Raw genomic sequence first — 57,671 nt, forward strand, 5'->3', positions numbered from 1 at the left:
AATATTAGAGACCGGGGAGTACGCAAAGCCAGATTCTATGTCCTCCGCAAAAGTTCTATGCCTTCGATCCTTGTTGAAACAGGCTACTTAACAGGTCGAGAGGATATTACCAGGTTGCGAGCTAATTGGTACCAAAATCAAATGGCAGAAGCGATCGCTCGCGGCATTCTCCAATATCTCAAACAAAGATAATTCAACATATACCTTTAAATTTCAGTGTTTATGCCGAAGCAACGCTACTTTTCTAGCAATTAAATATTGGTATTTACAATTCTTGCCTTGATGTTAATACACATATTTCCAAAAATTACGCAACATAAAACATTTCTTGCCACCTTAAATATCGTTGACGGAATTGACTGTTGTTGTTAATTTTGGTTATCTCTAGGAGTTAAATCCTGTACAAATTAACCATAATGTGCATATAGAGCTTAGTTGTTTCAGCCACTTTTGTACAATCCCGCTCGATTTACATATTTGTTGTATCAGTTGTCAGAAAGAGCAGACAAAAGCTGAAACACCCAAGCCACATATAGTACTTATGTTGAATACCTAAGTCCTAATCACTTGGTGAGTATAAATTGCTATTTATAGTGGATCTTTTTTTCTGTCATCACGGCAGCAAAAAATCTGATTGTCATGCTAGAATTTGACGCCATTAGCTGTAACTTTATTAAATACTACTTTCATGCTTGAATAAAGCATCAATCGATGTATGCGTATGCGGCATCAAAGCTAGGGTTTCAGTGATAACGGTGTGAGGAATTGTCAAAGCTTTGATTAATTAACGATTCTCATAAATGTGAATCAGGAGAAAACATTGTGAAATTACACTGGTTGATACCTGGTACTGTTTTAAGTATCTCCCTGTTATCGTCGCCTGCTGATGCAGCGAACCTGCAATCTTGGCGTTTTGATGCCGATCAAAATCAGTTGGAAATTAACACTGATGGGGCTGTTCAACCCACCGCACAACTGATTTTCAATCCGACACGCTTGGTGATTGATTTGCCAGGCATTAAGTTTGGACGCCCACAGCTTGTTCAGACTGTCGGTGGCGCAATTCGCGCTGTCCGGATTGGACAATTTGACCCCCAAATTACGCGGGTTGTAGTTGAGCTAACTCCCGGTTATACCCTTGACCCCCAAAAGGTAAAATTTGAGGGCTTAACTGCCAATCGTTGGCGAGTACAATTACCAAAGCCGGAACTTGAGCCAGTTAGGCAAGTGCAATTACCAAAGCCGGAACTTGAGCCAATTGCTGCTGCACCCACCAGAAACCTTTACAGTGTAGTAACCGCAGACGCTTCAAATACCGCTGTAAATAAAGGAACAGTTGCGACTGCTATTACCGGAGCAACACAAATAGAAAATTTACGGATAACTGGAGATGGGTTTTTTATTCGCACCAGTGGCGTTGTCCCTAAAGTGCAAGTAAATCGCTCCTCAGACAATAGCAATATTAATATTGATATCCCTGGTGCAACTTTATCACCACGTCTAACCCCGCGGGATGTTAGTGTCAATCGCTATGGTGTTAACAATATTCAATTTACACAATTGGAAACAACACCACCAACAGTTCGCATGACAATGCAACTGAACAAAAATAGTCCCGATTGGCGAGCAAGTACAAGTGCTATTGGCGGTTTGATAGTTTTACCAAATACTAATCCAGTGAGATTGTCCAGAGATAATAGTTCTCGCACCACACCTACTACTAATCCAGTTAGATTTTCTAGGGATACTAGTTCTCGTCCCACCTCAGATAGTAACCCAATCCCTACAGCAACCACTGAGATGACAACAATTGAGGGTGTGGAACTGAGTGCGACTGGCAGACAATTAATTATTAAAGGCGATCGCAATATATCAGCTCATGGTGGTTGGGATCGAACCTCTGGTCTTTTTCGCATCATTATCCCCAATGCTAAATTAACTGGGCCTGTGAGAGGCCCTGTGATGGATGCTAACAGTCCTGTTCTGCGAGTACGTTTGCAACAAAAAGATGATCGTACTGTTTATGTATACGTCCAACCAGCAGCGGGAGTACAAATCGGGGAAGTTAACCAAGTTGGCGATCGCTTTGTCGCCCTTGATTTACAACGTAATCGGGCAGTAACACCCCCTACCGCTTTTCCACCCCTACCACAACCTAATCCCCAACCACTCTCAGGAAATAGTACAGATAATCCCGATTCAGTCGCACAGCCACAACCACCTCGTCCGGCACCAAGAGGGCGAGTTATTGTTGTTATCGATCCTGGACATGGCGGTAAAGACTCCGGCGCACCTGGATTAGGTGGTTTGCTGGAAAAAGATGTTGTGTTGCCTATTGGTAAAAGAATAGCAGCTGTTTTAGAGCAAAATGGCATTCAAACTATCTTGACACGGAATTCTGACTTTTTCGTAGAACTTCAAGGACGAGTAGATATAGCAGAGCGTGCTAATGCAACTTTGTTTGTCAGCGTTCATGGAAACGCCATTGATAACCGTCCTGATGTAAATGGACTCGAAGTTTATTATTACGACAGCGGTTATCGATTGGCTGAAGTCGTTCGTACAACCATTCTCCAAAATATCCCTACTCTCAAAGACCGAGGAACGCGAAAAGCAAGATTTTACGTCCTCAGAAAAAGTTCAATGCCTTCAATCTTAGTGGAAACAGGTTACATGACTGGTCGAGAGGATAATCCTCGCTTAGGAAACCCAGAATATCAAAATCAGATGGCAGAAGCAATAGCACATGGTATTATTAAATACTTACAACAAAGGTAAAAGTTTAGTAAAAATTACTAAATAAAGAAGACGGGGAGTAGTTGGTAGTTAGTAGTTAGTAGGGGAGGCAGCGCGTCTACGCGAAGCTCCCGGAGGGAACTTCAGAACTTCGGCGGGTTAAGCGCATTGTAGCGACTGCCGTGCGGGTTTTGTTGATTAACTTTCGGTTCAAGCCGATAAATTATCTTCTAAACCCGCACGTACAGTAGTTGATTGTTTACCACTATCCACTAACCCATATTCCTACAAAATCCTGTATCTTAAATCAAAACTCTCACCTCAAAGCTACCTGTGATTCCAACCTCTATATTTGAAGGCAATTTATACGATTTTTCCCAACAACCCCAACGCGCCCCAATTGGCATTTTTGATAGCGGTGTAGGTGGGTTAACAGTATTACGACAACTGTATCGACAACTTCCAAATGAATCAATCATTTACTTTGGAGATACAGCCAGACTTCCCTATGGAATTCGTTCGCAAGCGGAAATTATACAGTTTGTTCGTGAAATCCTGAACTGGATGCAACAGCAAAAGGTAAAAATGATTATTATGGCTTGCAACACTAGTTCTGCTCTCGCTCTTGAAACAGTACGTCACGAATTTACCATCCCGATTCTGGGGCTGATTCTACCAGGAGCAAGGGCAGCAGTTGAGCAAGGAAAGCGTATTGGTATCATTGCTACTCCGGCAACAGCTAAAAGCAATGCCTACAAGCGTGCAATTCTCGAAATAAATTCAGAAGTTCAAGTTTGGCAAGTTGGCTGTCCTGAGTTTGTACCGCTGATTGAGCAAAACCGCATTCACGATCCCTACACTACTGAGGTAGCACGTTCTTACTTAGAGCCTTTACTGGATCAGCAAATAGACACTTTAGTCTATGGCTGTACCCATTATCCTCATCTGGCTCCAGTATTGCGATCGCTCCTCCCCAATTCTGTCAAACTAGTCGATCCAGCAGTTCATGTGGTGGCTGCGTGTAACCAAGAATTAGACTTACTTGGGTTAAGAAATACCCACCCACCTTTGCCTACCCGCTTCTTCGTCAGCGGCTGTCCCCAACAGTTTGCTCAAACCTCTACCCAGTGGCTCGGCTGTACTCCTATGGTTGAGGTAGCCTGTTTCTCTGATGCTGCAATTTCCAGTAATTAGTCAATAACCTTAAGTTGATGTCAAAAGTTCCCAGTCATTAAACTAGGAACTCTTGACTATTGACTGTTATCTAGCGTACACTACTGATTTCAGTTACCTTTGGCTGTACTGATGCTTCCTGGGTATAGTTTTCATGAGTAGGCAAGGCAGCACTGGCAGAAGTACTTTTTTTACCTGCTCGCTTCGCTAGTGCGATTAGTAGATATACTGTCAACAAGTATCCAGAAGCCAAAATAAAAATCATCATAGGCATCTTCCCGCAAATCATTTTGTACCAGTGCCTCTGTGAAAAGGAATATAAATTGAATAAAATTAGCAAGAATTCAGCAACTAAATAGTGACTTAGTTGCTTGAAATTTACATACCAAGCTTGCGGTAGAATGTTAATTTTCTCCGCTTAACACATTATGGTTTCCTATGATTTTTTGCTGACTAGGTATACCACAGCAATTAGATAACTTTGAAGAAATCTTTCTGCTGCTTTAACAGTCTACTTAGTCTGCTTAAACGAAGGCGTACTTTTTGGACAGGAGCAACACTGACACGCCAAAGCGCTGAAGATGTTAAATTATTTTGCTTCCTCTAAGGGAAACCTATAGCTCCTAACCATAAAGATTAAAAACCACAGAACCAACCAATGAAATTATTTTCTTGGTTTTACCTGCGACTATTTTATTTAGGATCACAAACCAGATAAGTAAAAACACTTAGTGCTTTTTTCTTGTATCTGGAGGTGAATACCGAAAAATTTAAAATCCCTCAATTTTAGGGTAACACAACAACCCTGATTTTTCAGGTGGCTTTTCTAGGAAATTAAAATATTTCTGAAGAAATACGTACATAAACTATGAATTTTAATTTGTTGACAAATAATTTGATCTAATCGCTCAAGGGCAATTAATAACAAGTATTTTTATGATGGTGACTAATTTTACTAATGAAGGTTATGAATAAGTGATTTTTTGTGAAAAAAAGCTCTACTTTAAAGCAGAAGAATCTTATCTACGTAATTTTACTTATGTAAATCATTAAAACTTCATACTTGTGAAATGATTTTAAAATTTTGATGAAGGTTTTCCCATTCTCCAAACTTTACTGTCTCAGCATTTAGTTAATTTTTGAGTAATGCCGAGAACGAATTTAAATTCTTCACAGTTTTTACTACCTTGGTAAATCTAACTTTAGAGAGAGAACAGTGTGATTGTGTTGTGTTTAGTGGGCGATCGCAAGATATAAACAGAAGTATTGCTTAACGAAAACTTTGCGCTGGCACAGGGTTATCTTAGAATAATTATAGGATATGTAAACTTTCGTAACTTAAGCCATAGTCCGCCCATCCATGACCCCAGCTACCTCCCTCTTTTACCCAGTGGAAGCAGACCTGCAAATACTAGCAGATAACCTCAAACAGCTAGTTGGGAATCGTCACCCCATCCTCTATGCAGCAGCCGAACACCTATTCGGAGCTGGGGGAAAACGTATCAGGCCAGCGATTGTCCTTTTAATATCACGGGCAACGATGCTGAATCAAGACATTACACCACGTCATCGTCGTTTAGCCGAAATTACAGAATTGATTCACACCGCAAGCTTAGTACACGACGATGTGATTGATGAATCACAAATGCGGCGTGGGGTAGCCACAGTTAATAGTTTATTTAATAACAAAGTTGCTGTATTGGCAGGGGATTTTTTCTTTGCTCAAGCTTCCTGGTACTTAGCCAATTTGGACAATTTGGAAGTCGTGAAATTGCTATCAGAAGTGATTATGGATTATGCTGTCGGTGAGACGCAGCAGGCACTAAATCACTTTCATACAAGTATTTCAATAGAGACTTACCTGAAAAAAAGTTATTACAAGAGCGCTTCAATTATTGCTAACAGTTCCAAAGCTACTGGTGTTCTTAGCGAAGTTTCCCCAGAAATAGCCGAACACTTATACGATTATGGACGGCATCTTGGTTTAGCGTTTCAGATTGTTGATGACATTTTAGATTTTACGAGTTCGACAGATACTCTGGGTAAACCAGCAGGTTCTGATCTCAAAAGCGGTAACTTGACAGCACCCGTATTATTTGCTCTAGAAGAAAAACCTTACTTGGAAGTACTAATTGAACGAAAATTTGCTCAACAAGGTGACTTAGAACAAGCAATGGCACTGATTGATGATAGCCAAGGAATCCAGAGAGCACGAGATTTAGCATCTCACCATGCCAAGTTAGCAGTTGAACATATTGGGGTGCTTCCACCTTCAGAATCACGTCAAGCATTGATTAACATGGCTGACTATGTGCTGAGTCGGCTTTATTAGGAACTAGGGACTAGGAATGAATTTTATACTACCTACTAGTCCCTAACCTCCAGTCAGGCGATATCAGGGGGTACTGGAGCGCTATTGCGTTTCTGGTGCAATATTTGTTTAATTATATTTTGCAAGTCAGCACGCCTAATTTCGATTTCGTTTGTGTCAGACGTGCTAGTACTACGGATAACATTAGTATCTACAAAAACTATACTATCTACGGGTTCTAACGCCATTAACTGAAACAAAATGTGGGTGACAGGCATAGGGGTAGCTATTACCTGAGGGTCAAGCCCAGCACCATAAGAAGTGGGAATATCCTGTAAGGTAGAAAAAGCATATACGACCCGCTTTTGTTGTTGTGGATTTCCACGGTTGCTCAGGGTAGTTACAACCCACTCCTGATCCAGGTTTTGGAGAACATAGTAGTTAGAGTGGCTTAACTGTTGAGCGATCGCACTGAGAGCGGGGGCAATGGCCGCAACCAGTTTTGGTGTTCTACCATCTTTTGGTGCATTTTCAATCAACAATTGAATTTGTGCTTCTAAATTCATAAATTACCTGTAACGGCTTTTCGGTATTGGCTGTAACTGCAATGGCTGTGCCAACAATCAAACAATAATTGGGAATCGTAAATCCAGCCACATCCTTAAGTTAGGATTACCTGCGTTTAGCTTACACGCAAAGCTCCTAACCCAATACCCCTAGCTATACAGGTTGTAAATGCTTAATTTTAGGGACACTTTAAACACGAGATGATAAAATCAGCCGCAACCACAACTATTCAGGGAGAACTTTCTATTGGCGTGGAGGCGATATTTCCATTCCTATTTCAAGAACTTCAGCAGTCAACCAAAGCTTCTCAACAGAACTGTCGCGCAGTAGCGATGCGGATTGCAGCTGAAGTCTACCGGATTTGCCATGAAAGCAAACGCATTCAGGCTTCCGGTTCTGTAGAAAATTCAGCAATGGCTCTAGCTAAACATCGCCTGCAACAGTGTCTAAGGTACTATCAGTTGGGTTCAAATCGGGGTAGGGTCGAATTACACAGTACTTTAAGTGCAATCATTTATCGCTACATTAATCCGCCACAAAGACAATTGAGCTATCAGGGGCGACTAACAGTTATTGAAGATTTTCTACAAAGTTTTTATCTAGAGGCATTAAATGCTTTTCGGCGTGAGAATCAACTAGAAGCGAGCTATCGTCCTCAGACACTGCTGGAACTAGCAGAGTACATGGCATTTACCGAGCGCTATGGCAAGCGACGAATTCCCCTGCCAGGGCGTCAGCAGCAATTAATTATCCTCCGAGCACAAACTTTCTCACAACAGCAACCCCCAGAGACTTGTGTAGACATAGAGCAAGCCGCAGAAGGTAGTGGAAATGAAGCCGATGGTTCTTGGGAAGATCCAGCAGTACAGCAATTACGAACTGCAATGGCGACACAACCAGAACCAGAAGCTCAAGAAGAGACATTGCGATCGGTTGTAATTGCAGAATTGATGAATTATCTCGAAGAACGGCAACAGAATGATTGTGCTGATTATTTTGCCCTCCGACTTCAGGATTTATCAGCCCAAGAAATCGAGACGATCTTGGGTTTAACCCCCCGTCAAAGAGACTATTTACAGCAACGCTTTAAATATCATTTAATTCGATTTGCTTTATTGCATCGTTGGGAGTTAGTTCATGAATGGTTGGAAGCGGATTTACACACCAACTTGGGTTTAACTCCCCAACAATGGCAGGTATATACTGAACAACTTGACGAAAAGCAGCGGTGTTTATTAGAACTGAAGCAACAGGGACAACCTGATGAAAGAATCGCTAAAACTCTAGGATTGTCAATGGCACAACTTCAGAAACGCTGGTTTAAAATTCTTGAACAAGCTTGGGAAATTCGTAACTCCCTAGTATCCGGATCGACTGCTTCTACCAATGAATAGTGACTCAGAATCCTTACAACACTATTTTTTATCTTGGTTATTGACAGATTCTGACAACCCAAGAGATTTTATAAAAAGTAGAACGTAAGGACACCCACGGAGTGAAAAACCCTCTCTAGGGAGCTACTACATTCGCAAGTAGTTCTCAAGAGTCGGAGTCGAAGCTCCAGACCTTTCAATTGGGAGAAATTCCTACTGTGCAAGAACGTTTTCAAGCTGTTCTCAAACGTCGGCTCCAAAGTCAAACTGAGAGCCAACCACCTTTATTTCCTTGGGAAACTCACATAACGGATTATCCGGAGTATTTAGACGAGCCAGCTGTTGTATTAGTTCCTACTTGGGGGTGGGCAGCACAACAGTCGAATCTTGATCTACCAATACTTCTACCGGATAGTATTTTCCGGCAATTGCTTGATAAATGTCAAGCATTGATAACATCTTCGTCGCTGTTAGGGCCAAAATTAATTCAGGCTGTAGAAAACTTTTTCCCTAACGAATTCCAAACATTAAACAATTTGGCTGGAGTGGTGCTAACAGGTGCTACTCGTAGTAAAAAAATCAAGTTGCCACCATTGGAAGGTGACTATGCAGATTTACAGCCACGCCAGCAGATGTTGTTGTCGTTGTTGGCAGCAAAACAACTGCTAGAGAGTCTGACTCTCTATGTTTCAAGTACTGAACCTTTAGTCAGACAATGGCTAACTAGCTTAGGTGTTTTAAACTTAAGTGTAGAATACCAACTTCAAGGTCAAGTAGGCATACTCAGGGTTCAAGGTGATTTACCCTCTAAAGGGTCAATAAAAATTCAAGGAAATGGTTCGCAAATTAAAGCAGAGAGTTCAACTCCGGGTTGCTTGAGTGTTGAACTAAGTGGCATACAGCTGAACCAGACTTACACTCTGACAATAGAGTTGAAAGAAATAGATCAACAGCCATTGTCGTTTGTAATTATTCCCACCTCATAGCCGAAAAGTGCCATCGCTAGCACTAAAACTGAATCAAAGCTGTTGTTATGAGATTAGTATCATCCTGGTTCTGAAACCAACTTAATTTTTTAAGAAAAAGTTATTAGGGCGTCTACAAGCAGCTGCAATGAAAAAGCAACTTTTGATGCGAGGGAGTACAGTGTATCTCACTCGCATTGTGCTAGTACTGTATCAGTAGTGTTGACACAGTTACTGTGCTCAATATCACCATCAGTTGCTTTTTAATCACAATGTTTAACTTTTCCAGGATGAGTTCGCTTTGGCGTCTACCTTTGGGTAATAAATGGCGGCAAACAACGCCGCAGTCGCCTTTGGCAGATGTTGAAGATTCAATTACCTTCAGGGTGCTAGTGCTAGCGTTGGTAATTATAGGTGTTGTGGCAACGGATATTGCCGCCGAGACTAAATTCACTTTGTGGGCATTACCCTTGAGTTTAGTGGGTGGAATTTGGAGCTATTACCGTCGCTGCGATCGCAATATTTCGGTTAAATTCTGTATTGCCATTGGCATGTTAGTGGCACTAGGTGCTTTTTTAGGGCGATTGGTGGGAGAATCAAATGATACACGACTGGCTTTAGCAGAATTATTAATTCAACTGCAAGTACTGCACTGCTTTGATATGCCCCGTCGCAAGGATTTGGGTTATTCAATTGTGATCGGGCTAATTCTCATCGGGGTGGCAGCTACGCTCAGTCAGACTTTAGCATTTGCTCCTATCTTGCTATTGTTTTTAGCGATCGCCCTGCCTACTTTAGTGCTAGATTATCGTTCCCGACTCGGTTTAGAGAATTTCAAGATTGAGCGTGAACACTTCCAACCGAGGAATTCCCCAATTTTTGGGAGTTCCTCTTTTAATTTTAGATTTTTAATTTTTAATTTTTTGATAGTTGTTGGACTAGGTTTAGCAATTTTTGCTGTTTTACCCCGCTTTCCTGGTTATCAGTTGCGGATGTTTCCAGTCAGTTCTGCTATTAACGTTAAAGGTAATTTTACAGGGCGTAGCATTATCAATCCCGGTTATGTGCGCCAAGGGAAAAATCAGAATCAAGGCGATGGTGGTAGCGGCACAGAAAACGGCAATGGCGGTGGCAAGCCGGGAAAAGTAGATGATAGTTTTTATTACGGTTTTAATAGTCAGATGAACCAAAACCTGCGGGGTGAGATGAAACCCAAGGTAGTTATGCGGGTGCGATCACAAGCAGAAGGTTTTTGGCGGGTACTAGCATTTGATCGTTACACAGGTAAGGGATGGGAGATTTCGCGCAATGAGCAAGTCAAACGCATCAAGCGATCGCCTTGGAGTTATCAAATTTTTCTCAACCTACTAACCAGTATTGGTAAAACCAAAGAAGTAGTGCAAACTTACACGGTGGTGTCGGATTTGCCTAACTTGATTCCAGCAATGGCATATCCTAAAGAAATTTACTTTCCGACACCAATAATTGCAGTAGATTCAGAAGACGGGTTGCGAGCGCCGGTAGGATTATCAGAAGGCATGACTTACACTGTCATTTCACAGGTGCCATACCGCGATCGAACTTTGCTAGGAAAAGCTTCAACTAAATATCCACAAAGTTTTAAAGATTACTATTTACAAATACCCTCAGAAATCGCCGACAAAGTACGCAAACGCACAGAAGAAATATTAGCTAACTACAACCAACAAAAGGTAAGTCAGTCAAATAAATCGCTAGATTCTACCTATGAAAAGGTTCTTTATTTGGCTCAATACTTGAAGCAAAACTATCAAATTCCAGACAATCCTTTAGACTTACCTTATTTAGCAGAAAACGAAGACTTAGTAGAAGCTTTTTTGTTTAAGCACAAAGGTGGCTATCCTGATCATTTTTCCACAGTGCTGACGGTGATGCTGCGTTCTATTGGGATTCCTGCCAGGTTGGTAGCCGGGTTTGCATCTGGAGAGTTTAACCCGTTTACTGGGATGTATGTCGTCCGCAACACTGATGCTTATGCAATGACAGAAGTGTATTTTCCTAAATACGGCTGGTTTGCTTTTGATCCTATTCCCAATCATCCTTTGATTCCTCCATCTCTAGAAGAAATTCAGACTTTTAGTGTCTTGCGTCAATTTTGGAATTGGATTGCTGGGTGGTTACCATCTCCGGTGACAGGATTACTTAACAATATATTTGGGACAATATTCACTTGGATCAGCAAAGTTTTTTCTTGGTTTGTATCACTATTCTTCAAAGGTTGGCTGGGAATTTTCACTGGTTTAATCTTAGCGACAATCATATCTTTTTTAGGTTGGCTAGCTTGGAGTCAGTGGCGAGAATGGTTCCATCGTCTTAGCTTGAGGAAATTACCGCCAATGGAAAACCTTTATCAACAAATGCTGTTATGGGCAAATAAAAAAGGTTTGAGCAAGCATCCCGCACAAACACCGCTTGAGTATGCCAAAGTTTCATATCAACATCATTCAGTAGAAACGGCTGAGGTAATAGATGACATCTGCCAAGCCTACGTTAGCTGGCGTTATGGTGGTTATACCCCTGATTTGCACAGACTGCGACAACGATGGCAACAAGTCAACTCGCGCAGGGATAGGTAATATTATGTCCGTTAAAAAGCCCATCATCAAATAACTTCACCCAGCCCTCTCCTTGGTAAGGAGAGGGTGCCGGAGCGGGCGCGTAAGGTAGCGCGTACACAAATAGATTGATGCCTTGAACTTGAGAAAACTTGATTGAAGGGCTACACTACAGCCGATGGAATTTTCAAAATTAAACTGATGAGCTTATTTTCTCTTTTAATCTGACCACAGCATTAGCGTTTTTGTGAAGTGATTATAGATTCTCTAGATGTTTAATATTAATTTGTTTGTATTGTACTTGTTAGGAAACTAGTTAAATAGTTCAAGTTGAAGCATTGAGTTGATAAAACTTTTTAAATAGCTTGAATGGTTTTATTTTACCTATATCTTGAGTATGATTTTTAGATGAATGATTTGAGAAATAGCTAAAAAAAGCATTTCTTATTTAAAAACAAAAGCTAAGGTGAAAATAGACGTTGTAAGTGCAATTTTTTGGGGATAACATGGAAATTAGTTATTTATAAGCTTCTCACACCGCATTTGGTGTCAGTTTTTTATGGACATTCAGTTAATCAACATCGGTTTCGGCAACATTGTTTCTGCTAACCGAGTAGTTGCCATTGTCAGTCCAGAGTCTGCCCCGATTAAGCGGATTATTACAGATGCACGAGATCGAGGCCAACTTATTGACGCAACTTACGGTCGCCGTACCAGGGCTGTAATTATTACTGATTCCAGCCATGTTATTCTCTCGGCAATTCAGCCAGAAACGGTAGCGAATCGCTTTGTAATTTCCCGCGATCATCATGTGGTAGATAATTAAATTAAGGTGGGTCAAAAACTTACCTTGATTGGTGCAGTATCAGCAGTAACATGTGAATTAGACAAGTTTTTGTCACTCATGCTACAAAAACCATTAGTCAACAGTCTCTTGCCAACTCCAATAGACTAATGACCGATGAATAGTTTTATTGATTAATTCACAGGTTAAGCGGATGATGCAAGTTTTATCCTCTAAGAGTGGTGCTAATACCAAAGAATGCCCTTCTCCTGGCAAGCTAATTGTCTTGACAGGGCCGAGTGGTGTCGGTAAAGGTACTTTAATGCGATCGCTTCTGGTGCGTCATCCAGAACTATATTATTCTGTTTCTGCTACCACTCGTTCTCCCCGTACAGGAGAAGTAGACGGCAAGGATTATTACTTTATTAGCCGCAGTAAATTTGAACAATTAGTAGCGGCTGGTAAATTTTTAGAATGGGCAGAATTTGCTGGTAACTATTACGGTACTCCCAGCGAACCAGTCATCGACCAAATTTGTTCTGGCAAATTGGTTGTTTTGGAAATAGAGCTAGAAGGTGCACGACAAATTCGTCGCTCCTTTCCTAGCGCTCTTAGTATATTTATTCTGCCGCCGTCTTTTAATGAATTAGAGAAACGGATACGCAGTCGAGGACAAGATTCACAAGAAGCGATCGCCCGCCGTTTGAACCGTGCTCAAGAAGAAATCAATGCTGCCAATGAATTTGATATTCAAATCGTTAATGACGATTTTGAAACAGCTCTCAATTCTATAGAAGCAGTTTTGTTTGGTTAATTATTTACTTCTAAAGAATCACCTGATTCTTTTTATTAAAAACTCAAAAAGGACACAAAGAAAAAGCAATGCCTAATCTCTGTGTCCTTTAGTTTTTGTTAGTAGTTAGTAGTTGGTAGGGTAGCCAGTGCGCCCTTGCGGCTACCCTTCGGGTAGCACAGCCGCGTGCGGGTTTAGAAGATAAGTTATCGGTTTGAATCGAAAGTTAACCAACAAAACCCGCCCGTACAGTAATTGGTTATTTACCACTATCCACTAACAAATCACAAATCACGCATCATTAAATTAACCAAACAAACCTTGAATTAGTCCCAAGTTGGTAGTTAAAAAGTAGGCTGTTACTGCACCGCCAATACCACCAATTAAGAAAGCACTGGCAAAACCATTCCAGCCTTCATTGGATTGGAAAGCTTCGGGAGGGCTTGGTATCGTTACACTCTTAACTGGCTGAGGAGGATTACTATTAGCATAAAGGGATAAGGCACCAGTCAAAATCACAATTAAGCCTAAAGCTCCAAGTAAACCAGCTAAGTTAGCATTGACTGTGTTCCGCAGGGGGCCCAATTTAGCAAAAGGCCCAAAAATCCAGTAACCATGAGCCATGCCTATTTCTAAACCCCGTCTAAAGGTAGTGATACCAGGGCGATAAGCAGGCAAGTTACCAATGAACCACTTCACTAGGGGAGAAGAATTAATTGGTGTTTCTAGATTACCAACTTGTGGATCGCGGAATGCTGGAAAAACTACTTCCCTATTTCTAGGATCGCTAGGAGAATTTTTTGATGCATCAACTGCTTGCGCCATATTTGATTTTCGCCTCTAAATAATATGGTGGCAACATTTTATATTAATAATAATCCTAGTTTGATATGTTATTTGAACGTTAAGTTTAGAAAAATTAATTTAGTTATTTATATTTATTTTTAAGAATATGAAAAGCATATGCTGTGTCCAGCATTACAAGACTAAAAAGTTTTTAACTACCTAATTATGAATTAATTATTTTTAACTATTGCTGTTATATAATCATATAGTTAGTAGTTAATAGTTAGTAGCTGATTGTTATTAGTTTTCACAACCATCCACTAACCACTAACCACTCATCATGATCTCAACTATTAAAAACCGTTAGCAATCTATGGTAACGGATGGAAAAGCAGGTCAGGGAAAAAGCGGTTAAATTCAATTAAAATTCCTGCTGTAATGAACAGCCAGATTGTTGTGATTACTGGTGCTGTACTCAGAAACTTTAAGAAAGGACTTTGGTTATTCATGAATTAATCTCCAATGATTGAATAAGTACAGCTGAACTAACGTGGTGAAACAGGAATTTCTTCATCCTTGGCTGTTAATTCACCAGAGAGCAACTCTTTAATTGCTGCTGCTGGCCAAGCAAACCCGGATAGCATGATTGGCAATGCCAAAGGAACTTCGATTTGGATTTCTTTCTGTTCGACATCGCCTCCTTGTTTCTTGATTGTTTGTAAATAAGCGCGACCTACCCAACCAATCCAGCCCGCAATATACAAAAATAGAATGCTGGGGATCAAAAAGTCACCAGCACGATCTAGGCGACCATCAACAATCAAGTGAGGTAAACCTTCTGGCCCGCACAAAGCCTGAGAATAACGCTCAAATCGCTTTTGGCCGGATTGTGGATCGGCTGTAGTATTGCGAGCAACTTGTGCTCGCTGTTGGAAAGCAGGAGATTCACTACAAGGAACGAGATCTGCTCCTAGTGCCTTCGCAGACGGAGCAAAGTTGAACCAAAGAAAAATCGCTAAAATCAAAGCAAACAAGCGTCGCATGGAATTGTTTCCTTTTATGACGAAACAAATATATTTCTTGTACAAAACGAAGCGGCTTGTACAATTTTGATTTGCAGAACTATCAAGTCATTATAGTTTCATAAAATACAGGTAAAAGCTGAGATTACCTTTATTTTATGTTTGTGGGATTTATGCCCAATGGCTGAACCATGACAGCCTTATTTGTAACTGCGGTGAGAGAGAATTGTATCCATTTCTAACTCACTTTTTAAGCAGCATCTTCAATTTTAAAGACTAATAGAAATACGAAGTTTCCATTTTGTCTTTATGTGAGTTTGTGGAGTGGAATCCACAATTAAAACAGGATTAACTGGGCTTTTGACAGAAGTTAATCTGACCAATATGCTTGTATTTCCTGTTATTTTGTCGGGTTTTGAGTCTAAGGCAATCATACTCTTGCCTGTGAACCGAGTAAAGTTAAAGTAAATAAAAGTTAAAGTTTCTCAAACTAGTCTTTATTAGGCGTAACTGTGTAATGGCAACCGTTTTAGCAATCGAAACCAGCTGTGATGAAACTGCTGTCGCAATTGTTAGCAATCGGCTACTGAGAAGTAGTATCATTGCCTCTCAGATTCCTGTCCATAGTCGGTATGGGGGTGTAGTCCCGGAAGTCGCTTCTAGGCAGCATTTAGAAACAATTAATGAAGCGATCGCTCAAGCAATGGAACAAGCCCAGCTTGGCTGGGAGGAAATTGATGGAATCGCTGCCACCTGTGCACCTGGGTTGGTGGGGGCATTGCTAGTTGGCTTAACTGCTGCCAAGACTCTAGCCATGCTTTACAATAAGCCTTTTTTGGGTGTTCATCACTTAGAAGGACATATTTACGCGACTTATTTGAGTGAGCCTGCGCTAAAACCTCCTTTTTTGAGCTTACTTGTTTCCGGTGGACACACAAGCTTGATCTACGTTAATGATTGTGGTGATTACAAAACTCTGGGTGAAACCCGTGATGATGCCGCTGGAGAGGCTTTTGATAAAGTAGCGCGTCTATTGCAATTAGGGTATCCAGGTGGGCCTATTATTGATTGTTTAGCACAACAGGGAAATCCCCAGGCATTTAGTTTACCAGAAGGGAAAGTTTCCTTACCTAGTGGCGGGTATCATCCCTACGATGCAAGTTTTAGTGGTTTAAAGACAGCTGTTTTGCGGTTGGTACAGCAGTTGGAAAAACAGCAGGAACCTATACCAGTGGCAGACGTGGCAGCTAGTTTTCAGGATACGGTAGCCCGATCGCTCACCAAACGAGCGATCGCCTGTGCTCTCAACTACGGTTTGGATACTATTGCTGTGGGTGGTGGTGTAGCAGCCAACAGTGGTTTAAGACAACACTTGCAAACAGCAGCAACAGCGCACAACTTGCGTGTATTGTTTCCGCCTTTAAAATTTTGTACTGACAACGCCGCCATGATTGGGTGTGCCGCAGCCGATCATCTGAATCGAGGGCATATATCCCCCCTCACACTCAGTGTCCAATCGCGACTCGGACTCACAGATGTAATGCAGTTGTATCAATCAAGGAACTAGAACCCAGAATTCAATACCCAGGATATCAATTCATTCTGCGTTCTTCTGATGTATAAATATTTTCTCTCCCTCTCCTTGTTCCCTTGTCTCCCACTCTCCCACTCTCTTACTCTCACCCTCTTCTACTCTCTCACTCTCTGCCTGAGGTTGCGGAGCAACAATAGAAACAATGTGAGCTGCAACCACATCCGGTTGCTCTAACATTGCTAAATGTCCACAATTAGGAATTTCAATTACATTGTCACCACAGTATTGAAATAACTGATGAAAACTAGCTAAGTGACGGACATACTTTGGCTCCATCACCTTATCTTCAGTACCAGCTAAGAAGTAAACTGGCTGTTTCAGTTGGGATACAAGCTGAGGTAAGCGGTTGATTTCTTCCTCAGTTGTAGAGTCTAGCAGAGTTCCTAAGGCTGCTTCTGGGTTGGCTACAACAAAATCGATTACCCGTTGGCGCGCCCAATGACGCTCCAAAGGACGCGCCACACTTACCCTGCTAAAGAGCAAATCAATCAAAGGTAGTTGCCAGAGCCAGCGAGGACGAATCTGCAAAAATCGTTGTCCAGCCGAGCGAAATTGCTCAAAAGCTTCTTTAAGATAAATACCACCACCTGCGTTAATACAGATTACTCCCTGGACGCGATCGGGGTTTTGGGCGGCTTCCCAAAGAGCGATCGTCCCTCCCAAAGAGTGACCAACGAGCCAAGCACTGGTAATATTAAGCTGTTCTAACAAAATTGCTAAATCTCGTGCATAAGCAGCTGGCGTATAAAGAGAATCAAAGGGATCAATAAAATCACTGCCATCATTGGAACTTAGGTACAAAGAATTCACTTCACGAGTAATATCTATTTTCCCGTTGGGCTGGGACTCGCCAAAACCTCTTAAATCATAAGATAAACATTGAAAAGTAGCAGACAAACGGGAAATTAAGGGTTGCCAGTATCCACGGCTGTTGAGCCAACCATGAACAAACACTAGAGTATGAGGGCAGGACGTAGGAGCCGTAAGTTCGTATGCGTGTGGAACGCCCAAGATTTCGATGGTAGCCATACTTCTATCGTACCCTTAACAGCGAGTGCGATTGAAGAAAGTAAGTGGTAGTGATGAATCTCAAAGCAATGACTATTGACTCATTTGCCTAACAATCTTTGCTTTACCCCTTCAGCAATTTTGTGACCTAGATATTCTGGAATCAGACTTTCATTTGGCCCTAATAAATAGAGTATTAAGCGTGTGCGTCCACGCCAAACTAGCAAATTAGCATTCACTACCAAAAGGTCTTCTTGCCAAATAGCGTACATCACTTTGTAAAAGAGTCCCGGTTGGTTATCAGCTTCAATTACTAAAGCAGGAAGATGAAAGACTGGATCGACGTAGAATTCTGTTTGTACTTGCTCTAGACCTGTATCAAGATTGAATTCTACCGCCAGCATCTCTTCGACTTCAAACCGCCCTGCTAAAGCTTCTCGAATCGCACGACAGACGTTTTCTGAGGTTTTCTCACTCAGAACTTTGCTGCCACGAGAAACGAGGAGCTTGATAAACACCAACATTGGCGGTTTAATCTGACCGTATAAACTCAAACCGTGAATTGTTAGTCCGTAAGCTGCCAGCACCCCAAAAATATCGCTGAGGAGAAACGACTGATTGCGGTAAGCAAAATGTAAAGCACTTTTACTACCTTCTTGTTTCAGTTCGATCACGGCACGTCTAGATTTATATAAGCGGTAGGCTAATCGCAAATTTTGCAGTTGAATCTCACTGCTGACAAATTGTTCGTAAAACTGGGGGAAAGCGCGGTTAAAGCGCTTTAGGAGTTCTAATGTAGAAGATTTTAAACCAGAAGCCATCTTTGGGTGTAAGTCTTACTTGCTGTCATCAAATCGAAAGCGTTCATAGCTGTTATGTACAATTGCGTAATGTACAATTTCGTCTTGGATTGTTATCCCTTTGGTTAATTTCTCCTAGCATTTACTACAAAATGCTAAAGTTGAAAATGATTGGTGTGAAATCAGCGCTTTCTGAAACACAGACCATTGCGAGTTCCAACAACACTTAATTTAAAGATAAAAGTGTTAGGAAGCAAAAATGGGTAGTTCAGTAAAACGTTAATCAACACTCTTTCATTAGAAACCAATTCAGTTATACTACCCGAACCACGCTGGCATGGGTTTTTGGAAAACTTGGTTTAGTACTTCTGAACCGTTCACGACAACAAAAACAACTCCTTTTGAAGAGCATACAGTAGAAGCTGCGAGCAACTCTGGTGCCACTAGCGTTAGTGGAGCTCCTTCGCAGGAGGCTCGCATTGTTTTTAGCACAGAACGAGATATTGATTTATACGAACTTGAAGAACTTTGTGATGCCGTCGGTTGGTCGCGTCGTCCTTTAAGAAAAGTAAAAAAAGCTATTGAGCATAGTTTTCTCGTTGCCTCAATGTGGCAAGTGCGAGGAAATCAAAGACGGCTCATTGGTTTTGCCCGTGCTACCTCAGATCATGCATTTAATGCCACTATCTGGGATGTGGTAGTTCATCCAGAATTCCAAGGCAAAGGGCTGGGTAAAGCGCTGATGAAATACGTGCTTAAGAAACTTAGGGGTGAAGAAATTAGCAATGTCACTCTGTTTGCTGATCCCCATGTTGTAGACTTCTATCGAAGTTTGGGTTTCATGTCTGACCCAGAAGGCATTAAAGGTATGTTCTGGTATCCCCAATAACTTCTACGTAACAACAGCTATTGGTGTCATTAGGTTTAATCATGCTTGCAGGGATTTTAAAGTACGAAATTTTGAGCACAGGCTTTACATAGTAATTGACAGACAACCAACTTGCTTATACTCTTTAAAAGAGTGCATATAATTTGCCGTACACTTTTTAATGTGATTAGCTGCAAACGCGCAATTCGTTGTAGAATAGTGAAATCGGGATGTAGCGCAGCTTGGTAGCGCGCCTGCTTTGGGAGCAGGATGCCGCAGGTTCAAATCCTGTCATCCCGACTTAAATACAATAGTTTTTTACAACTCTAGAGCTGGTTATAGGTTCTAGAGTTTTTTACATTCTCTAAGCAACAAAAACAAAACTTGACTATATTTTAATGTTGGATGAGCTAAGAAGAATATAAGTAATTTATAATTCCCAAAAGATACGTATTTTTACTTCAGGTAATTCTAGTTATTTTTAAAAAAGTCTAATTAAATTAACAAAAATAAAAACTAAATTTCTATAGCTTTGATAATCTAACGTAAGATTTAACACTTGAGTTGATTATGATGGATGGAACTATTTACTATCCTGTAGAGTCAACGATGCCAAGTAAAAGCAATAAAATGGCATTTGTCGTCTTCAGTCGCGGAGAATTTCTCTTCGCCTGGAGGCAAAATATAACAAGCATCTATCTACAGTATTTTGGAGTCAATCTCAAGGTGAATTGACAAATCCAAGCACGATCAACTGGTGATCGGGATATCATAACTGAAGCTAGTTGGTGCTGTGCCAATTTTATTGTTCATGTGACTTGATTGAAGTATTGATGCTAGGAGAAGTCATGAATTTATTGGTTCGCTGGGGTACAACATTAGGTTTAGTGGGGAGTACTCTGCTGTCAACTTTTTTAAGCGGAAACGCCCCAGTACTAGCATTATCAGAGCAAAAAATAAAGCAAATACTGGATCAAGTGCCAGTATTTTTAATCACAAATCCTCAAGGCTTGCCACTCAGTCGTCCCTTAGAAGGACAAAATGCCCAAAAAGGTAGCTCGGTGACAGGTGTTTATATGAGCCAGCAAGAAGCTCAAACTTTTGTCAACCAGCTACGGAATGCTCCAGAAAAAGACCCAAAGAAAGCAGAAATGCTAAAAAGTCTACAGGTAACAGCAGTACCGCTGGGAGTCATTTATCAGCAATTGCAAAAATCCAAAAATCAGCCAAATCGTCTGTTCTTTGCTTTCAAACCCGTAGATCGGGAAATTCAAGGAGCAATGGAATTATTGCGGCAAAGTGGTCAAGACATAAAACAGTTTAGGAGCGTACCTATTTTTCTTGTGAGATTCGCACCAGATAAAGGGTATGTCCCAATTGAGTTGGGTTCTGATAAGAAGGAATATATTCCTCTGTTTACAAGCAAGCAAGACGCAGACAATTTGTTGAAGCAGGTGAAGCAAAAGTTCCCCAAAGCTGATATCCAAGTAGTGGATGTTGATGGAATTGTAAAAACCTTACAGGAGAAAAACGATAAGTGGCTGGAGCAAGTAGTCTTTTTCCCGTCTCCAGAGGCTAGACAGTATATCCAATCACTTCCTAAAAATAGTGCTTCTAACCAAGCACCGCCTGCTCAACAGAAAAAATAAACAAAATCAGTGAACAGTTATCAAAATCAGAGTCATGGACAGGAGAAAGAGAATTCATTTTCCTGGTTCAAATTCCCTACACTTTAGTTAGGTGAATTAACTGATAACTGATAACTGTTAACTGTTAATGTATGGCAGAAAAACAGCCAAAAGATATTTCTGGTTTACAGGTTTGGCAGTGGCGCACAAAAGCGATTCACTCAGCGATCGCTGCTGATGTGCCACCTGCTGAAGTAGATTGGTTGTTACAAGAGGTTGCTGGCTTAGATCGTTTGGCACTGCGTTTAGAGTTGTTTAAAGACTGGCCGAAAATTCAACTGCGGCTGCCTTTAGAAGAATTAGAGGCGCTGTGGCACAAACGTCTGCATGAGCGTCTACCAGTACAATACATTACTGGAGTTACACCTTGGCGACAGTTTAAGGTTGTAGTGTCACCTGCGGTTTTAATTCCCAGACCAGAAACAGAGTGTTTAATTGATCTAGCAGTTGCCGCTGTTTGCAAGAGTCAGGAAAATTTGCGCCTAGAACAAGGACATTGGGCAGACTTAGGAACCGGCAGTGGAGTGATCGCCCTTGGGCTTGCAGATGCCTTTAGGGAAGCGACAATCCACGCTATTGACTGCTCTGGAGAAGTTCTTTCACTTGCTCAACAAAATGCTCAAAATTATGGTTTTGGCGATCGCATACATTTCTATCACGGTTGTTGGTGGGAACCACTAGAATCTTTAAAAGGACAGTTTAGTGGTATGGTGTCAAACCCGCCTTATATTCCCACCACTATCTTGCCTGAGTTGCAACCAGAAGTGATGAATCATGAGCCGAAACTGGCATTAGATGGAGGTGCTGATGGTTTGGCTTGTATACGTCATTTAATAGAAACTTCTTCTACCTACTTACGTCCGGGTGGAGTGTGGCTGGTAGAGATGATGGCAGGGCAAGCAGATACAGTGCGAGAAATGCTGCAAAATCATGGTAGCTATAGCGATATTGAAATTCACAGCGATTTAGCTGGGATTGAACGCTTCGCTCTTGCCAAGAAATTATGAATGATGAAATATAAATAAGTTTCACAATTTGTAATTCATCATTTCAAGATGACGCAAGTTTCCTTAGATGTACTCGTAGCTGAAGCACGAGCAGGTAAATTAGTAAGCTTTCCCACAGATACCGTTCCTGCGCTGGCAGCTATACCAGAGCAGGGAGAATTAATTTTTACCGCCAAGCAGCGCAGTCAGGATAAACCTTTAATATTGATGGCGGCTAGGGCAAAAGAACTTTGGTCTTTTGTCACTGGTAATAAATATGAGTATCAAATTTGGCAGCAAGTTGCGGATCAACACTGGCCGGGAGCATTAACTCTAGTTTTACCTGCCTCACCACTGGTGCCAAAAGTTATGAATCCTACCGATCCAACTACAATTGGTATTCGTGTACCTAATCGTGCGATCGCTCAAAAAATTTTGGCACAAACAGGGCCACTTGCTACTACTAGTGCTAATTTATCAGGTCAACCAGCTTTACAAACAATGGCAGAAATCGAAGCTCAATTTCCCGAAGTCCTGACATTGTATACAAATGAGTGCGAAAATGAAATACCGGGAAATGGAGTACCTTCTACTGTTGCTAAATGGACTGGGAAAGATTGGCAAATTTTACGGCAAGGTGGAATTAAGTTAGTTTGAGATTTGGCTTGAAAATAGGGAACAGGGAAAGAGATTTTCATTCCCTCGTTGTGTAATTTAATCACATGGGCCTCTGGCTTGAAAATAAGGTAGAGAGCAGGAGGCAGTAGACGCGTTCGCCGTAAAGTGTTGCGTCAACTAGTGGATGCTTTAGCTGGTTTGTAAAATCAACAAAATACCTGTTCTATTAAAACTACTCCGGAACTTTAATCTACGCCTTGGTGGTCAATTAAAAAGTTAATATTTTTGCTAAATAAATTATGGACTGGAGTAATTGGATCTATTTAGGAGCAGGATTATTATTAGGATTGGGTGTGAATAGGTTACTGCTGCGGACAAAAAATTCATCTAGTTCATCATTAGTATTGCCAGTAGAACAGCAGAACATAGCAAAACTCCAAGAACAACTCAAGCAAACCCAACTGGCTTATCATATGGCACGAGAAATGAGCCAGTTTAAAGCAGGATTCTTAGCACGGACTACCCATGTCTTGCGATCGCCCATTAATGGTTTAATTGGGTTGCATCAGTTAATTTTATCCAATTTGTGTGAGAATCCAGAAGAAGAGCGAGAATTTATCCACCAAGCTCAGGAAAGGGCATTAAAGCTCTTAAAATTAATAGATGAAATTTTGAATATTGCCAGGTTAGAACATGGCACAAGTAAACTAGATCTGCAATCGCAATCGCTAGCTGAACTCTTACAAGAAGTTTACGATTTAACTTATATGCTAGCGGAAAATCGCAATTTTCCCTTTAAGGTATTACTACCCGATCCAGAAATTCAAATTTTTATAGATTTTCGCTGGTGTAGACAAGTATTACTATATTTAATCGAAGCTGTCATTGCTCAAATGGAGGAAGGCAGCATTTATATTTCTTCTCAAGTTGCACCTACAAGTAATTTGGTTCACATCTGGTTGGATGTGCCTTCCTATACTGTTTCTCAAAGTGAGTCAATAGATTTAATTAAATCAGAACACCTACTATCTCAAATCGACGCAGAAAACCCGAAATTATTACCAGGAATGAACTTGTTACTTGCTCAAGTCTTATTAGAAGTAATGGGGAGCAACTTGGAAATTATTCCTTTTGCTGATGTGCAAGCACCAACTGAAGATACAATTAGGCTACAAATTTCTATTCCCTTAGTGACTAAGGGTGTAGGAGCGCAGAATCACTAATTTTATTTTCCTGATTCACTCTTCAACAAAAGACTTTCTCCCCTTACACTCTTATGCTCTGCTTAAAGAAAAACTAAGTACAATAACCTTTTCCCTTCTGCCTCTTTGAAGTTCAGAGCCTCCTTGTGGAGGAGCTGAGTCACAAGGCGACACGCTGCGCTTACCGCGCAGCCATGCCCGCAGGGCTTGACGCTCACGAAGGAAACCTCCGCTCTGACTTCTCTGTGCCGTCTGCCCTCTGCCTTTAATGCCTTTAATAATTTGATGTTTCTTGAAGCTGTATTTCTCCAGATGCAAGGGAACCAAGGTGAGATTGATTTTGCAATACCATCGTAGTTGTAGTATTGTGTTGGAAGCCTATTTTTTCATAAAACTGCTGTTGGTGAGTGGTCATTAAGTAAACACGTTCTACCCGGTTAATGCGAGGATGGCTTAATATTGTTTCTACAAGCTTACTTCCAAGCTTATTACCACGGTAGTCAGGATGAATGACAACATCCCAAATAGTGGCACGATAAATACCATCAGAAGTTGCTCTAGCAAAGCCAATTAGTTTTTGTCCATCCCAAAGAGTAATAACGGGATCACTATTAGCAATGGCTGTGCGCAAATCTTCGATACTGCGCCCTTTTGCCCAAAAAGCTGCTAGGTTCAACAACTGTTGGAGTTGATATAGATCTATTTTTGATTTGCGATCGCTAAACTGAATCTGAGCAGAATTCATAAATCGCACCACGTTTATGCAGTATCTGAGATGACTTCCGCTTTGCAAGATACAGCCTTTAGGCTTGGATCGCAACTAGTTTTCTAGAGAATAATTCAAGATTTAATGACAAATCCACTTCCAGAGAGGATGGCTCGGCCCTTGCTGGCGGATTCGATATACTTGTTGTTCAAGGCGTTGCTTTTCTTGCTGTGGTAAACCTAGCAAGATATTCCGGCTTTGCCAAATTAAAATAGCAACAGTCATACCAATACAAAGAGCTAAACCAACGGTAGCAATGGGATGGTAGGCAAGTCCGTATCTGACTGCTACCCAGGTAAAGTATTGCCGCCACAGCACTATTTCTTCACGTAGATGCCACAATGAAACAGGGGCAATAGTAAGCCAAAGAAAGCCGACAAATAACCACCTGCCGTATACGGTGAGTCTGTGTAGCCTTTGAACTTGTTTAGCAAAAGATAAATTAGAGTTTTCTGTGTCTAAAAATTTTTCCGGTTGCTCCATATGCACTGAAGTAGCGATCGGTGGTTAGTCGTACTTTTAAACAACTAAAAACCAATAACTAACAAATAAACTATTAGCTATTGATCGGCAGACGCATCCATAGACTCGGCTGTTGTAATGCCAACTGATTCACCTTTGCGTTCTCGCCACCAAGCCAGCAGAGTACTGGCAATGAAAATACTGGAATATGCCCCTGCTACAAAACCAATAATCAAGGCTAAAGCGAAGTTTTTTAGGGTTTCTCCACCAAATAGAAAGATGGCAAATAAGGTTAGCAAAGTAGTTAATGTCGTATTGATTGACCTTGTCAATGTTTGATTAACAGCATCATCTACGATATCAGCGATCGGGCGATCGGGAGTCAATTTCAGCGTTTCTCGAATCCGATCATAAATCACCACAGTATCGTTTACCGAGAAACCTGTAATTGTGAGTAAGGCAACGACAAATAAGCTGTCTACTTCTATGCCTAGCACTAAGCCCAATATTGAGAAAACTCCTGCCGTAACCAGTACATCATGAAAAAGGGCAATGATGGCGAAGACAGCGTAGTCAAGCTGGAAGCGGAAAGTTAAGTAGATAATGATGCCAACGAAGGAAACAATCAAAGCAATAACACCACTTCTAAAAAGTTCCCGTCCGATTGTAGGGCCAACTGTGTCAATTTGGCTTTTTTGTGGATCAAAGGTGCCTATTTTTTCACCGATCGCGTTTTGTAGCCTAGTACGCTGCTCGACGTCCAAGGTTTTGGTACGGATTAATACACCGTTATCTTTACCAGTTTCTTTATCTGCAACAATTTGGATACTGCTATCACCCAAACCTTGTTCTTTTGCTACTTCTCGAACAACATTGATGTCAATGGGCTGATCACAGTTACCAGGCTGATTGCAATCTCGTTCAAATTGCAAGCGCGTACCACCCACAAAATCCAGACTAGGACGTAGGGGGGCGCGAATATCGGGATTTTGCCAAGAAATCACCATTGAGATGATTCCCGTGAGAATGATGGCGGCAGAAACAGCCCACCATAGCGATCGCGATTTGTTGATACTTAGTTTCATCGAGCCACCTCTGCCTTATTGGAGGCTGGCAGATTAGGACAATATAACTCAGGCTTACGTAAGGATGGTAATGAAATCGCTAAAAACATCAATGTTCGGCTACAGGTAATTGCTGTAAACATACTTACTGCCACACCTAAAGCCAAGGTTACAGCAAAACCTTTCACCAAACCAGATCCCAACCAGAACAAAGCCGCACAAGCAATCCAAGTGGTGACATTACTATCTAAAATACTGGAAAAAGCACGGTAAAAGCCTGACTCTACAGAACGATAAAGGCTTTTGCCTGCTCGCAATTCTTCCCTTGTACGCTCAAAAATGAGTACATTAGCATCGACTGCCATACCAATACTAAGAATAAAGCCTGCAATCCCTGGTAGTGTGAGAGTGACGCCCAATAAAATGAAACAAGCCCAACAAAGTAGAGCATAGATGATAAGGGATAGATCCGCAATCAATCCCGGCAGTCTGTAATATAAAACCATGAATATTAATACTAAAGTCAGTCCTCCAACGCCTGCCCAGATACTGCTGAGAATGCTATCTTGACCTAAGGTTGCACCAACTGTACGAATTTCGCCAATCTCAACTGGTACAGGTAAAGAGCCTCCCTTGAGCTTGATACCTAATTCGTTTGCATCTTGTGGTGTAAAGTTGCCAGTAATCACAGCAGCGCCACCAGTAATACCTGTATTTGCAAATTCTGGGCCAACAACTGGATAACTAATCAATTCATTATCAAGGAAAATACCGATACTGCGACCAGTACCTGCCAAATTTTTAGTTAATTGGGCAAATAGTTCACCACCTTGCTGATTGAAGCGAATTGCAACATTCCAATTATTGCCCTGGGTGGGTTCACCGTAGGCATCTTGGAGAAATTTACCAGTCAGTGGAGGGTTAGTACTTTCAAATAATTCGGCGATCGCTTCGCTATTATTTTTTAGTGCTTCTTGATTTTTTTGAATTGCTGCGGCGTCATTGGAGCTGATTAACTGTTTTTGCTTTAATCTCAGTTCCGCTCGCGATGCATTTAAAGCAAATAATTGGGCTTCTGTATTTGGCTTTTGTTGGCGAAACTCCAACTGCGCCGTACCCCCAAGAATTCTTTCTGCTTGCTGTGGATCGTTAACTCCCGGTAGTTGTACTAGGATCTTGTCTTCTCCAACTGTTTGAATAACTGGCTCGGAGACACCTAGACTGTTAATGCGCCCTTCAACTACTTTTTTAACAGCTTCTAATTCTCGTTCCCCAATTTTGGGAATTTCTGGTGTTGTTTTCACCTCAATTGTCAGCTGTGAGCCTCCCCGTAAGTCTAATCCTAGTGGTACGGGAATATTGGCAATTACCCCAATCGCGGCAATTACCAAAACTAAAATTAAAGCTAATAGCGATCGCTGTCTTTGCATACCATCACTCACTGCGACAAACGCTATAATAACGCTCTTTGATGAGTTATGAGTGAAGAGTTAAGTTTTTTGCTGTTGGTTGTTAATGGTTAATCGCAATTAACCATTAACCATAGTTACTAAACTCGTAAAGCAACCATTTTTTCCACAGCTTCGACAATTTGCTCTGGTTGAACAATTGTCAATCTTTCCAATGTGCCGTTGTAAGGCGTGGGGATATCTTGAGAAGAAAGCCGTAGTACTGGCGCATCCAATTCATCAAAAAAGCGATCATTGATTGAGGCAATGATTTCTGCTGCAACGCCCCCTGTTCTCATGCACTCTTCAACTATTATGACTCGATGGGTTTTTCTCACAGATGCCCCAATGGTATCCAAATCAAGGGGTTTGAGAGATATTAAATCAATTACTTCCGGATCGTAACCTTCTTTTTCCAAAGTTTTTACGGCTTGCATGACATGATGACGCATCCGAGAGTAGGTAAGGATTGTTACGTCTTTACCGTGACGCACAATTTCTGCTTTATCTAGGGGTAGTAAATATTCTTCTTCTGGTAGATTTTCTTTTAAGTTATAAAGCAGGACGTGTTCAAAGAACAACACTGGGTTATCATCGCGAATTGCTGCTTTGAGTAGTCCTTTGGCGTTATAAGGTGTAGAGCAAGCAACAATTTTCAAGCCAGGCACGGCTTGGAAGTAAGCTTCTAGGCGTTGGGAGTGTTCTGCTCCTAATTGCCGTCCCACACCACCAGGGCCGCGAATTACCATTGGTATCTTATAGTTACCACCGGAGGTATAGCGTAGCATCCCGGCATTGTTAGCTATTTGGTTAAAGGCAAGAAGCAAAAAGCCCATATTCATACCTTCGATGATTGGACGCAACCCAGTCATCGCTGCTCCCACGGCTAATCCAGTAAAGCTGTTTTCGGCAATGGGAGTGTCCAAAACTCGTAATTCGCCGTATTTTATATATAAGTCTTTGGTAACTTTGTAGGAACCACCATAGTGTCCTACATCTTCACCAAGTACAAATACTGTTGAATCATGCGCCATTTCTTCATCAATGGCTTGCTGTAGGGCGTTGAATAATAATGTTTCTGCCATTAGACCTCTAATGCGATGATTGTTTTAGAATCTTATCGCGCTTCTGCTATGAATTACGGTGAGCAATCGCACGAGTTGCTCGTCAAATGACGAACATCTGTACTTAAATGCTGCACTATCCTAAGTTTGCCTGTAAATTGACACTAAGAAACGGATTGTTGCACAACATCATTTGTCCTAAAAAAGACACTGTTAATTCATCTGTTTTCCATTCAGAATAAAAAACCTCTGAACAGCACTGTTATCCTTTTTCCAAGACCGTTTCTGAAGCTAATATCATTCACTTTCTTATTTAAACCAGCCATATCAAAAAGAAGCCTGTCCTTTTTTGTGTGCTGGATATGCCTGATCAAAGTTCTGATGAGTTACTTTAACTAAGATAAAGTTTTTCATCAGCGGTATTATCCGATATTGCAAGATTACGTTAATTGTAGCTTCACTGTTCAAAAATTTTACTATCTCTGTGCATAGAAGAGATGTAAACTTCTAGCCATCTTCAAACTCAACAAGCTACAGTCTTAATTCAGCCGCAGGAGCATCAGGTAAGGCAGAAACCTGATTTACCTGATTTGCAGGAAATCTTCTTGGTCTTCCTGGTTTACGTTTGTGCCGCTGATTAATTGATTTTTCACTAGCTGCTGCCAGTTCTTCAGGCGTGCATTTAAACAGTCTCAACGCTTCTAAATACTTTTTTGGTGTCATTGTGGGTTCGGTACGTCCCGCTTCCCAGTTGCGAACACTAGTTTCACTGATTGCAAGCCTGAAGGCAACTTCTGCACGACTAAGTCCCGCACGTTCTCTCAGGACTTGCATATCCATATCCTAATGCTCCTTTCACATTTATTTGAATACATTTATTAAATCAATTGACGTAAAAATGCCAACCGAAAATATATTATTAACTATATTATTTTATAAGCGATCGCCCTACTTTATGACAAACAGCTAAAGTGACAGAAAAAGAGCTATGCAAAGTCTATTTCTGCACAATCTCGGAGATTTTTATCTAAAAAGGTGGTTGGGAACTAATCTCCGGCAACGCAAAGACTTTTATGCACGTGTCAGTGAGAGAATAAACCTAGTTTAAACGCGCACCTAATGTAGTTAGAGAGTGATCGCAAACAACCCCAAGCCACAACAGGTTTTATTTGCCACATTAGTAAATTTATTGTGTTATGGGTGTTTCGCCAAAAGTTCTTGTAATTGCCGAATCAAGTCTCTCGTTATTTTTGATGCCGAGTAGCCTGCCACGCAAATTAACAGGCTTATAGCTCCCCGACTTTTTTAAAAAGTCAGGGAACTGAACACTGCGATCTGTCAAAATCAATGTGGTGGAATACTACTAAAGTGATTGCGATAATTTATTTGCAATTACACAGTCCTATTGTTCTAACACTAGTCCGGGTATTTTACCAAGTTCCACAAGAGAGCGATCGCTGCAATTCGTAAATCTACCTTTATAGATGCACAAACTTTTTGTATCTAGTGCGCCTATGCGTGAGATTTACAAGCAAGTTACCCAGACCGAAATTTTTCCCTTAGAAGCAAAGTTTGTTTACCCCAACCACCGCGCTGCATCTTTGGCGTGATATGTTAAAATCAAATCAGCACCAGCTCGCTTAAAGCTGGTTAAAGTTTCCATAACAACGCGTTCTTCATCAACCCAACCATTCAGGGCAGCAGCTTTTACCATAGAATACTCACCGGAAACATTGTAAGCGGCAACGGGTAAATTACAAGCTTCTTTTACACGCCAGATAATATCCATGTAAGCCAAAGCAGGCTTAACCATGAGCATATCAGCGCCTTCGGCGATATCCAGTTCAATTTCTTTGATGGCTTCGCGGGCGTTTCCAGGATCCATTTGATAGGTGCGGCGATCGCCAAATTGCGGTGCTGATTCGGCAGCATCTCTAAACGGGCCGTAGTAAGCTGAAGCATATTTAGCAGCATAGGATAAAATTGGTGTATCTTGGAAGCCTGCTTCATCCAATCCACTGCGAATTGCTTGGACAAATCCATCCATCATTCCTGATGGTGCGATGATATCTGCTCCAGCTTGAGCTTGAGAGACAGCGGTTTTTTTGAGTAACTCCAAGGTAGGATCGTTCAAAACTCGTCCTGTCAAATCCCCGACTTGCAGGTAGCCACAATGACCGTGGCTTGTATACTCGCAAAGGCAGGTATCAGCGATGACGATGAGATCAGGAACTGCTTGCTTGACAGCAGTAGCAGCTTTTTGGACAATACCGCAATCATGCCAAGCGCCAGTAGCATCAACATCTTTGTCTGTGGGAATGCCAAAAAGAATAATTGCAGGAATTCCTAAGTCGTAAACTTCCTTGGCTTCTTCAACTATCTTGTCTACCGATAGTTGAAAGACACCGGGCATAGATTTAACTTCATTGGCAATTCCATCGCCAGGTACGGCAAACAGAGGGTAAATTAGATCGCTGGTTGTTAATACAGTTTCACGTACCATCCGGCGCAATTGAGGATGGGTTCGGAGACGGCGGGGTCGATGTTGGGGAAACATATATTTTTATAAACAAAAACTCAAATGGACAAATGACAAAGCGTCACAAATTTAGGGCAAAACCTTCCTCAAGTAGAACAAACTGCAAACAGCGCTTAACTGTCCTCTGCCCTAACAGCTCGCTGTGGGGCAATTTTGTATTTTACAGCTTGCTTGCCATCTCTCTTGTTGAAGGGCATAAAAAAACAATATTAGAAATTCCATCACAGTTGCAGATGGATTTCATCAAAAAATCATGATTACGCTATGAGGTTAGTGTGAGGTCAAATAGTAATTGGTAATCAAAGAATTATTTATTACCCATTACACATTTGCAAGTACCAGCGATTTAGCAATCGCCTTTTTAGATGATCTTTAGTATATGAAGCTTTTGACTTAGTTCCAAATCAAATTTTTGCTAGACCAGACGGAAAATGAATGGATAGCGAAAAGGCTTTTCGGCATCAGTGAGAACGTGGAAAAGCGCCCAAATTGTTAATCCCCAATGGAGTAAAAATCCAAGAAATGCTAAAGGCACAAGTAAACCAAATGATAACCAAACTAGTACGCCAATAATTGCTCCATAAAACCAGACATTAAAGTGAAAATTAATTGCTTCTTTGGCATTCTCTTTGACAACAGGATCGTTTGATACAAATAGTACAAAAATGGGTAAACCAATAGATATGAATGTTGTACTCAAAAAAATTGCTCCGTGAGACAATGCCGATAACAGCTTTCGCTTTTCTGCGTCGTACATTGTTTTTACCTCGCGCATTCAAGTTGTAGTTATATTAAGACCCTATCATGAGCATCATTGTCTTAAGATTAAAACACTCGCTAAAGTTGAAAAAAGTTAAATTAAGTTAAGTTACAATTTGAAATAGTTATGACAACTGAGCTTCAATCGGAACTGCAAAAAGCAGTTGAGCGTCGGCGCAATTTTGCAATTATCTCTCACCCAGATGCTGGTAAAACCACGCTGACAGAAAAATTACTGTTATACGGAGGTGCTATTCACGAAGCTGGAGCAGTGAAAGCAAGACGAGCACAGCGCAAGGCTACCTCCGACTGGATGGCAATGGAACAACAACGGGGTATTTCGATTACCTCCACGGTGTTGCAGTTTGAATATCAAGGCTGCCAGATTAATTTATTAGATACTCCCGGACACCAAGATTTCAGTGAAGATACGTATCGCACACTAGCGGCGGCAGATAATGCAGTCATGCTAATTGACGCTGCCAAAGGTTTGGAACCCCAAACACGGAAGTTGTTTGAAGTGTGTAAGATGCGGGGTATCCCAATATTTACGTTTGTTAATAAGCTTGATCGTCCGGGAAGAGAGCCTTTGGAACTTTTGGACGAAATTGAGCAAGAATTAGGATTGCAAACCTATGCTGTCAATTGGCCTATTGGCATGGGCGATCGCTTTAAGGGCATCTTTGATCGCACGCAACAGCAAATTCATTTGTTTGAAAGGAGCGCTCACGGCAGTAAGGAAGCGCGAAATACAGTAGTTGATTTGGGCGATTCTAGAATTGAGCAACTTCTAGAACAAGATCTGTACTACCAGTTGAAAAATGATTTGGAACTGTTAGAAGGAGTAGGGCCAGAACTTGATTTAGAGTTGGTGCATCAAGGCAAAATGACACCAGTCTTTTTTGGTAGTGCTATGACTAACTTTGGGGTAGAGTTATTCCTGAAATACTTCCTCAAATATGCCCTTAAACCTGGTCTGCATAACAGCAGTGTTGGTGAAGTAGCCCCAACTTATCCAGAGTTTTCTGGCTTTGTTTTCAAATTACAAGCCAACATGGATCCGAAACATCGCGATCGCGTGGCATTTATCCGCGTTTGTACGGGTAGATTTGAAAAAGATATGACAGTAAATCATGCCCGCACAGGCAAAACAGTCCGCTTGTCTCGTCCACAAAAACTTTTTGCCCAAGAACGAGAATCAATTGATGTCGCTTATGCAGGCGATGTGATCGGTTTGAATAACCCTGGAGTTTTTGCGATCGGTGATACGATTTATACAGGGCAAAAGCTGGAGTATGAGGGTATTCCTTATTTTTCTCCAGAGTTATTTGCGATTCTTCGCAACCCTAACCCCTCTAAGTTTAAGCAATTCCAAAAAGGTGTTTCTGAATTGCGCGAAGAGGGAGCAGTACAAATTATGTACTCAGTGGATGAATCCAAGCGCGATCCCATTTTGGCAGCAGTAGGACAGTTGCAATTTGAAGTGGTGCAATTCCGCTTACAAAATGAATATGGAGTGGAAACTCTGCTAGAATCGTTGCCCTACAGTGTTGCTCGTTGGGTTGAAGATGGCTGGGAAGCTCTCAAAAAAGTAGAGCGCTTATTCAATACAACCATATTCAAAGACAGTATGGGACGACCAGTTCTACTGTTCCGTAACGAATGGAACTGCCATCAATTGCAAGAAGATCATCCAGATTTAAAATTAAGTGCGATCGCCCCAGTAATTTCCGCGCAACAGCTAGTCGAAGGCTAAATAAATGGTAAGTAGATAGAGACGCGATGAACCAAGCATCTGTACATTAGTGGTTAGTAGGGGAGGCAGCGCGCCCTTGCGGAGCCAGTGCGCCCTTGGGGGGAACCCCCGTTGTAGCACCTGGCGTCGGGTTAAGCGCGTCGAGTGCCACTGCCGTGCGGTTTTTGCTGATAATCTTGCCGTTCAAGCCGAGAGATTTATCTTATAAACCCGCCCGTACAGTGGTTAGTAGTTGATAGATATTAGTTTATTACTCTTCTACTTTCCATTCCCTCACTTTCCTTTACACCCCTACAGCCTCATAAGAAGGCAGGAGGAAGAATTTTACATTTAATTATGTCCACTTACTTACCAAACACAATAAATATAAAAGTTATTTAAGTGTAATAAAAATAATCAGACTATGCCTTCACATCCTAAACCATCTTTGAAGGCTGGTTTAACCGCCCTCAAGCAAGAAGACTACCAACAAGCAAAAGCAATACTAGAAGAAGTTGCTGCAACAGCGAGCGATCGCACTGAGATTGTACAAGCGCAAATAGGCTTAGTCGTACTTTATTCCCGTACTGGTGAGGAACCAAAAGCGATCGCCTTATGTAAAGTTCTATCTCAAAATGAGCGTCTCCAAGTCCAAGAGTGGGCAGAAAGTACTTTAGCGCAATTAAGAAAACGTTATCAGAAATCTGATGCTTCAACAGAAGATGTCACTGGATTTGTTCCTTTTGAAAATTCACCACCTGCTCCAACCGCAACCAATTCTGAGCTAGTAAAAGAGGACAAGGGGACACGGAGAGGTGGGGACACGGAGAGGTGGGGACACGGGGAGGTGGGGAAAAAAGAGGACATGGGAAATGTAAATGAAAATTTCTCCCCCTCTGCCAGTCTCCCCCTCTGCCAGTCTCCCACTCCGGCTGCTGCCTCTAGTAGTTCTTCAGCAATTGTTAAGGTGGAAAAACCCAAGCCACCCATCCTTTATTGGCGATATGCAGGACGTGCTAAAGTATGGCAACCTCTGCCCAAACGAGGTTTAAAGCTATTACGTCTACTGGAGTTAGGAACATTCATTGCCCTATTTTGGGTGATCCGGACACTGTTGATGTGGGCAATGAAATTCATCAATGATGTTTTAGTCAGACTGCCTTTCGTTGAGCCAATACAGTTTTTATATCGCAATCCGACTTCTTTACTGCTGATTTTACTTTTACTTTTAATCTGCGTATCTCCGTGGTTATTGGATTGGTTGCTGATTGAATTTTACGGTCAAAAACCACTAGAGAAAGACACTTTAAATCGTTATAGTAAAGAGGCAGTGCGGGTATTACAACGTTACTGCCAACAACGAGGATGGCAGATACCAAAATTACGTGTTTTGCCAATAGCAGCACCAATTGCCTTTACATATGGTCATTTGTCCCGCAAAGCCCGGATTGTCGTGAGTCAAGGATTGTTGGAGCGACTAACTGAAGATGAAATCGCCACAATCTATGCAAGTCAATTAGGACATATTGCTCATAGAGATTGTACGATTATGTCGCTGGTGTTGGTGGTGACAATTCCAATCTACCTACTATATCAACAGATTGCTAAGTGGGGCAATGGAGCTTCACAAATATGGCGTACAGTTTTTGGGGTACTAGCAAGTATTGTCTATGGTTTTTGGTGTTTGTTCGTAGGAGTTGCTTTGTGGTTGTCTCAAGTACGGCTTTACTACAGCGATCGCATTGGTGCAGAAGTCACGGGTAATCCAAATGGACTTGTTCGTGCTCTACTCAAAATTGCTATTGGCATCGCTGACGACGTGCAACAACAGGAACATACTAGTTGGCAGTTAGAAAGCTTAAATATAGTTATACCAGTAGGTTACAAGCAGAGCCTTTGTTTGGGTACTGTTGCCCCTTATACCACCTTTGAATCTTTCTTGATATGGGATTGCCTGAATCCTTACCGTTGGTGGTTTGTAATTAATAATACTCATCCTTTGATAGGCGATCGCCTCCAACGGCTATGTCGAATTGCTCGTCATTGGCATATAGCCCCTGAACTGTATCTAGAAAGCCAACAGCCCTTCAGTATCAAGCGTCAATCTTTTTTATTACAAATCGCTCCCTTTCTAGGAACTGTCTTGGGTGTTGTGTGTGCAATTTTAATTTGGGTAGTTTGGCAAACAGCCTTTGCACTCAAACTGTTAAACCTGAAGTGGATCTACGATGATTGGCGCTATGTTATAGGTTGCATGGTGATTGGGTTTAGCATTGGTATCTTACTAAGAATTAATTCTTTCTTTCCAGACATTAAACTTACGAGTGTACAAACTGATGAACACTTGTCTGAGCTATTAACCAACCCAACCGCCCTCCCTATTGATAGCGTTGGTGTACGTTTAGTTGGTAAGTTATTAGGTCGTTCAGATGTTAGCAACTATCTTGGGCAAGATTTAATCCTGCAATCTTCTACAGGATTAATCAAATTACACCAAGCTTCATGGCTAAGAAAATCTGTTCAAGCTCAAGATTTAATTGGTCGGCAAATAATAGTTACGGGTTGGTTGCGGCGAGGAGCGACACCCTGGATTGATATCCAAACCTTGCAAACTCAGAGTGGAAAAACCGCTCGTAGCTTCCATCCAATTTGGTCTATTGTCTTAGCTGTTGCATTAGAGGTTTGGGGAGCATACATTCTTCTGACTGGTTAGTTAAGTCCCTAGACAGAACTAATCACACACATTATTTTTCCCTGTTCCCTGTCCCCTTGCATTGGGCTGTTTAACCTGCATAGCTGTAATTTGTAAACAAAAGTTGCAGTTATTCTCAAAAACTGTTACATTTATTTACATAAATCCAGCAACCAACATAACTCAGCTATCAAGCTTAGTTACTGCTCTTGGCTGCTTGCGCCTATCAATCCCTTTTCTCCTCCCAACACAGCAGTAAGGTAACCAGCCATCGGCTGGTTTTTGTTTCCAAAAATATCAAAGTTCAGAAAAAAAGTATTTTATGTTACGATGCATTCATATAAAAGTCGGAAATGTGTGTCCTGAACTAGCTACGTAGAAAATACCGTGATAATGTAAGAAATGGTGTTTAATTATTTTAAAAGTATTAAAGGCATTTCCTGTGGTCAGCAATAAGCTGTAAGATTCATAATTTCTTAGAATAAAGGTGTTATTAGCGCAGTGTACGCTTTTGTATTAAACAAGCTTGATTTTGGTAAAAAACTGTATTGTATAGGTTAAAAGTTTTGAGTAAAAAAACTAGCTTGCGATAGTGCCGTGCAATAGCATCCATCAAAAGCTAAGGCCACGTTGCTGTTTTTTGCCTAATCTTTATTAAATCCACTCTGGAGGTCTAGTTCATGTCTGTTCGCCTGTATATAGGCAATTTGCCTAAAGAAGAAATAGAGCGTCAAGAATTACAAGCAGTTTTTGCAGAAGAAGGTGATAATGTCACCACGAAATTAATCAAAGACCGTAAAACCGGCAAATGTCGCGGCTTTGGTTTTCTGACTGTAAATAATGACGAACAAGCAGACCATATTATTGAAAAATATAATGGTCATTTGTTCAAAGACTCTGCCATTAAGATAGAAAAGGCATTACCTCGTACCAAGGGAGAAGAAAATGAAGAAAATCCAACTCCCAAACCAGTAGTTAATACTGGTGGTAATGCTGGTTCTAGCCCCACGAAAGAAAATAAGAAATCTAAGAAGTCTCGGCGTGGTGGTGGTAGTAAAGAAAGCACCTCAACTGACACAGAAGCTATTCGTCCAGATCCCCGTTGGGCTTCTGAGTTGGAAAAGCTCAAGCAAATGCTCGCTGCTCAAACTACCAGTTAATTTAGATAACCTTGTGGGAAATGTGGAAACCTTGTGGCTTGAGCCGCAAGGAAGAAACATAGTTCAGGCACTTAAAAGTGCCATTAAGCATCTACAATCAAATTTTAATCATTTATCCTCTAGCTACTTAGCTAAAGGATATTTGTAGCCATTTTTGTAAGTGCGATCGCAACTGTTGGGTAAAGTGCGAACGTTGGTAAAATTTTTCTGTATGAACAGGCTTTCGTTGTTCATCTAACATCCAGCCATAGTCGCTACTCAGGCGTAGCTTATTTTGCCAGTCTGAGATGGAAACGATCAACCCAGGTGCTGGGCTGTGGTCTATGTTTTGTACTTTGAATACATAATTAAAGGTATTCTGTTTGCCAGGAGCGACTGTTGAGGGTTTACCGCATTCAGCCAACAGTCGCGATCGTACCTGTTCTACCAAACCAGGTTGCTCTAGTTCTTCTAGTGTCCGAACGGCTAGGGTAAGGGCAAAATAAAACTCTTCAACAGGAATAAATTGTAGTTCCATAGGCATAGCTGTTACTGCCAGATAATAACAAAGACTAAGAGGCAGTAATTTTACTTCCAAAGCATGGCTTGTGATTTTGTATCTTTTCCAGCATACCAGCTTGTCAATTCCGCTTTGGCAAACCCAATCATTAATTTTCGCTTCATGGATTGCTTAGGCAGGCTTGGCTGAATAGTTGCGTATTTTCTAAAGATATCGTTCTTGAGTAAGTTGTTTCACCTATTTGTGAATTACTGTATATGCCAAGTACACTTTCCCCACAATTTTCTATGTCTATAGATACAAAATAGGAATAAGGTTATGAAATTATCATAACTATATGCCATTCTAATGAAGTTATGGTGACTGATAAAATTATTACTACGGCTAAGTTTGCGTCAAAGACAACACGATCAACATAATATTCTAAGTGTAAAACAAAAATAATCTTGTGTTTTTATATACTAATGTTTAAAGCAGTAATAACTACGTACGTATCGCAAAATAAATGTAGCTTTTTTAGACAAGTTCATAAAGGCAGTTTCCTATTCATTTACTTGTAAACTATACTCACTTAGTGTAATTCAGAACAAGTTAATAGATATTTAAACTTAATTTTAGCTATAAGCTATACTAATAATCACTATTGCATATCTCTAAACAAGTAACTTAAAATACAAAAAATTAATCAATAATTTTACTAGCTAGATATAAATCTTACAACATCATATAAAAATTTTAAATATAAATACTTACAAAAATAGAGTACTTCTACTAGTAGATGTATAAAAATGTTTGACGTATTAAATTAAAATAAATATTGCTTAAACTTTCCACATGATTGAGGTTAGGTAAGGCTAGTCAAAACCGTAATTTACCTTAAACCTCGTTTAATATAAAAACCAACAAACTATGAACTCTAGAACTGAACAACGTATCGCCTTGATTTCAGTACATGGCGATCCAGCAATTGAAATTGGTAAAGAGGAAGCTGGAGGTCAAAACGTTTATGTTCGGCACGTAGGCGAAGCGCTAGCCCATCTGGGATGGCAAGTAGATATGTTTACCCGCAAGGTTAGCGAAGAACAACCAACAATTGTTCAACATAGTGCTAATTGTCGAACCATACGTTTGCAAGCGGGTTCTGTGGAATTTGTTCCCAGAGATAATCTCTTTGGATATTTACCAGAATTTATCAAAAATTTTCTGGCATTCCAAAAGGAAAATGGTTTTACATATCCATTAATTCACACAAACTACTGGCTTTCTAGCTGGGTAGGAATGCAGCTAAAGAAAATTCAAGGCAGTAAGCAGGTTCATACTTATCATTCTTTAGGGGCAGTTAAGTACAATACCATCAAAACAATTCCTTTAATTGCTAGTACACGGCTAGCAGTAGAAAAAGAGGTTTTGGAGACAGCCGAACGGATTGTGGCTACAAGTCCACAAGAAAAAGAACATATGCGATCGCTTGTCTCCACGAAAGGCTATATTGATATAATTCCCTGCGGTACTGATATCCGTCGATTTGGTTGTATTGATCGTCAAGCCGCAAGAGCAGAATTAGGATTTGACAGCGAAGATAAAATTGTATTGTACGTGGGACGGTTTGACCCGCGCAAAGGAATAGAAACCTTGGTGCGTGCTGTGGGACAGTCACAGTTTCGCAATCATAAAAATCTGAAACTCATTATCGGTGGTGGTAGTGTACCAGGTCAAAGCGATGGCATAGAACGGGAACGAATTGAAGAAATCATTGCCGAATTAGGAATGCAAGATTTTACCACCTTACCTGGGCGTCTCAGCCAGGAAATCTTGCCAAGTTATTATGCTGCTGCTGATGTTTGTGTTGTTCCCAGTCACTACGAGCCCTTCGGACTGGTGGCAATTGAAGCAATGGCTAGTTATGCACCAGTGGTAGCTAGTGATGTCGGCGGACTTCAGTTCACTGTTGTTCCCGAAGCAACTGGCTTACTTGCACCACCACAAGATGTAGATGCCTTTGCTGCTGCTATTGATAGAATTCTCGGCAATCCAGAGTGGCGGGATAAATTAGGTAAAGGTGGTAGACAACGAGTAGAAAGTAAGTTTAGTTGGGATGGTGTAGCAAGTCAACTCGGCGAACTATACACTGAGCTTTTACAGACAAAAGTAGAAGAAAAAGAAGCGGTATTACTAAGTTCGTAACCCTCTTGAATTAGAGGTAATAGGGAATTGGTAATGGCTAAAAGGTGAGCATATAAATGATGTCAATGCCAATTACCTGTTATTTGAGACTAACTCTCACTTGATGCTTCCTGTATCAAATTGAGAGTTAGTTTTTTGCATAATTCTCTGAACAGAAGACGCAAAGACAAGGAGACACGGGGAAAAACAGAATAGTGTCTTGTCGCTAGTTCCTAGTCACTAATCCTCAATCCCCTTTACGATAGGATAGGCATCCACTAACTTTCAAAGTTTTTACATCAACGGCAAATCGTTGTGCAAACATTTGACTTTACTACTCTCTGGGCTGTTTGTAGTGATATTCGTACGAATTGGTTACCGTCGCGCTTAGAACAAGTTTACCAGCGCGATCGCTACACGATTTCTATAGCGCTACGTACTCTCAAAGCAAGGGGTTGGCTAGAAATCTCCTGGCATCCCCAAGCAGCCCGCCTGCATATCGGCGATCCACCACCGCGAATACCAGATACCTTCACCTTCAGCCAACAACTAGTTCACCAATTGAATGGTTTGGCATTGGTAGCAGTTGAAGCGATCGCTCCTTGGGAGAGAGCGATTGATTTGCAATTTGCGCGTCGTCCAGGAGAAAAGCCGCTGTATCATCTGTACGTGGAAATCATGGGCAAATACAGCAACGTTATTCTGACTGATGCGAGCAATACCATCATCACTCCTGCCCGCCAAGTCAACCAACAAAAGTCCAGCGTTCGTCCCGTTCTCACTGGGCAGCCTTATGAAACACCACCGAGCCTAACTGGTGCTATACCTAGTTTGAGCGAATCCCAACAACGCTGGCAAGAACGGGTAAGTCTCATACCAGGAACTATGAAACGACAGTTGCTGAAAACTTATCGTGGTGTTTCTCCTGCGCTGGTAGAGTCAATGCTGTTGGTAGCGGATATAGATCCAGAAACTACCACCGATAGCCTGAAACCTGACGACTGGCAAAGATTATTTGCTCGTTGGCAAGAATGGCTGCAAGCTTTAGCGAATGAAAAGTTTCAACCAGCATGGACTAGTTTTGGTTACACAGTACTTGGGTGGAATGTAATTGAGCCTGCAAAAGATATTCAGGAGTTAATCAATCGCTATTATACAGATTGGCTCAATCAACAAACTTTTTCTCAACTGCGGCATCAGTTGAGTCAGAAACTAAGTAATGTTTTAGAAAAATTACGATTGAAAGCACAAAATTTTGAGCAACGCTTGCAGGAGTCCGATCGCGCCGATGAGTATCGCACCAAAGCAGATTTATTGATGGCGCACTTACAAGACTGGGAGGTGGGGATGAAAGAAATTATCCTCCCTGATTTTGAGACTGGCAAGAGCGTCAAAATTGCCCTTGAACCAGATAGAAATGCTGTACAAAATGCTCAAAATCTTTATAAACAGCACCAAAAACTCAAACGAGCTCGTTTAGCTGTAGAACCTCTACTCAAAGAAGTGAACGCTGAAATTGAGTATTTGGAACAAGTAGAAGCAGCGATCGCTCAAATAGAAAACTATCAAACAGCAGAAGATTTACAAACCTTAGAAGAAATCCGCGAGGAGCTAATTCAGCAAAGGTATTTAGAAGATCCAGAATATCGCAGCCGCAACGGTGGCGAAACCAGTAACAATTTTTATCGTTATCGCACTCCTAGCGGTTTTGAGGTATTTATTGGTCGTAATAATCGCCAGAACGATCAATTAACATTTAGAGTTGCAGGTGACTACGATTTGTGGTTTCACGCTCAAGAAATTCCAGGTAGTCATGTACTATTGCGGCTCCAACCCGGTGCCGTTCCAGAAGAAATTGATTTGCAATTTACTGCTAATCTTGCTGCCTATTACAGTCGCGCTCGCCAAAGTGAACAAGTACCAATAATTTACACTCAACCCAAGCACGTTTACAAACCCAAAGGAGCCAAACCGGGAATTGCCATTTATAAACAGGAAAAAATTATTTGGGGACAACCGCAATCACTAAAAGGGGCTAGGGACTAGGGACTGGGAAAAAAGAGGAGGGAGAGGGAGAGGAACAGATGAGGAAGATGGGGAAGAATTCTTCTGCGTGTCTCCTTGTCTCCGTGTCTGCCCATCCTCTTTATCCTTGCTGCTAGCTGTCGAATTTTTTTGTATTCTGTACCTATATCTATCAAAAGACTGAATATATGGCGCTAAATTTTAGTAGACGTCAATTTCTTTTGTACGGTTCAGCCACAGTTAGCACGAGTTTACTGCTAAAAGCTTGCAGTAGTGGTCAAACTCCCAAACTGTCAATGAATGGCGGAAGTTTGAGAATAGCGATCGCCCTTCCTGGTGTAATTAGCGATCAAGCTTGGAATCAATCTGGTTACGAAGGCGTACAGTTGGCTAAAAAAAAGCTGGATGCCCAAACGACTTACGTAGAACAAGTTGCACAAGCAGATCAAGCAGAAGTGCTATCTGATTTTGCTCGCAGAGGTTACAATGTGGTGTTTGCCCACGGCGGACAATTTGATGCGGCTATTCAACAAGTTGCACCACAGTTTCCCTCCACATTTTTTGTCGCTGTCAATGGTGCAGTTAAAGGTGAAAATATCGCTGCTTTGCGAATAGATCACCTGCAAGCTAGCTACTTGTGTGGCATTATTGCTGCATCAATGTCAAAATCAAACAGACTAGCTTACATCGCCGGGCAAAAATTTGAAGCGACAGAGCAAGAACTACGTGGCTTTGAATTAGGAGCAAAAACGGTAAAGCCAAATATTAAAATTACATCTTCCTTCACAGGAGATTGGAATGATGTTGCCAAAGGCAAAGAAGCCACACTAGCTTTAATTTCTTCTGGTGCTGATGTAATTTACCAATGGTTAGATAGTGCTTCCCCCGCAGTGCTACAAGCAGCAAGTGATAAAAAAGTCTACGCTTTTGGTAACACAAAAGACCAATTAGAAATTGCTCCAAAAGCAGTTTTAACAAGTGCTGTTAAACGAATGGATTTAGCTATTGCTTATCTAGCAGAATTAGCAAATAAAAATCAATTGAAAGGTCAAATATATACCATTGGTTTAGAAAGACCAGATATCTTGTCTTTAGGAAAATTTGGCGACATGGTTCCAGAATTAGTCAAACAAGAAGCATTAAGCTCAAAGCAGGATATTGTTGCTAAAAAGATTACTTTTGAAAATTGCAAAGAGGGTGGGCAAAACACACGTTGCGTCAAAAAAACTACAGCTTAATTCTTAATTTCACATATACTTGAACTCAAAACTCAATTTCTCGCGCTTACACTTTGCACAAGAAAACCTTCATAGCAAATTTCTGGAAAAAAACTCTGCGATTCCTCTGCGCTTACTTTGCGCTCCTCTGCGTTTAAAAAACGATACTATGACACATTTACGCTTAAAAGGAATTACTAAGAGATTTGGCTCATTTATTGCAAATGACAATATCAACCTTAGCGTTGCAGCAGGTAAAATTCACGCAATTTTAGGTGAGAATGGCGCAGGTAAAACCACATTAATGAATATTATTAGTGGAATTTATCAACCCGATTTTGGTCAAATTTATCTGGAGGAAAAATTAGTCAATATTACATCTCCCCAAGAGGCAATTAAACTAGGTATAGGTATGATTCACCAACACTTCATGCTTGTACCCCAATTGACAGTAACAGAAAATATTATTTTAGGGAAACAGAAATATTGGCATCTGAATCTACATAAAAAACATCACGAGATAGCAGCTTTATCTCAAGCTTACAGATTAGAAGTTGAACCTACTGCCAAAGTAGAAAATTTACCAGTTGGAATGCAACAGCGGGTAGAAATTCTCAAACTCCTCTACCGCCAAGCAAAGTTATTAATTCTCGATGAACCAACAGCTGTTTTAACACCATTGGAAGTCGAGTCTTTGTTTACAATTCTCCGTCAATTAGCAACTGCTGGAAACACTATTCTTTTCATCAGTCATAAGCTAGAAGAGGTAATTAACCTGTGCGATACAGTCACAGTGTTACAACGGGGAGGTATAGTAGCAACAAAAATAACTCAAGAAACGACGCCTCAACAATTAGCAAACTTGATGGTAGGGCGTGAAGTTTCTTTACAGCTACATAAATCTCCAGTCTTGCCGAGAAAGACGGTATTGTCAGTACAGGAATTACAAGTTGCAGATGAGCGAGGTGCGATCGCTGTTTGGGATGTAACTTTTGAACTGCGAGCGGGAGAAATTTTAGGTATTGCTGGCGTGGATGGTAACGGGCAGCGAGAATTAGCAGATGCTGTAGCAGGAATGGGAAGTATTAGGCGGGGGAAAATTGAGTTTACACACAACTCCTTTCCTCCTGTGGTAGGGTATATCCCTGAAGATAGGCAGAAAACGGGTTTAGTATTGCAATTTAGTATTGCCGAAAATCTGATTTTAAAGGCTTTTAAGAAAGTACCGTTTTCCCGTCACTTTTTGCTGCAACCTCAAGCGATCGCTAAAAACGCCAAGTCTGCAATGCAAGAGTTTGATATCCGGGCAGTGGGGATTGATGTTAAGGCAAGTCAACTTTCGGGAGGAAATCAGCAAAAGGTGGTATTGGCGAGGGAATTGAGCGGAGAACCCACGTTAATTGTCGCGATGCAACCAACACGAGGATTAGATGTCGGGGCAACAGAAGCAGTACAGCGGCGGTTGTTGGCAGAACGCGATCGCGGTGCAGCGATTTTGTATATTTCTACCGAATTAGAGGAAGTGATGGCAATGAGCGATCGGATTGCCGTCATGTACAGAGGTGAGTTTGTAGGTATGTTGGATGCCCAGAGAGCGACAGTCGAGGAAATTGGTTTGTTGATAGGTGGAGGGATAACAAGACGCTCTGACGCGGGGAGGAAATTCCTATCTTAGTGGTTGATCGCATTATTGATCGACAACCTATCATTTATGTAGATGAGATTTGGAGTCAAATCACCGAGGAATGAAATGACTGAAGCAGCAATGAGAACCTTACACACCAAAATTGATGCTGGAGTAAAAGCAGCTATTGCCGCAGCGATTGAGTAAATGATTAGAACTAACCGTATTCAACGCCTGACTCTACCAATTTTCTCACCTCTAATTGCTATAGCATCTGCTCTCTTTGTCGGCGCAATTCTAATCTTACTTGCAGGAGCTAATCCTGTTACTGCATATACCACCCTATTTCAAGAATCTCTCTCTACATATTTTGGATTTGGCAATACTCTCACCAAAATGACACCCCTATTGTTAACTAGTTTAGGGGTGTTGGTAGCGTTACGTGCAGGGCAATTTAATATCGGTGGAGAAGGGCAAATTTATCTGGGTGCTTTGGGAAGTACTTTGGTAGGGTTGTACGTGCAAGGTTTACCGGGAATACTTCACATACCACTGGCATTGTTGACTGGTTTTCTCTTTGGTGCGGTTTGGGGCTGGATTCCGGGTTATCTCAAAGCTATACGCGGGGTAAATGAGGTAATTACTACGTTGCTGCTGAATTATATTGCAGTGAATTTGATTAGTTACTTAGTTCAAAACCCACTGCAAGCACCAGATGCACCTAGCCCCTACTCACCTTTGATTGCCAAGTCTGCACAATTGCCGATTATTTTACCAGGAAGTCTCGCTCATGCGGGAATTTTGCTGGCGTTAATTGCAGCAGGAATTTTGTGGGTATTATTAGTGCGATCGCCTCTCGGTTATCAAATCACTGCTGTCGGATTTAACCTGATCGCTTCTCGTTACGCTGGTATTTCTGTAGAACAGACAATTATTTTGGTGATGGGTGTAGCGGGTGGTTTAGCAGGGTTGGCAGGTGCTTGTGAGGTGATGGGGTTGAAATATCGCTTGTTTGAACAAGTTTCCCCTGGTTATGGATTTGATGCAATTGCGATCGCCTTCCTCAGTCGGGGTAGTGTTTTAGGCGTGGTTCTAACTTCTTTATTTTTTGCTGCCTTGCGTAGTGGTGCGAATGTGATGCAGCGCAGTGCAGGTGTTCCCGTCACTGTAGTTTATGCTATTCAAGGTTTGACTGTATTGTTTATTGCTATCAGTCTTGCAGTGGAAAGACGAATGAAATGAGCGGCTAAATTCAAGTTTATTTCTAAAGCCTTATTAGCCGACTTGCAGTAATTGTCTCAATGCCATACGCTTCATATACTATTGTTAGCACAAGTCTACAATCAAAAATACTATCAATAACGAGCACTCGTAGACATTTGAGTAAAATCACCTCAAAGACATACAAATAAAAGTAATACAAAATAATACTGAGCAGTATTTTCTTTCTACTTGCAGATGGAGGAATCTAATTTCTGCTGCTAATACCTTATTGATTAGGTAGATGCAGGGGTGAGTTTTGAAAACATTTTCTATGAACGCAACATCTGACTTTCATTACTTTCAGGGAAGTTCTTTTTCCGATTTGTTTGCTCAAGACACTACAGACGCACGTTATGCGTTCATCCTAAATTATCCTGCAACTGCTAGTTGGGCGGCTTACCCCAATACAAAAAAATACTTTCTTCAAGACGGTAGTAGTGAAGCGACTAAAACTCCCTTCGACAAAGTTTGCCAAAAGGAAGCTTGGAAAAATCTGGCTGTGTTAGGCGACACCCTGCCAGGGATTGTCATTATTCCACCACAAAAATTGCTAATTGACTACTGGCGCGAGCATTTTGGCTTTAGCTACTCCAGCATGGAGAAGATAGACTGTTCGACTTATTTAGATGAACTCAGTCATAGCGATCGCTTTGATAAACTCATCACTCTATTTCCCTTTGATCATCTCAAACCCCAAAAACACGCGATCGCACAAGACACTCACTACCACTTACTCAGCAAATTAACGCTAGCAGAACTAGGAGTACAATGTCCGAAATATCAGAGCTATAATCTCCACGCTGTCAGTCTCCAAGATATTCAGCTACCAGAACAATTCCCCTACTTAATCAAAACATCCCACGGACTCTCAGGAGAAGGCACCTATATTATCAATAGCAATAGCGATTTGAACTACTGCTTTGAAGAATTGAGGAAATATCTTGATATTAAGTTACTCGATGTGATTATTGTCTCGGAGTTCGTCAAGAATGTCGTACAAAACTACTGCGTACAGTTTTATGTCAATAAAGCCGGAGATATAAGGCTCATCGGCACTACAAGCCAACTTGTCACCCCAGAAGGCAATTATTTAGGCGGGCTAATTCACTACCGCGAAACTAACATGAGCAAATTCTTTGAGATGATTGCCACTATTGGTAAGTACGCTCACCAGCAGGGCTATTTCGGCGTGATAGGCTTTGACGTGCTGGAAGATAAAGAGGGGCAGCTTTATGCTATTGATGCCAATTTCCGAGTTAATGGTTCAACGCCACTTTGCTTGCAGCGTCATACTCTTATGGAGCTGGGTAAGGAAGTAGCTAAATATTCCACAGACTACCGCATGGATGGGACATTAGATTCTATTTTAGTAACCTTGAAACCAGAATTAGAGCGCAAAGACTTTATCATTTTGTCAGCTTTAGAAAAGGTTAAATACGGAAAAATCTACACCGAAATTTCCGGAATTGTGAGTGGAGAAACATTGGAAGAAATGCAGTATATTGAGCAGAATTTACAAAACAAGGGATTGCACTGGATTGGGTAAACAGTATGCTTTCAAGTTTTTATTTGGGAAATTCTCCTCCTCAGAAATACTGTTGTTAGTATCGCGCCGCATATATGTCAAAAACATTTGTCTAGCTCAAGGCATATTTACTGTGAAGTTTGTTTGTTTGCTTAAATACAATTTTGAATCAAGTAACGAAAATAAGCTCCACATATAAATCATAACTTTAGTAGTCAGATATAAATCAATCTCAACTTTTGGTAGAAGTCGATATAACAAACATAGCTTATTGTTGCTTTATAAGTAGAAAAATCAATAAGGACATAAATCTTACCAAACAAAAATTATAATTTTTATCTAAAAAAATTAACTAATAAACAACAGTATTAGTAATAGGAGATTCCAAAAAGAAATTATTAACTTGCTGTTAAATGACTTCAGTCATTCCACGAACGCTTAAAGCTTAACGAATACACAAATACACAAATCAAAAAAAGCAGGAAAATATATGACACTCAGCATCATTGTTCACGGTGGGGCGAAAACCATCTCAAAAGACAAGGTTGCAGCCAACAATGCTGGCTGTTTGGCAACTGTAGAAGCTGGCTGGGCAGTGTTGACACAAGGGGGATCTGCCCAAGAAGCTGTTGAGGCAGCCATCCGTGTTTTGGAAGTCGATCCGACATTTAACGCCAGCCTGGGGGCAACACTTAACAACGACGGAGAAGTAGAACTAGATGCGGCAATGATGGAGGGTAATACCTTAGGTTGGGGAGCAGCAATTTATTCAGGATTGCAGTGATGATGAGATTCGCGATCGCCTACAGGATATGCTCAAAGACGATCAAAAAAACCTGGGCGTTCTTGATACTGTGATTGTTCAGTACGGCGTTAAGGGTGAGCCTAAGAAAACAACCCAAAAGATGATTGCGGAAGTTCAGGAACTAATGGAAGGTTCTGAACTAACTTTGTTTGAAAAAGTACAAGAGCATGAATTGCTCAAGCATAAGCAAACGATAGCTGGACTATTAATCCACAAAGCTGCTCAAGTTGTTGGTGCTGATGTTGAAGCTGCGATCGCTCCTTTGAATACAGTTAACTTTGAAAACCGCGCTCATCAAGAGCAACTCAAAGGGATTCTAGAAATTCTGGGTGTTCGCGAACTGACAGGACTACAGCCACAGCAGGGACTGTGAGCAGATGGCAGCTTCACTCACCGAGGAAGATAGCTAAAGAAAATTTAGCGATCGCATTAACCCTGCTAATATCTTGCACCATTCGATCTAGTTCTCGTTACCAGGTTCAACCTGGTAACGAGGGTTTGTGGGTTTGCCTGATGGCTGTTGGTAGCTGTGCAAATGGTGATGGATAGCATCATCACACACGCACCTAGCTGTGTGCTGATTCTGAAAGCCTATAAAGGAAATCTCAACTCTGACTAATGGTAAACGTCAATATACGAAATATTGCATACACTTGGGGATCTACGCCTGAAGAAAGGCTGATGCCATTCCCATGTGATCGCTATATAGAAAATAGTGACGAAGCGTATTTCCGAGCCATAAATGTGAAAGCATCAGAGCGAATTTTATTTCGATGGCTATGTCAACTCAAGGTTGGCTCTTACAGTTATGACTGGATTGATCGCCTCGAAAGGATGTTTTTTCCGGTACAAAACTCAATCTTAGAGCCTCCAAGTCCTAAACAACTAATTCCAGGTGTGGAAAATTTAGCTCTTGGTCAAAGAGTTATGGGCATTTTTAAACTTGTTGAATTTGAAAAAAATCAACATTTAACAATAGTAATGGATGACGAACGAGCTATAGATATGTTTGGTAATATTGCAGCAAGTTATGTCATTTTTCCAATTACAGAAAATAGTTGTCGTCTAATTCTTAAAGGACATATTCAATATCCTAGAAATAATTTTTGGTCATGGATACGTTATGTTTTGCCGTGGGGAGATTTAGTGATGATGCGTCAGCAGTTTTTGAGGCTAAAAAGTCTAGCTGAAAATCAGGCTTCACTATAGCTGGAGGTGAAGATTTAGAACATGAGAAGGTACAAACTAGTCTTCCGAATCATACTAGCAGTAGGAATGGTAATAGTTGGTGCTTTGCACTTTACTCACTCAGGCGGATTTGAGAAGATTGTGCCGGATTACCTTCCCCACCATCTAGCATTGGTTTACACTAGCGGATTTTTGGAAGTTTTGGCTGGAGTAGGATTATTAATTCCTAATCTTAGCCGTTTTGCTGCATGGCTTCTCGTTGTACTTTTTATTACTGTTTTCCCAGCTAATCTATATCAGGCAGTTAATAACATCGAGGTTGCAGCATTACCACACGATCCGCCACTGATTTGGTTGCGGCTCCCTTTTCAGGCTTTATTAGTGGCTTGGGCTTGGTGGTTTACAAGAGATAATGTAACTGAGAAACTGAATGGGTAAGCTGCAAATTGGAACTAGTGGTTGGGTTTACAAGCATTGGATGAATATTTTTTATCCAGCGCATTGCAAGAGCGAACAGCAATTATCATTTTACGCCCAGCATTTTTCGACTGTAGAAATTAACTTTTCCTTCTATAAGTTGCCAGAAAGGTCTATTTTTGAAAGTTGGCGATCGCAAACTCCAGAAAAATTTATTTTTGCTGTTAAAGGTAGCCGCTACCTCACGCACATGAAGAAATTAAAAGATCCAACTGAGCCATTATCGCGCCTAATGGAGCGTGCATCTGGATTGCAAGAAAAACTTGGCCCGATTTTATTTCAATTTCCTCATACTTGGCACGTTAATATTGAGCGTATTCAGCCCTTTTTGGAATTGCTGCAAACATTCCCACAACAACGATTTACATTTGAATTCCGCCATTCAAGCTGGTTGATTCCAGAAGTTTATAAACTACTGGAACGTGCAGGTGTAGCGCTTTGTCTACCTGTAAGCCCAACAGTTCCCCTTGATGTCTATTTGACTACTCCTTGGACTTATATTCGTATGCACCAAGGGCAATCAAGTATTGGTTACAGCGATGAAGAGTTAACTACCTGGGCTGAACGTATCCGTTCTTTCCTCGCCCAAGGATTTGATGTGTACGTATACTTCAATAACGATCCAGATGGTTATGCTATTCGGGATGCTCAACAACTGCAAAGGACATTGATTTGATACCTATTAACAATATATTTACTGATAGTAAATCTTCAACTGATACCACTTTTTTAGCAGTTGTGGAATTCATAAACTTTTTGTAGCCACGGTCACTAATTAACTTAAAAAAAAGACTATTCTTCTGATAGAGATTAGTTTGTTCCTATAGTAGAAGATATAGGAAAACAGTAGCAGGTATTTTAAGTATTAGTTTGATTTTTAAAACTTAATTAAGTACTAAATTTGTACTCTAAATATTATTTTAAGGCACAGATGACAGCCCAACTCAAGCCAGAAGATGCCCCAGATAATTTATTTGAGGCAATCTCAGACTTCGATCACGTTGAGGGAGATTTTAGCGATCGCCACTTACTTTGGCTTTATTGCTAAACCAGATCTATTGGAGCTACGCACGGGGGAGAGCAGCACTCGTAGCCAAGGATAAAAAGAAAACGTCGTGAGACAAGACAACAACTTTCCTCCTTACTCGACACGACGGCAACTACGTCGGTTTGGGCTAGCAGGTATGATTTTACCGCTCGCTGTCTCTCAACTATACCAATTGCCAAAAGTGGAACTTATTAGTTATGGAAAGCTCAAAGCAAATTGATTCAGGAGCTACTGAAGGACGGTTGTTGTCTCGCCCAACTCGCCCCACAACAACTGCTGTGGCGGGGTTATACCCACTAGGGCTGGATGCACAGCGAGATGGTTTTGTCTATGTACCCAAAACCTATCAAGCAGATCAGCCCGCTCCATTGGTGTTGATATTGCATGGAGCAGGAGGCGATGCGGAGGGTGCGCTGAGAATCTTCCACAATCTGGCAGATCGCTTTGGGACAATTCTGTTGGCAGTAGACTCACACCAACAAACTTGGGACATTCTTCGGGGTGGTTACGGCCCTGATATTGTCTTTATCGAGCTGGCATTAGCACAAACTTTCAGTCATTACGCTGTCGATCCAAACCAGATAGCGATCGCTGGGTTCTCGGATGGTGCTTCTTATGCCCTTTCGGTTGGCATTACCAATGGTGAGCTGTTTTCCCACATTATTGCCTTTTCACCAGGATTCATGACTCCTGCTAGACAACAAGGAGAACCGCATGTGTTTATCTCTCATGGGAAGTTGGATACGGTGTTGCCAATTGAACGGTGCAGTCGTCCGATTGTGCGGCGGTTAAAACGGGCAGGCTATGAAGTACAGTACCATGAATTCAACGGATTCCACACAGTTCCGAGTGCGATCGCCTAAAGAGCTATGGAGTGGTTTACTCAACCAGCACCAAATGGAAACTAAGGAAATCTACACGCAACCAAGCTCTTCATCTTGATCTAGATAAATTGGCAATGATAATGGAATATCTATTAAGTTTAATAAGTTCTAAATATAGAGAATTTTTCTAAATTTAGTAGTCCATTAAATTAAGCAATAATATATTCAATTATACAAAGTTAATTTGCATAAACTAACTCTTTTGGTAGCTGTTGTTTAAATATAATTATTTTATATTAAGGATAGTTAGAACATCAAAACCTCTCTTTTAGATTTAGCAGCTCATTACAATTGCCTCAGTTATTCTGAGGCAATTTTATTTACTTTAAAAGTAAAGCCTTTCGACAAATGGAGAGTTTTTATTTGTAACAAATAAAAACAATTTGTATTTGACAATACTAATTAAATTTACATTAAATTCAAGCTTTAGATAGAAGTTTTTATCCACTGCAATCAGCTATAAAAAATATCATCTTATAAAAATAAAAAACTTGAGAACATATAAATAAATTTATTATGGATGGAATAAATTTTATTAAAAATGAAGTAATATATCTGTTGGAAAAGGGTCTTGTTAGTCGGAATCAACCGATTTTTATTCTCTTGAATTATATAACCACCTGTGAATGGGTTTTTGTGGAAAATGAGTTAGAAGAGAGAAACTTTAAATTTAACGATTCTATTGGCGATTTAATTAGTGTAGAAGAATGGGATAACGATTAATGCAATAAATCAACTGTGTGGGTTGAACATAGCTAAAACTTTTGAATTTTTGTGATAGTTTAAGGAGCGCGATCGCATTTATAAATTTGACTGTTAAGTTTGAGATGCACTGAGTTTATTTCATCGATGTCTTTCGTGCGTCTATAACCATCACACAGTTTAATGCCTGCATGATCATCTATGCATTACATTTGCACAGATGTATCTTGGCGTTGCTGAGTCACAGTATGAATCTAAATGTAGACGCTTACGCCGCAGTCTTAAGCGTCTCTACAAAAGTTTTGATTCCAACAAAATCACTTTCATACCCTAAATCAGCAATGCCTGTATTTCAAGGAAGATAAAGACTACTGTTCTGATGTATGCAGTTCATTATGCCTACTAAGCTTCAAGTGGCAAATAATCAGACAATGACGCACCAAAATTTGATGGCACTAACTCCCAACCTTGAGCTAAAAGGACTTGCATAGTGTGATATCCCTTGGAGCCACCTGGAATTTCATAATCTGGCAAGCAATATTGGGGAAAACTTGTACATGGTTGCCAAGGATCTTGAGGGGACAAACGCAGGTGAAGAATTTTCTGTTTAAATGGATGTGGCGAATGCCAGCACATTTGACGTTTCATTTTGACTTGTAACTGAAATTTAAGTAATGGTCAATTGCTATAAACCTGTCAGTGGAGCAGATCACAAACCACGTTAGAGCTAGCTAAATTCCAAAGTAAGTAAGTTGTAAGGCCGAGCATAGCCAAACGGCCGTTCCAAAGTTCGGCTTGGGGAGTCCAACCAAATATAAAGGCATTACGGTTTAATATATGGTGAGCTTGAGCAACAGGTTGTAAATCAGCAGTATAAGAGCCAGTTTTCATTGTCAAGGTTCCTTCAACAAATCTCAATATTTGCGTCATACATTAAGCTTCGCAAAAAAATATCTAATGATTCGATGCAGCAACGGAGTAAAATTACACAGACACATCGTTTCTACAGCACCACTCACAACATGAAGGTTGGATCTCGCATTTTGACTGGTGAATATCTGCGATCGCCTTCACGCCAAAAACCACCCCAAGCCTTGGCACAAGCAATGATGTAGTAATTAGAGATGTTTGGAAATATGGCAGCAGATTAGCCACATATACACAACAGAAAAACTCATGAATTTACGAGAATTCCAAACAAAAGCAGTAGAAAATAATGTTTTCATGACAGACAAAACAAATCCCACAAATCCTAATGAATTTGAGTCTATGTCTCTGGTACAAAGAATTAATCTAATCATCAGTAAAGAGTTACCTGACCTTCGATTCCTGAGTGTTATCTCAGTTAGCGTGGCAAGTTTATTATTTGTTGCTGCCATTTATTACGGAATTATCAATCCCTAAATAGATTACTTAAGCTAGGGAACCTTCCTCCCTAGCTCAGATTAACATTTTAACATTTGTCTATTGTTTTTCTTGTCTCTAATTTACGCTATTAATTTGTTAATTTGCATATTTTAAAACTCAATATGAAGTTGGAAGCCCCAACTTTGTCAGAGCATAGTTGGAGTAGTTCACATCTCCAAAACTACTGGGCGCAACCTTCCCTCTACCTCCACACTGCGAAAATTTGGATCAAAAGTTAGGTTCTCTAACTTACCATGATCAAGAATCACAAAAGTATCCTCAATTTTTGTACCAGGCAAACTTGGGTTCCAAGCAACAGCCATGTTTTCTGCCAAAGTATTAGTAGTAGTGGAATTGGCTATAATTTCTCGCGAAAGATATCCTGTGGTTCCCCCCTGATGATGTTCGCGGATGGCATTAGGAAATCCATGCTGTTGATAGGCTTGAGCTAAAGTTTCATAAACAGCATTTAGAGTTGTTCCAGGTTTACACAAGTTCAATGCTTGGGCTTCTATTTCGCGGATATGGCGGTGCAATTCGGTGGGTTGATCCGAAACTTTGCCAAAACTGACAAATCGCGTCAGATTGGCATATAAACCATATCCCCTAGCGCAAAACACCATCATCGCTTCCCGTCCAATCTCTTCCCCTGTCGGTGTAGCATGACGGTATAGTGGTAAACGTCTGTTGCCAGCAACTAGTATTAGCGCTGGATGTAGCCCCTTTGCCCACAACGCCTCTGCACCTGCACCTGCTAATTGATATTCTGTCCAAGTAGGTTTGGCAGCTTTGAGAACCTCTGTCATTGCTTCGCTTGCTTTACGCCCCACTTGACGATACCGCTCCAACTCGCTTGGCATCATTACCTGTTTATGTTCTTTTAAAGACGGAGGCAATCGCTTTTCAACATGAGGAATGGGGCGATCGCTCAAAATCTTCCCTCCGTCAGTAGCATTACGAACAAAAGCCTCACGAACGGTAACATCCGCCCAAGGGTTAACATTTAGCTTGAAATTAGTTGGTAGTTCTTCATTCACAAGACGCTGTGCTTCTATTTCGTCTGTTAATACCCAAGCATCCTGTAACGTTACCAAAACTTCTGCTATTCCAGTTTCAGTGGTAAGTAGCACAGTGTTAGAAGCGCCGGCGGTTGCCCAAGCAAACCAGTCTGTACCCCGTAGACGTATACCCACTGCTTCGGTTTCGGTAAGAGTTTGGCGGATTAATTCTAGTTTGGTAGAGACTTCTTGATTCAAAGAATTCATATTATTTTTATTGATAGACAATATATCTGAGTGCTTGAAAAGTTCATTTAGTATAGCCACTAACTTATTTGAGGAAGTTAGATAATATAAAGCCCTTGATGTTAAGAGCTATTAATGAGCACACTAAGAGTTGCCATTAACAGCAGCCTCTGTCGAATGAAAGACTTTAAAATTAATTTTACTTGTAAACAGGATTACAAATCTTTGCATCATATCAGTTACTAATAACTCGCACAACAGCTATCTGTTTAATCATTCTTTATTCTGAACTTTCTTTAACAAGCCAATAAATCAAGCAAACATTATATAACTGATAATTAACTCTTTAGATGGAAGCAAACTATTAATATAATTCGTAATTATTGAAGAACGCAACATCGTATAAAAGACTCAAACAATAGAGCTTCTTGCATTTATTTGCAAGAAGCTCTTTTTTTAGAATTTTATATGCATCAATATTCTTATTCTTGTATCAATAAATTATTGAACTACGTCTGATGTGAATTAAAATAGCAAGCAAAAATTATGTTTTAGAAATCGACCACTGTCTTGGAAAGCTTTGATCGGAGGAAACCTCCGCACCCTTCGGGAAGCCGCCTTCGGCGTCTACAAACTTTCCGCAGATAAACATAGATGCACACGGATAATTTATCTGTGTTTATCTGTGTCCATCTGTGGTCGTTATCATTATAAAATTGGATTTTGCAATCAATCTATTATTTGCTGCGAAGGTGAGTTCGGCTAATTAACATTAGAAGTTTTTTGTATACTAATTTGGGTTCTGTTATTGGTTCAAAGGTACTCTAATCAACTGATAAGCACCGCTCTTTCCTAAACTTTGATAATTAGATGGTTGCAAGCCCATTTCTGGAAACTTTTTTGGTTGCGCTAAAACTAATACAGAATCAGCCTGTGCTTTCTTCGTAGCATCTTTCCTAATATAGTCTCCCGCTGCTGCACTCATTTTGATGTAATTTACCTGACGCTGAGTGTAAAAAACAACAGTAGGCTTTTTGAAGCCTACCATGATTAATTCTTCTCCTGGTTTATGGGCTTGCACTGCGATCGCCGACAATTCTCGTAAAGGTAGTTGACGCTCATGATCTATCAAAAACAAAGCTGGGGTGAGGACAAAAATCATAAACGCCGCAAATCCTAACAAATTCACTCCCATCAAAGGAAACCAGCGGCGACGCAATATTAACACTGCCAAGACTACCGCACATACCAACCAGATCATACCTCCCAGCACTAATAAACCAGACTGTTGCAGAAGCTCGCGGAATTGAGGTGCAGCCGGATCGGTACCTATTAATTGGGGTACATAAAATAGTGCGACTCCTACTGCTGATACGAATACAACATTGAGCCAACTACTCCAGAGGAGAAAAGACGTGGAGAACTTCCTCTTGTCTTGAAAAAAATCACTCCATAATAGCGCTACGAGGATAGCTGCTGCTGGCATCAAGGGTAAAACATAGCTAGGAAGTTTGGTAACGGCGATTGTAAAAAAGCCAAAAATACTAACAAACCAGAAAAAAGCAAACAAACCTAATTGTTGCGATCGCTTTTGAGAACGCCAGTGCTTTCGCTGCCAAAATTTCACTCGTGCTATTGCTAGTGGCAGGTACACTGAGTAGGGGGCAAAACCCAGTAATACCACCACAAAATAAAAATACCACGGAGCGGCATGACCGTTAACTACCTCTGTAAATCGTTCAATATTGTGGTAACCAAAAAAAGAATTAATATAATTCCAGCCATTGCGCCAAATAACTAACAAGTACCAGGGCAGCGATAAACCAGCAATTATGAGCACACCCACCAGCAGCCGCATTTCCCGCATCACCTCAAATAGCTTGCCCAAGTACAGTAAAAATGCGCCAATAATTAACCCTGGCAAGACAATTCCCACCGGGCCTTTTGTTAAAATTGCACCAGCAATCAGTACGTAAAAAGCCAAGTACCACCTATTAGGGATTAGGGATTGGCTACTGGGTACTGGGTACTGGGTATTGTGTA

General features: G+C 40.9%; 52 protein-coding genes, 1 tRNA gene and 3 pseudogenes (2 of these 56 running past the window's edge). 36 read left to right on the forward strand and 20 right to left on the reverse strand.

Features of this window, described 5'->3' with window-relative positions:
* From U2718_RS32440 to murI, 3 genes are all read left to right on the forward strand, one after another.
* Positions 1-192, forward strand: partial view of an N-acetylmuramoyl-L-alanine amidase gene (locus U2718_RS32440; RefSeq protein ID WP_341994408.1) — the 3' end only. The gene continues 1,737 nt to the left of window position 1, outside the view; only the last 192 of its 1,929 coding nucleotides appear in the window; its start codon lies beyond the left edge, outside the window; the stop codon is at positions 190-192.
* 630 nt (positions 193-822) lie between these two features.
* Positions 823-2,778, forward strand: a complete 1,956-nt coding sequence (locus U2718_RS32445; protein ID WP_341994406.1) for an N-acetylmuramoyl-L-alanine amidase — start codon at positions 823-825, stop codon at positions 2,776-2,778.
* 291 nt (positions 2,779-3,069) lie between these two features.
* Positions 3,070-3,930, forward strand: coding sequence for a glutamate racemase (gene murI, locus U2718_RS32450; RefSeq protein ID WP_341994404.1), 861 nt, complete (start codon positions 3,070-3,072; stop codon positions 3,928-3,930).
* A gap of 70 nt (positions 3,931-4,000) precedes the next feature.
* On the opposite strand, the gene U2718_RS32455 is transcribed toward murI, so the two are convergent.
* Positions 4,001-4,177: a hypothetical protein gene (locus U2718_RS32455; RefSeq protein WP_341994402.1), complete on the reverse strand. Its 177-nt coding sequence runs from the start codon at positions 4,175-4,177 to the stop codon at positions 4,001-4,003.
* Positions 4,178-5,269: 1,092 nt separating this feature from the next.
* Between U2718_RS32455 and sds the strand changes: the two genes are divergently transcribed.
* The gene (gene sds, locus U2718_RS32460; protein ID WP_341994400.1) at positions 5,270-6,241 is read left to right on the forward strand and encodes a solanesyl diphosphate synthase; all 972 of its coding nucleotides are present in this window, start codon (positions 5,270-5,272) and stop codon (positions 6,239-6,241) included.
* A 53-nt stretch (positions 6,242-6,294) separates the two neighbouring features.
* On the opposite strand, the gene U2718_RS32465 is transcribed toward sds, so the two are convergent.
* Positions 6,295-6,786 (reverse strand): hypothetical protein, encoded by a 492-nt coding sequence (locus U2718_RS32465; RefSeq protein ID WP_341994398.1) that lies wholly within the window; start codon positions 6,784-6,786, stop codon positions 6,295-6,297.
* Between the two features lie 204 nt (positions 6,787-6,990).
* On the opposite strand from U2718_RS32465, the gene hetZ reads away from it, so the two are divergent.
* The 5 genes and pseudogenes from hetZ (at position 6,991) to gmk (ending at position 13,317) form a co-directional block, all read left to right on the forward strand.
* A complete protein-coding gene (gene hetZ / locus U2718_RS32470) occupies positions 6,991-8,181 on the forward strand; it encodes a heterocyst differentiation protein HetZ (RefSeq protein ID WP_341994606.1) in 1,191 nt (396 codons plus the stop codon).
* Positions 8,174-9,146, forward strand: a pseudogene (locus U2718_RS32475) (PatU). The gene hetZ and the pseudogene U2718_RS32475 overlap by 8 nt, the downstream one beginning before the upstream one ends.
* Before the next feature lie 269 nt (positions 9,147-9,415).
* Positions 9,416-11,740, forward strand: coding sequence for a DUF3488 and DUF4129 domain-containing transglutaminase family protein (locus U2718_RS32480; protein WP_341994604.1), 2,325 nt, complete (start codon positions 9,416-9,418; stop codon positions 11,738-11,740).
* A 538-nt stretch (positions 11,741-12,278) separates the two neighbouring features.
* Positions 12,279-12,545 carry an extracellular matrix/biofilm regulator RemA gene (remA, locus tag U2718_RS32485; protein WP_016879096.1) on the forward strand — a complete coding sequence of 89 codons (267 nt, stop codon included), beginning with the start codon at positions 12,279-12,281 and terminating at the stop codon, positions 12,543-12,545.
* A 172-nt stretch (positions 12,546-12,717) separates the two neighbouring features.
* Positions 12,718-13,317, forward strand: a complete 600-nt coding sequence (gmk, locus tag U2718_RS32490; RefSeq protein ID WP_341994396.1) for a guanylate kinase — start codon at positions 12,718-12,720, stop codon at positions 13,315-13,317.
* Between the two features lie 285 nt (positions 13,318-13,602).
* On the opposite strand, the gene U2718_RS32495 is transcribed toward gmk, so the two are convergent.
* From U2718_RS32495 to U2718_RS32505, 3 genes are all read right to left on the reverse strand, one after another.
* The gene (locus U2718_RS32495; protein ID WP_341994394.1) at positions 13,603-14,121 is read right to left on the reverse strand and encodes a photosystem I reaction center protein subunit XI; all 519 of its coding nucleotides are present in this window, start codon (positions 14,119-14,121) and stop codon (positions 13,603-13,605) included.
* A gap of 332 nt (positions 14,122-14,453) precedes the next feature.
* Positions 14,454-14,591, reverse strand: a complete 138-nt coding sequence (gene psaJ, locus U2718_RS32500) for a photosystem I reaction center subunit IX (protein ID WP_016879756.1) — start codon at positions 14,589-14,591, stop codon at positions 14,454-14,456.
* Between the two features lie 36 nt (positions 14,592-14,627).
* A complete protein-coding gene (locus tag U2718_RS32505; RefSeq protein ID WP_016879099.1) occupies positions 14,628-15,125 on the reverse strand; it encodes a photosystem I reaction center subunit III in 498 nt (165 codons plus the stop codon).
* Positions 15,126-15,621: 496 nt separating this feature from the next.
* Between U2718_RS32505 and tsaD the strand changes: the two genes are divergently transcribed.
* A complete protein-coding gene (gene tsaD, locus U2718_RS32510; protein ID WP_341994389.1) occupies positions 15,622-16,671 on the forward strand; it encodes a tRNA (adenosine(37)-N6)-threonylcarbamoyltransferase complex transferase subunit TsaD in 1,050 nt (349 codons plus the stop codon).
* A gap of 30 nt (positions 16,672-16,701) precedes the next feature.
* On the opposite strand, the gene U2718_RS32515 is transcribed toward tsaD, so the two are convergent.
* Positions 16,702-17,727, reverse strand: coding sequence for an alpha/beta hydrolase (locus U2718_RS32515; protein ID WP_341994387.1), 1,026 nt, complete (start codon positions 17,725-17,727; stop codon positions 16,702-16,704).
* Positions 17,728-17,807: 80 nt separating this feature from the next.
* Positions 17,808-18,527 carry a hypothetical protein gene (locus U2718_RS32520; RefSeq protein ID WP_289789022.1) on the reverse strand — a complete coding sequence of 240 codons (720 nt, stop codon included), beginning with the start codon at positions 18,525-18,527 and terminating at the stop codon, positions 17,808-17,810.
* Positions 18,528-18,843: 316 nt separating this feature from the next.
* Between U2718_RS32520 and U2718_RS32525 the strand changes: the two genes are divergently transcribed.
* The 6 genes from U2718_RS32525 (at position 18,844) to U2718_RS32550 (ending at position 23,889) form a co-directional block, all read left to right on the forward strand.
* Entirely contained in the window at positions 18,844-19,395 is a 552-nt protein-coding gene (locus U2718_RS32525) for a GNAT family N-acetyltransferase (protein ID WP_341994384.1), read from the forward strand.
* 205 nt (positions 19,396-19,600) lie between these two features.
* Positions 19,601-19,674: transfer RNA gene (locus tag U2718_RS32530), tRNA-Pro, on the forward strand.
* Between the two features lie 548 nt (positions 19,675-20,222).
* On the forward strand, positions 20,223-21,023 hold the full coding sequence (locus U2718_RS32535; RefSeq protein ID WP_341994382.1) for a Tic22 family protein: 801 nt from the start codon (positions 20,223-20,225) through the stop codon (positions 21,021-21,023).
* Positions 21,024-21,154: 131 nt separating this feature from the next.
* Positions 21,155-22,069, forward strand: coding sequence for a peptide chain release factor N(5)-glutamine methyltransferase (prmC, locus tag U2718_RS32540; RefSeq protein WP_341994380.1), 915 nt, complete (start codon positions 21,155-21,157; stop codon positions 22,067-22,069).
* A 48-nt stretch (positions 22,070-22,117) separates the two neighbouring features.
* Positions 22,118-22,705, forward strand: coding sequence for an L-threonylcarbamoyladenylate synthase (locus tag U2718_RS32545; protein ID WP_341994378.1), 588 nt, complete (start codon positions 22,118-22,120; stop codon positions 22,703-22,705).
* Between the two features lie 260 nt (positions 22,706-22,965).
* Positions 22,966-23,889 (forward strand): HAMP domain-containing sensor histidine kinase, encoded by a 924-nt coding sequence (locus tag U2718_RS32550; RefSeq protein WP_341994375.1) that lies wholly within the window; start codon positions 22,966-22,968, stop codon positions 23,887-23,889.
* A 253-nt stretch (positions 23,890-24,142) separates the two neighbouring features.
* Here U2718_RS32550 and U2718_RS32555 read toward each other — a convergent pair whose 3' ends face one another.
* From U2718_RS32555 to U2718_RS32590, 8 genes are all read right to left on the reverse strand, one after another.
* Positions 24,143-24,613, reverse strand: coding sequence for a GNAT family N-acetyltransferase (locus U2718_RS32555; protein WP_341994373.1), 471 nt, complete (start codon positions 24,611-24,613; stop codon positions 24,143-24,145).
* A 102-nt stretch (positions 24,614-24,715) separates the two neighbouring features.
* A complete protein-coding gene (locus U2718_RS32560) occupies positions 24,716-25,117 on the reverse strand; it encodes a hypothetical protein (RefSeq protein WP_341994371.1) in 402 nt (133 codons plus the stop codon).
* Positions 25,118-25,194: 77 nt separating this feature from the next.
* On the reverse strand, positions 25,195-26,181 hold the full coding sequence (secF, locus tag U2718_RS32565) for a protein translocase subunit SecF (RefSeq protein WP_341994370.1): 987 nt from the start codon (positions 26,179-26,181) through the stop codon (positions 25,195-25,197).
* Positions 26,178-27,590 carry a protein translocase subunit SecD gene (secD, locus tag U2718_RS32570; RefSeq protein ID WP_341994602.1) on the reverse strand — a complete coding sequence of 471 codons (1,413 nt, stop codon included), beginning with the start codon at positions 27,588-27,590 and terminating at the stop codon, positions 26,178-26,180. The genes secF and secD overlap by 4 nt, the downstream gene beginning before the upstream one ends.
* A gap of 119 nt (positions 27,591-27,709) precedes the next feature.
* The gene (locus tag U2718_RS32575) at positions 27,710-28,693 is read right to left on the reverse strand and encodes an alpha-ketoacid dehydrogenase subunit beta (RefSeq protein ID WP_341994368.1); all 984 of its coding nucleotides are present in this window, start codon (positions 28,691-28,693) and stop codon (positions 27,710-27,712) included.
* Positions 28,694-29,203: 510 nt separating this feature from the next.
* The gene (locus U2718_RS32580; protein ID WP_341994367.1) at positions 29,204-29,512 is read right to left on the reverse strand and encodes a helix-turn-helix transcriptional regulator; all 309 of its coding nucleotides are present in this window, start codon (positions 29,510-29,512) and stop codon (positions 29,204-29,206) included.
* 736 nt (positions 29,513-30,248) lie between these two features.
* Positions 30,249-31,229 carry a porphobilinogen synthase gene (gene hemB / locus U2718_RS32585; protein ID WP_341994365.1) on the reverse strand — a complete coding sequence of 327 codons (981 nt, stop codon included), beginning with the start codon at positions 31,227-31,229 and terminating at the stop codon, positions 30,249-30,251.
* A 397-nt stretch (positions 31,230-31,626) separates the two neighbouring features.
* Entirely contained in the window at positions 31,627-31,968 is a 342-nt protein-coding gene (locus U2718_RS32590) for a DUF4870 domain-containing protein (RefSeq protein WP_341994363.1), read from the reverse strand.
* Between the two features lie 129 nt (positions 31,969-32,097).
* Between U2718_RS32590 and prfC the strand changes: the two genes are divergently transcribed.
* The 3 genes from prfC to U2718_RS32605 all read left to right on the forward strand — a co-directional run bounded on the left by prfC (position 32,098) and on the right by U2718_RS32605 (position 37,557).
* On the forward strand, positions 32,098-33,726 hold the full coding sequence (gene prfC, locus U2718_RS32595) for a peptide chain release factor 3 (RefSeq protein WP_341994361.1): 1,629 nt from the start codon (positions 32,098-32,100) through the stop codon (positions 33,724-33,726).
* A gap of 403 nt (positions 33,727-34,129) precedes the next feature.
* Positions 34,130-36,418, forward strand: a complete 2,289-nt coding sequence (locus U2718_RS32600) for a zinc metalloprotease HtpX (protein WP_341994359.1) — start codon at positions 34,130-34,132, stop codon at positions 36,416-36,418.
* Positions 36,419-37,077: 659 nt separating this feature from the next.
* Complete coding sequence (locus tag U2718_RS32605) at positions 37,078-37,557, forward strand: RNA recognition motif domain-containing protein (RefSeq protein WP_289789001.1); 480 nt, start codon at positions 37,078-37,080, stop codon at positions 37,555-37,557.
* Between the two features lie 127 nt (positions 37,558-37,684).
* On the opposite strand, the gene U2718_RS32610 is transcribed toward U2718_RS32605, so the two are convergent.
* Positions 37,685-38,074 carry a hypothetical protein gene (locus U2718_RS32610; RefSeq protein ID WP_341994600.1) on the reverse strand — a complete coding sequence of 130 codons (390 nt, stop codon included), beginning with the start codon at positions 38,072-38,074 and terminating at the stop codon, positions 37,685-37,687.
* An 891-nt stretch (positions 38,075-38,965) separates the two neighbouring features.
* On the opposite strand from U2718_RS32610, the gene U2718_RS32615 reads away from it, so the two are divergent.
* From U2718_RS32615 to U2718_RS32685, 15 genes and pseudogenes are all read left to right on the forward strand, one after another.
* Positions 38,966-40,240, forward strand: a complete 1,275-nt coding sequence (locus U2718_RS32615) for a glycosyltransferase family 1 protein (RefSeq protein ID WP_341994354.1) — start codon at positions 38,966-38,968, stop codon at positions 40,238-40,240.
* Between the two features lie 294 nt (positions 40,241-40,534).
* Positions 40,535-42,265: an NFACT family protein gene (locus U2718_RS32620; RefSeq protein WP_341994353.1), complete on the forward strand. Its 1,731-nt coding sequence runs from the start codon at positions 40,535-40,537 to the stop codon at positions 42,263-42,265.
* A gap of 167 nt (positions 42,266-42,432) precedes the next feature.
* Complete coding sequence (locus U2718_RS32625; protein ID WP_341994351.1) at positions 42,433-43,482, forward strand: BMP family protein; 1,050 nt, start codon at positions 42,433-42,435, stop codon at positions 43,480-43,482.
* 148 nt (positions 43,483-43,630) lie between these two features.
* Complete coding sequence (locus tag U2718_RS32630; protein ID WP_341994350.1) at positions 43,631-45,136, forward strand: ABC transporter ATP-binding protein; 1,506 nt, start codon at positions 43,631-43,633, stop codon at positions 45,134-45,136.
* Positions 45,137-45,292: 156 nt separating this feature from the next.
* The gene (locus U2718_RS32635) at positions 45,293-46,327 is read left to right on the forward strand and encodes an ABC transporter permease (RefSeq protein ID WP_341994348.1); all 1,035 of its coding nucleotides are present in this window, start codon (positions 45,293-45,295) and stop codon (positions 46,325-46,327) included.
* Positions 46,328-46,619: 292 nt separating this feature from the next.
* Entirely contained in the window at positions 46,620-47,894 is a 1,275-nt protein-coding gene (locus U2718_RS32640; protein ID WP_341994346.1) for a carbamoylphosphate synthase large subunit, read from the forward strand.
* A gap of 469 nt (positions 47,895-48,363) precedes the next feature.
* Positions 48,364-48,657, forward strand: a complete 294-nt coding sequence (locus tag U2718_RS32645) for an isoaspartyl peptidase/L-asparaginase (RefSeq protein ID WP_341994344.1) — start codon at positions 48,364-48,366, stop codon at positions 48,655-48,657.
* Positions 48,629-49,048, forward strand: a pseudogene (locus U2718_RS32650) (DNA nickase); the annotation flags it as partial. The gene U2718_RS32645 and the pseudogene U2718_RS32650, both read left to right, overlap by 29 nt.
* Positions 49,048-49,227 (forward strand): hypothetical protein, encoded by a 180-nt coding sequence (locus tag U2718_RS32655; RefSeq protein WP_341994342.1) that lies wholly within the window; start codon positions 49,048-49,050, stop codon positions 49,225-49,227. The pseudogene U2718_RS32650 and the gene U2718_RS32655, both read left to right, overlap by 1 nt.
* Before the next feature lie 69 nt (positions 49,228-49,296).
* A complete protein-coding gene (locus tag U2718_RS32660) occupies positions 49,297-49,887 on the forward strand; it encodes a hypothetical protein (RefSeq protein WP_411813403.1) in 591 nt (196 codons plus the stop codon).
* Between the two features lie 21 nt (positions 49,888-49,908).
* Positions 49,909-50,304, forward strand: a complete 396-nt coding sequence (locus U2718_RS32665) for a DoxX family membrane protein (protein ID WP_341994338.1) — start codon at positions 49,909-49,911, stop codon at positions 50,302-50,304.
* The gene (locus U2718_RS32670; RefSeq protein ID WP_341994336.1) at positions 50,297-51,019 is read left to right on the forward strand and encodes a DUF72 domain-containing protein; all 723 of its coding nucleotides are present in this window, start codon (positions 50,297-50,299) and stop codon (positions 51,017-51,019) included. Before U2718_RS32665 ends, U2718_RS32670 begins: the two co-directional genes overlap by 8 nt.
* Positions 51,020-51,458: 439 nt before the next feature.
* Positions 51,459-51,611 (forward strand): hypothetical protein, encoded by a 153-nt coding sequence (locus U2718_RS32675; protein ID WP_341994332.1) that lies wholly within the window; start codon positions 51,459-51,461, stop codon positions 51,609-51,611.
* A complete protein-coding gene (locus U2718_RS32680; protein ID WP_341994330.1) occupies positions 51,589-52,254 on the forward strand; it encodes a phospholipase in 666 nt (221 codons plus the stop codon). The genes U2718_RS32675 and U2718_RS32680 overlap by 23 nt, the downstream gene beginning before the upstream one ends.
* Before the next feature lie 537 nt (positions 52,255-52,791).
* Complete coding sequence (locus U2718_RS32685; RefSeq protein WP_341994328.1) at positions 52,792-52,998, forward strand: DUF4327 family protein; 207 nt, start codon at positions 52,792-52,794, stop codon at positions 52,996-52,998.
* Between the two features lie 381 nt (positions 52,999-53,379).
* On the opposite strand, the gene U2718_RS32690 is transcribed toward U2718_RS32685, so the two are convergent.
* Entirely contained in the window at positions 53,380-53,625 is a 246-nt protein-coding gene (locus U2718_RS32690; RefSeq protein WP_016879143.1) for a hypothetical protein, read from the reverse strand.
* Between the two features lie 48 nt (positions 53,626-53,673).
* On the reverse strand, positions 53,674-53,868 hold the full coding sequence (locus U2718_RS32695) for a chlorophyll a/b-binding protein (RefSeq protein WP_341994325.1): 195 nt from the start codon (positions 53,866-53,868) through the stop codon (positions 53,674-53,676).
* 23 nt (positions 53,869-53,891) lie between these two features.
* Between U2718_RS32695 and U2718_RS32700 the strand changes: the two are divergent.
* Together U2718_RS32700 and U2718_RS32705 are read left to right on the forward strand one after the other, a co-directional pair.
* A pseudogene (locus tag U2718_RS32700) lies at positions 53,892-54,092 on the forward strand (NADH-quinone oxidoreductase subunit B); the annotation flags it as partial.
* 61 nt (positions 54,093-54,153) lie between these two features.
* A complete protein-coding gene (locus U2718_RS32705) occupies positions 54,154-54,381 on the forward strand; it encodes a hypothetical protein (protein ID WP_341994323.1) in 228 nt (75 codons plus the stop codon).
* A 170-nt stretch (positions 54,382-54,551) separates the two neighbouring features.
* Here the strand turns inward: U2718_RS32705 and U2718_RS32710 are convergent, their stop codons facing one another.
* The gene (locus U2718_RS32710; protein ID WP_341994321.1) at positions 54,552-55,649 is read right to left on the reverse strand and encodes a M24 family metallopeptidase; all 1,098 of its coding nucleotides are present in this window, start codon (positions 55,647-55,649) and stop codon (positions 54,552-54,554) included.
* A gap of 784 nt (positions 55,650-56,433) precedes the next feature.
* A protein-coding gene (locus tag U2718_RS32715; protein WP_341994319.1) for a glycosyltransferase family 39 protein crosses the window boundary here: on the reverse strand, positions 56,434-57,671 show its 3' portion. 592 nt of this gene lie beyond the right edge of the window; 1,238 of the gene's 1,830 nt are visible here — the last part of the coding sequence; its start codon lies off the right edge, out of view — the gene reads right to left on this strand; it ends in the stop codon at positions 56,434-56,436.

The sequence above is a fragment of the Chlorogloeopsis sp. ULAP02 genome, assembly GCF_038404745.2.
Classification (GTDB): Bacteria; Cyanobacteriota; Cyanobacteriia; order Cyanobacteriales; family Nostocaceae; genus Chlorogloeopsis.

Coding starts and splice junctions, on each gene's coding strand:
- U2718_RS32505 (WP_016879099.1), bottom strand. CDS start 15,125: ATGCGACGCTTGTTTGCTTTGATTTTAGCGATTTTTCTTTGGTTCAAC.
- psaJ (WP_016879756.1), bottom strand. CDS start 14,591: ATGAATAACCAAAGTCCTTTCTTAAAGTTTCTGAGTACAGCACCAGTA.
- tsaD (WP_341994389.1), top strand. CDS start 15,622: ATGGCAACCGTTTTAGCAATCGAAACCAGCTGTGATGAAACTGCTGTC.
- U2718_RS32665 (WP_341994338.1), top strand. CDS start 49,909: ATGAGAAGGTACAAACTAGTCTTCCGAATCATACTAGCAGTAGGAATG.
- U2718_RS32635 (WP_341994348.1), top strand. CDS start 45,293: ATGATTAGAACTAACCGTATTCAACGCCTGACTCTACCAATTTTCTCA.
- remA (WP_016879096.1), top strand. CDS start 12,279: ATGGACATTCAGTTAATCAACATCGGTTTCGGCAACATTGTTTCTGCT.
- U2718_RS32515 (WP_341994387.1), bottom strand. CDS start 17,727: ATGGCTACCATCGAAATCTTGGGCGTTCCACACGCATACGAACTTACG.
- U2718_RS32645 (WP_341994344.1), top strand. CDS start 48,364: ATGACACTCAGCATCATTGTTCACGGTGGGGCGAAAACCATCTCAAAA.
- U2718_RS32550 (WP_341994375.1), top strand. CDS start 22,966: ATGGACTGGAGTAATTGGATCTATTTAGGAGCAGGATTATTATTAGGA.
- U2718_RS32575 (WP_341994368.1), bottom strand. CDS start 28,693: ATGGCAGAAACATTATTATTCAACGCCCTACAGCAAGCCATTGATGAA.
- U2718_RS32625 (WP_341994351.1), top strand. CDS start 42,433: ATGGCGCTAAATTTTAGTAGACGTCAATTTCTTTTGTACGGTTCAGCC.
- U2718_RS32605 (WP_289789001.1), top strand. CDS start 37,078: ATGTCTGTTCGCCTGTATATAGGCAATTTGCCTAAAGAAGAAATAGAG.
- U2718_RS32685 (WP_341994328.1), top strand. CDS start 52,792: ATGGATGGAATAAATTTTATTAAAAATGAAGTAATATATCTGTTGGAA.
- prfC (WP_341994361.1), top strand. CDS start 32,098: ATGACAACTGAGCTTCAATCGGAACTGCAAAAAGCAGTTGAGCGTCGG.
- sds (WP_341994400.1), top strand. CDS start 5,270: ATGACCCCAGCTACCTCCCTCTTTTACCCAGTGGAAGCAGACCTGCAA.
- U2718_RS32480 (WP_341994604.1), top strand. CDS start 9,416: ATGAGTTCGCTTTGGCGTCTACCTTTGGGTAATAAATGGCGGCAAACA.
- hemB (WP_341994365.1), bottom strand. CDS start 31,229: ATGTTTCCCCAACATCGACCCCGCCGTCTCCGAACCCATCCTCAATTG.
- U2718_RS32525 (WP_341994384.1), top strand. CDS start 18,844: ATGGGTTTTTGGAAAACTTGGTTTAGTACTTCTGAACCGTTCACGACA.
- U2718_RS32545 (WP_341994378.1), top strand. CDS start 22,118: ATGACGCAAGTTTCCTTAGATGTACTCGTAGCTGAAGCACGAGCAGGT.
- U2718_RS32680 (WP_341994330.1), top strand. CDS start 51,589: ATGGAAAGCTCAAAGCAAATTGATTCAGGAGCTACTGAAGGACGGTTG.
- U2718_RS32555 (WP_341994373.1), bottom strand. CDS start 24,613: ATGAATTCTGCTCAGATTCAGTTTAGCGATCGCAAATCAAAAATAGAT.
- secF (WP_341994370.1), bottom strand. CDS start 26,181: ATGAAACTAAGTATCAACAAATCGCGATCGCTATGGTGGGCTGTTTCT.
- U2718_RS32495 (WP_341994394.1), bottom strand. CDS start 14,121: ATGGCGCAAGCAGTTGATGCATCAAAAAATTCTCCTAGCGATCCTAGA.
- gmk (WP_341994396.1), top strand. CDS start 12,718: ATGATGCAAGTTTTATCCTCTAAGAGTGGTGCTAATACCAAAGAATGC.
- U2718_RS32630 (WP_341994350.1), top strand. CDS start 43,631: ATGACACATTTACGCTTAAAAGGAATTACTAAGAGATTTGGCTCATTT.
- prmC (WP_341994380.1), top strand. CDS start 21,155: ATGGCAGAAAAACAGCCAAAAGATATTTCTGGTTTACAGGTTTGGCAG.
- U2718_RS32465 (WP_341994398.1), bottom strand. CDS start 6,786: ATGAATTTAGAAGCACAAATTCAATTGTTGATTGAAAATGCACCAAAA.
- U2718_RS32600 (WP_341994359.1), top strand. CDS start 34,130: ATGCCTTCACATCCTAAACCATCTTTGAAGGCTGGTTTAACCGCCCTC.
- U2718_RS32640 (WP_341994346.1), top strand. CDS start 46,620: ATGAACGCAACATCTGACTTTCATTACTTTCAGGGAAGTTCTTTTTCC.
- U2718_RS32660 (WP_411813403.1), top strand. CDS start 49,297: ATGGTAAACGTCAATATACGAAATATTGCATACACTTGGGGATCTACG.
- secD (WP_341994602.1), bottom strand. CDS start 27,590: ATGCAAAGACAGCGATCGCTATTAGCTTTAATTTTAGTTTTGGTAATT.
- U2718_RS32580 (WP_341994367.1), bottom strand. CDS start 29,512: ATGGATATGCAAGTCCTGAGAGAACGTGCGGGACTTAGTCGTGCAGAA.
- U2718_RS32520 (WP_289789022.1), bottom strand. CDS start 18,527: ATGGCTTCTGGTTTAAAATCTTCTACATTAGAACTCCTAAAGCGCTTT.
- U2718_RS32705 (WP_341994323.1), top strand. CDS start 54,154: ATGAATTTACGAGAATTCCAAACAAAAGCAGTAGAAAATAATGTTTTC.
- U2718_RS32590 (WP_341994363.1), bottom strand. CDS start 31,968: ATGTACGACGCAGAAAAGCGAAAGCTGTTATCGGCATTGTCTCACGGA.
- U2718_RS32695 (WP_341994325.1), bottom strand. CDS start 53,868: ATGAAAACTGGCTCTTATACTGCTGATTTACAACCTGTTGCTCAAGCT.
- U2718_RS32610 (WP_341994600.1), bottom strand. CDS start 38,074: ATGGAACTACAATTTATTCCTGTTGAAGAGTTTTATTTTGCCCTTACC.
- U2718_RS32710 (WP_341994321.1), bottom strand. CDS start 55,649: ATGAATTCTTTGAATCAAGAAGTCTCTACCAAACTAGAATTAATCCGC.
- U2718_RS32690 (WP_016879143.1), bottom strand. CDS start 53,625: ATGAAACGTCAAATGTGCTGGCATTCGCCACATCCATTTAAACAGAAA.
- U2718_RS32560 (WP_341994371.1), bottom strand. CDS start 25,117: ATGGAGCAACCGGAAAAATTTTTAGACACAGAAAACTCTAATTTATCT.
- U2718_RS32615 (WP_341994354.1), top strand. CDS start 38,966: ATGAACTCTAGAACTGAACAACGTATCGCCTTGATTTCAGTACATGGC.
- U2718_RS32455 (WP_341994402.1), bottom strand. CDS start 4,177: ATGATGATTTTTATTTTGGCTTCTGGATACTTGTTGACAGTATATCTA.
- U2718_RS32670 (WP_341994336.1), top strand. CDS start 50,297: ATGGGTAAGCTGCAAATTGGAACTAGTGGTTGGGTTTACAAGCATTGG.
- U2718_RS32535 (WP_341994382.1), top strand. CDS start 20,223: ATGAATTTATTGGTTCGCTGGGGTACAACATTAGGTTTAGTGGGGAGT.